64 protein-coding genes and 1 tRNA gene (2 of these 65 running past the window's edge) are annotated in these 54,476 nt (G+C 65.9%); 28 read left to right on the top strand and 37 right to left on the bottom strand.

The window, feature by feature from the left end:
* From AC5Y21_RS13420 to AC5Y21_RS13495, 16 genes are all read right to left on the bottom strand, one after another.
* Window positions 1–6 carry the 5' portion of a hypothetical protein gene (locus AC5Y21_RS13420; protein ID WP_499912943.1) on the bottom strand. The gene continues 705 nt to the left of window position 1, outside the view, so 6 of the gene's 711 nt are visible here — the first part of the coding sequence; the start codon lies at window positions 4–6; its stop codon lies beyond the left edge, outside the window.
* Between the two features lie 59 nt (window positions 7–65).
* Window positions 66–845 carry a VG15 protein gene (locus AC5Y21_RS13425; RefSeq protein ID WP_499912944.1) on the bottom strand — a complete coding sequence of 260 codons (780 nt, stop codon included), beginning with the start codon at window positions 843–845 and terminating at the stop codon, window positions 66–68.
* Entirely contained in the window at window positions 826–2,388 is a 1,563-nt protein-coding gene (locus AC5Y21_RS13430; protein ID WP_499912945.1) for a phage portal protein, read from the bottom strand. Before AC5Y21_RS13430 ends, AC5Y21_RS13425 begins: the two co-directional genes overlap by 20 nt.
* A gap of 9 nt (window positions 2,389–2,397) precedes the next feature.
* Window positions 2,398–4,206: a hypothetical protein gene (locus tag AC5Y21_RS13435; protein ID WP_499912946.1), complete on the bottom strand. Its 1,809-nt coding sequence runs from the start codon at window positions 4,204–4,206 to the stop codon at window positions 2,398–2,400.
* Window positions 4,207–4,209: 3 nt separating this feature from the next.
* Complete coding sequence (locus AC5Y21_RS13440) at window positions 4,210–4,575, bottom strand: hypothetical protein (RefSeq protein ID WP_499912947.1); 366 nt, start codon at window positions 4,573–4,575, stop codon at window positions 4,210–4,212.
* A gap of 676 nt (window positions 4,576–5,251) precedes the next feature.
* A complete protein-coding gene (locus AC5Y21_RS13445; RefSeq protein WP_499912948.1) occupies window positions 5,252–5,410 on the bottom strand; it encodes a DUF6131 family protein in 159 nt (52 codons plus the stop codon).
* On the bottom strand, window positions 5,410–5,688 hold the full coding sequence (locus AC5Y21_RS13450; protein WP_499912949.1) for a hypothetical protein: 279 nt from the start codon (window positions 5,686–5,688) through the stop codon (window positions 5,410–5,412). The genes AC5Y21_RS13445 and AC5Y21_RS13450 overlap by 1 nt, the downstream gene beginning before the upstream one ends.
* A gap of 113 nt (window positions 5,689–5,801) precedes the next feature.
* Window positions 5,802–6,770 (bottom strand): hypothetical protein, encoded by a 969-nt coding sequence (locus tag AC5Y21_RS13455; protein ID WP_499912950.1) that lies wholly within the window; start codon window positions 6,768–6,770, stop codon window positions 5,802–5,804.
* Window positions 6,767–6,994 (bottom strand): RusA family crossover junction endodeoxyribonuclease, encoded by a 228-nt coding sequence (locus AC5Y21_RS13460; protein ID WP_499912951.1) that lies wholly within the window; start codon window positions 6,992–6,994, stop codon window positions 6,767–6,769. Before AC5Y21_RS13460 ends, AC5Y21_RS13455 begins: the two co-directional genes overlap by 4 nt.
* 172 nt (window positions 6,995–7,166) lie before the next feature.
* Window positions 7,167–7,379 carry a hypothetical protein gene (locus AC5Y21_RS13465; RefSeq protein WP_499912952.1) on the bottom strand — a complete coding sequence of 71 codons (213 nt, stop codon included), beginning with the start codon at window positions 7,377–7,379 and terminating at the stop codon, window positions 7,167–7,169.
* A complete protein-coding gene (locus AC5Y21_RS13470; protein WP_499912953.1) occupies window positions 7,376–7,651 on the bottom strand; it encodes a hypothetical protein in 276 nt (91 codons plus the stop codon). The genes AC5Y21_RS13465 and AC5Y21_RS13470 overlap by 4 nt, the downstream gene beginning before the upstream one ends.
* A complete protein-coding gene (locus tag AC5Y21_RS13475; protein WP_499912954.1) occupies window positions 7,648–7,893 on the bottom strand; it encodes a hypothetical protein in 246 nt (81 codons plus the stop codon). The genes AC5Y21_RS13470 and AC5Y21_RS13475 overlap by 4 nt, the downstream gene beginning before the upstream one ends.
* Window positions 7,886–8,269 (bottom strand): hypothetical protein, encoded by a 384-nt coding sequence (locus tag AC5Y21_RS13480; RefSeq protein WP_499912955.1) that lies wholly within the window; start codon window positions 8,267–8,269, stop codon window positions 7,886–7,888. The genes AC5Y21_RS13475 and AC5Y21_RS13480 overlap by 8 nt, the downstream gene beginning before the upstream one ends.
* Entirely contained in the window at window positions 8,266–9,090 is an 825-nt protein-coding gene (locus tag AC5Y21_RS13485) for a hypothetical protein (RefSeq protein ID WP_499912956.1), read from the bottom strand. The genes AC5Y21_RS13480 and AC5Y21_RS13485 overlap by 4 nt, the downstream gene beginning before the upstream one ends.
* Before the next feature lie 171 nt (window positions 9,091–9,261).
* Window positions 9,262–9,672, bottom strand: a complete 411-nt coding sequence (locus AC5Y21_RS13490; protein WP_499912957.1) for a DUF8820 family protein — start codon at window positions 9,670–9,672, stop codon at window positions 9,262–9,264.
* A gap of 33 nt (window positions 9,673–9,705) precedes the next feature.
* Window positions 9,706–10,371: a DUF6745 domain-containing protein gene (locus tag AC5Y21_RS13495; RefSeq protein WP_499912958.1), complete on the bottom strand. Its 666-nt coding sequence runs from the start codon at window positions 10,369–10,371 to the stop codon at window positions 9,706–9,708.
* On the opposite strand from AC5Y21_RS13495, the gene AC5Y21_RS13500 reads away from it, so the two are divergent.
* Window positions 10,349–11,002, top strand: coding sequence for a hypothetical protein (locus tag AC5Y21_RS13500; RefSeq protein WP_499912959.1), 654 nt, complete (start codon window positions 10,349–10,351; stop codon window positions 11,000–11,002). The genes AC5Y21_RS13495 and AC5Y21_RS13500 overlap by 23 nt on opposite strands.
* Before the next feature lie 142 nt (window positions 11,003–11,144).
* Here AC5Y21_RS13500 and AC5Y21_RS13505 read toward each other — a convergent pair whose 3' ends face one another.
* The 10 genes from AC5Y21_RS13505 to AC5Y21_RS13550 all read right to left on the bottom strand — a co-directional run bounded on the left by AC5Y21_RS13505 (window position 11,145) and on the right by AC5Y21_RS13550 (window position 15,489).
* Window positions 11,145–11,408: a YegP family protein gene (locus tag AC5Y21_RS13505; protein WP_499912960.1), complete on the bottom strand. Its 264-nt coding sequence runs from the start codon at window positions 11,406–11,408 to the stop codon at window positions 11,145–11,147.
* 24 nt (window positions 11,409–11,432) lie between these two features.
* Window positions 11,433–12,587 carry a recombination directionality factor gene (locus AC5Y21_RS13510; RefSeq protein ID WP_499912961.1) on the bottom strand — a complete coding sequence of 385 codons (1,155 nt, stop codon included), beginning with the start codon at window positions 12,585–12,587 and terminating at the stop codon, window positions 11,433–11,435.
* Window positions 12,584–13,510 carry a PD-(D/E)XK nuclease family protein gene (locus AC5Y21_RS13515; RefSeq protein ID WP_499912962.1) on the bottom strand — a complete coding sequence of 309 codons (927 nt, stop codon included), beginning with the start codon at window positions 13,508–13,510 and terminating at the stop codon, window positions 12,584–12,586. The genes AC5Y21_RS13510 and AC5Y21_RS13515 overlap by 4 nt, the downstream gene beginning before the upstream one ends.
* Window positions 13,507–13,782, bottom strand: coding sequence for a WhiB family transcriptional regulator (locus AC5Y21_RS13520; protein WP_499912963.1), 276 nt, complete (start codon window positions 13,780–13,782; stop codon window positions 13,507–13,509). The genes AC5Y21_RS13515 and AC5Y21_RS13520 overlap by 4 nt, the downstream gene beginning before the upstream one ends.
* Window positions 13,779–13,934, bottom strand: coding sequence for a hypothetical protein (locus AC5Y21_RS13525; RefSeq protein ID WP_499912964.1), 156 nt, complete (start codon window positions 13,932–13,934; stop codon window positions 13,779–13,781). The genes AC5Y21_RS13520 and AC5Y21_RS13525 overlap by 4 nt, the downstream gene beginning before the upstream one ends.
* The gene (locus AC5Y21_RS13530) at window positions 13,931–14,248 is read right to left on the bottom strand and encodes a hypothetical protein (RefSeq protein WP_499912965.1); all 318 of its coding nucleotides are present in this window, start codon (window positions 14,246–14,248) and stop codon (window positions 13,931–13,933) included. Before AC5Y21_RS13530 ends, AC5Y21_RS13525 begins: the two co-directional genes overlap by 4 nt.
* Window positions 14,245–14,508 (bottom strand): hypothetical protein, encoded by a 264-nt coding sequence (locus AC5Y21_RS13535; protein WP_499912966.1) that lies wholly within the window; start codon window positions 14,506–14,508, stop codon window positions 14,245–14,247. Before AC5Y21_RS13535 ends, AC5Y21_RS13530 begins: the two co-directional genes overlap by 4 nt.
* Window positions 14,509–14,568: 60 nt before the next feature.
* Window positions 14,569–14,982, bottom strand: a complete 414-nt coding sequence (locus AC5Y21_RS13540) for a death domain-containing protein (protein ID WP_499912967.1) — start codon at window positions 14,980–14,982, stop codon at window positions 14,569–14,571.
* Window positions 14,979–15,173, bottom strand: a complete 195-nt coding sequence (locus AC5Y21_RS13545; RefSeq protein WP_499912968.1) for a hypothetical protein — start codon at window positions 15,171–15,173, stop codon at window positions 14,979–14,981. The genes AC5Y21_RS13540 and AC5Y21_RS13545 overlap by 4 nt, the downstream gene beginning before the upstream one ends.
* A 121-nt stretch (window positions 15,174–15,294) precedes the next feature.
* On the bottom strand, window positions 15,295–15,489 hold the full coding sequence (locus AC5Y21_RS13550; protein WP_499912969.1) for a hypothetical protein: 195 nt from the start codon (window positions 15,487–15,489) through the stop codon (window positions 15,295–15,297).
* 148 nt (window positions 15,490–15,637) lie between these two features.
* On the opposite strand from AC5Y21_RS13550, the gene AC5Y21_RS13555 reads away from it, so the two are divergent.
* On the top strand, window positions 15,638–15,940 hold the full coding sequence (locus AC5Y21_RS13555) for a hypothetical protein (RefSeq protein ID WP_499912970.1): 303 nt from the start codon (window positions 15,638–15,640) through the stop codon (window positions 15,938–15,940).
* A gap of 156 nt (window positions 15,941–16,096) precedes the next feature.
* On the opposite strand, the gene AC5Y21_RS13560 is transcribed toward AC5Y21_RS13555, so the two are convergent.
* Window positions 16,097–16,294 carry a MerR family transcriptional regulator gene (locus tag AC5Y21_RS13560; RefSeq protein ID WP_499912971.1) on the bottom strand — a complete coding sequence of 66 codons (198 nt, stop codon included), beginning with the start codon at window positions 16,292–16,294 and terminating at the stop codon, window positions 16,097–16,099.
* Window positions 16,295–16,491: 197 nt separating this feature from the next.
* On the opposite strand from AC5Y21_RS13560, the gene AC5Y21_RS13565 reads away from it, so the two are divergent.
* The 7 genes from AC5Y21_RS13565 to AC5Y21_RS13595 all read left to right on the top strand — a co-directional run bounded on the left by AC5Y21_RS13565 (window position 16,492) and on the right by AC5Y21_RS13595 (window position 22,271).
* Entirely contained in the window at window positions 16,492–16,689 is a 198-nt protein-coding gene (locus tag AC5Y21_RS13565; RefSeq protein ID WP_499913030.1) for a helix-turn-helix domain-containing protein, read from the top strand.
* 169 nt (window positions 16,690–16,858) lie between these two features.
* Window positions 16,859–17,032, top strand: coding sequence for a 50S ribosomal protein L32 (gene rpmF / locus AC5Y21_RS13570; protein WP_499912972.1), 174 nt, complete (start codon window positions 16,859–16,861; stop codon window positions 17,030–17,032).
* Window positions 17,033–17,250: 218 nt separating this feature from the next.
* Window positions 17,251–17,937, top strand: a complete 687-nt coding sequence (gene mprA / locus AC5Y21_RS13575; protein WP_499912973.1) for a two-component system response regulator MprA — start codon at window positions 17,251–17,253, stop codon at window positions 17,935–17,937.
* Window positions 17,937–19,505: a HAMP domain-containing sensor histidine kinase gene (locus tag AC5Y21_RS13580; RefSeq protein ID WP_499912974.1), complete on the top strand. Its 1,569-nt coding sequence runs from the start codon at window positions 17,937–17,939 to the stop codon at window positions 19,503–19,505. The genes mprA and AC5Y21_RS13580 overlap by 1 nt, the downstream gene beginning before the upstream one ends.
* A 65-nt stretch (window positions 19,506–19,570) precedes the next feature.
* Window positions 19,571–21,115, top strand: coding sequence for a S1C family serine protease (locus AC5Y21_RS13585; RefSeq protein ID WP_499912975.1), 1,545 nt, complete (start codon window positions 19,571–19,573; stop codon window positions 21,113–21,115).
* Complete coding sequence (locus tag AC5Y21_RS13590; protein ID WP_499912976.1) at window positions 21,115–21,660, top strand: MogA/MoaB family molybdenum cofactor biosynthesis protein; 546 nt, start codon at window positions 21,115–21,117, stop codon at window positions 21,658–21,660. The genes AC5Y21_RS13585 and AC5Y21_RS13590 overlap by 1 nt, the downstream gene beginning before the upstream one ends.
* A 158-nt stretch (window positions 21,661–21,818) precedes the next feature.
* The gene (locus AC5Y21_RS13595; protein WP_499912977.1) at window positions 21,819–22,271 is read left to right on the top strand and encodes a large conductance mechanosensitive channel protein MscL; all 453 of its coding nucleotides are present in this window, start codon (window positions 21,819–21,821) and stop codon (window positions 22,269–22,271) included.
* Here AC5Y21_RS13595 and AC5Y21_RS13600 read toward each other — a convergent pair.
* The 3 genes from AC5Y21_RS13600 to AC5Y21_RS13610 form a co-directional block, all read right to left on the bottom strand.
* Window positions 22,257–22,925, bottom strand: coding sequence for an SAF domain-containing protein (locus tag AC5Y21_RS13600; protein WP_499912978.1), 669 nt, complete (start codon window positions 22,923–22,925; stop codon window positions 22,257–22,259). The genes AC5Y21_RS13595 and AC5Y21_RS13600 overlap by 15 nt on opposite strands.
* A gap of 67 nt (window positions 22,926–22,992) precedes the next feature.
* Window positions 22,993–23,316, bottom strand: a complete 324-nt coding sequence (locus tag AC5Y21_RS13605; RefSeq protein ID WP_499912979.1) for an FmdB family zinc ribbon protein — start codon at window positions 23,314–23,316, stop codon at window positions 22,993–22,995.
* 103 nt (window positions 23,317–23,419) lie between these two features.
* Window positions 23,420–24,004, bottom strand: a complete 585-nt coding sequence (locus AC5Y21_RS13610) for a 5-formyltetrahydrofolate cyclo-ligase (RefSeq protein WP_499912980.1) — start codon at window positions 24,002–24,004, stop codon at window positions 23,420–23,422.
* 76 nt (window positions 24,005–24,080) lie between these two features.
* Between AC5Y21_RS13610 and AC5Y21_RS13615 the strand changes: the two genes are divergently transcribed.
* From AC5Y21_RS13615 to AC5Y21_RS13650, 8 genes are all read left to right on the top strand, one after another.
* The gene (locus AC5Y21_RS13615; protein ID WP_499912981.1) at window positions 24,081–24,995 is read left to right on the top strand and encodes a UTP--glucose-1-phosphate uridylyltransferase; all 915 of its coding nucleotides are present in this window, start codon (window positions 24,081–24,083) and stop codon (window positions 24,993–24,995) included.
* A 67-nt stretch (window positions 24,996–25,062) separates the two neighbouring features.
* Window positions 25,063–26,364 (top strand): molybdotransferase-like divisome protein Glp, encoded by a 1,302-nt coding sequence (gene glp, locus AC5Y21_RS13620; protein WP_499912982.1) that lies wholly within the window; start codon window positions 25,063–25,065, stop codon window positions 26,362–26,364.
* A gap of 22 nt (window positions 26,365–26,386) precedes the next feature.
* Entirely contained in the window at window positions 26,387–27,040 is a 654-nt protein-coding gene (locus AC5Y21_RS13625; protein ID WP_499912983.1) for a GNAT family N-acetyltransferase, read from the top strand.
* 224 nt (window positions 27,041–27,264) lie between these two features.
* Window positions 27,265–28,323 (top strand): divisome protein SepX/GlpR, encoded by a 1,059-nt coding sequence (gene sepX, locus AC5Y21_RS13630; RefSeq protein ID WP_499912984.1) that lies wholly within the window; start codon window positions 27,265–27,267, stop codon window positions 28,321–28,323.
* A gap of 36 nt (window positions 28,324–28,359) precedes the next feature.
* Window positions 28,360–28,432: transfer RNA gene (locus AC5Y21_RS13635), tRNA-Ala, on the top strand.
* A gap of 259 nt (window positions 28,433–28,691) precedes the next feature.
* Window positions 28,692–30,086 carry a Na+/H+ antiporter NhaA gene (gene nhaA / locus AC5Y21_RS13640; RefSeq protein ID WP_499912985.1) on the top strand — a complete coding sequence of 465 codons (1,395 nt, stop codon included), beginning with the start codon at window positions 28,692–28,694 and terminating at the stop codon, window positions 30,084–30,086.
* A gap of 506 nt (window positions 30,087–30,592) precedes the next feature.
* Window positions 30,593–31,129 carry a hypothetical protein gene (locus AC5Y21_RS13645; RefSeq protein WP_499912986.1) on the top strand — a complete coding sequence of 179 codons (537 nt, stop codon included), beginning with the start codon at window positions 30,593–30,595 and terminating at the stop codon, window positions 31,127–31,129.
* Between the two features lie 113 nt (window positions 31,130–31,242).
* The gene (locus AC5Y21_RS13650) at window positions 31,243–31,611 is read left to right on the top strand and encodes a hypothetical protein (RefSeq protein WP_499912987.1); all 369 of its coding nucleotides are present in this window, start codon (window positions 31,243–31,245) and stop codon (window positions 31,609–31,611) included.
* Window positions 31,612–31,801: 190 nt separating this feature from the next.
* Here AC5Y21_RS13650 and AC5Y21_RS13655 read toward each other — a convergent pair whose 3' ends face one another.
* Complete coding sequence (locus AC5Y21_RS13655; protein WP_499912988.1) at window positions 31,802–32,560, bottom strand: class I SAM-dependent methyltransferase; 759 nt, start codon at window positions 32,558–32,560, stop codon at window positions 31,802–31,804.
* A gap of 247 nt (window positions 32,561–32,807) precedes the next feature.
* Here AC5Y21_RS13655 and pat point away from each other — a divergent pair, with 247 nt between their 5' ends.
* Genes pat through AC5Y21_RS13670 form a run of 3 tightly spaced genes read left to right on the top strand, consistent with a single transcriptional unit; the run spans window position 32,808 to window position 35,187 of the window.
* On the top strand, window positions 32,808–33,758 hold the full coding sequence (pat, locus tag AC5Y21_RS13660; RefSeq protein ID WP_499913031.1) for an acetyltransferase Pat: 951 nt from the start codon (window positions 32,808–32,810) through the stop codon (window positions 33,756–33,758).
* A 39-nt stretch (window positions 33,759–33,797) separates the two neighbouring features.
* Window positions 33,798–34,493, top strand: coding sequence for a DUF5642 family protein (locus tag AC5Y21_RS13665; RefSeq protein ID WP_499912989.1), 696 nt, complete (start codon window positions 33,798–33,800; stop codon window positions 34,491–34,493).
* A 28-nt stretch (window positions 34,494–34,521) separates the two neighbouring features.
* Entirely contained in the window at window positions 34,522–35,187 is a 666-nt protein-coding gene (locus AC5Y21_RS13670) for a DUF5642 family protein (protein WP_499912990.1), read from the top strand.
* A 3-nt stretch (window positions 35,188–35,190) separates the two neighbouring features.
* On the opposite strand, the gene AC5Y21_RS13675 is transcribed toward AC5Y21_RS13670, so the two are convergent.
* The gene (locus AC5Y21_RS13675) at window positions 35,191–35,799 is read right to left on the bottom strand and encodes an alpha-ketoglutarate-dependent dioxygenase AlkB (protein ID WP_499912991.1); all 609 of its coding nucleotides are present in this window, start codon (window positions 35,797–35,799) and stop codon (window positions 35,191–35,193) included.
* Window positions 35,800–35,864: 65 nt separating this feature from the next.
* Here AC5Y21_RS13675 and arcA point away from each other — a divergent pair, with 65 nt between their 5' ends.
* Window positions 35,865–37,079 (top strand): arginine deiminase, encoded by a 1,215-nt coding sequence (gene arcA, locus AC5Y21_RS13680; protein WP_499912992.1) that lies wholly within the window; start codon window positions 35,865–35,867, stop codon window positions 37,077–37,079.
* 713 nt (window positions 37,080–37,792) lie between these two features.
* On the opposite strand, the gene AC5Y21_RS13685 is transcribed toward arcA, so the two are convergent.
* Complete coding sequence (locus tag AC5Y21_RS13685; protein ID WP_499913032.1) at window positions 37,793–39,337, bottom strand: dolichyl-phosphate-mannose--protein mannosyltransferase; 1,545 nt, start codon at window positions 39,335–39,337, stop codon at window positions 37,793–37,795.
* A 69-nt stretch (window positions 39,338–39,406) separates the two neighbouring features.
* On the opposite strand from AC5Y21_RS13685, the gene rsmI reads away from it, so the two are divergent.
* Window positions 39,407–40,267, top strand: a complete 861-nt coding sequence (rsmI, locus tag AC5Y21_RS13690) for a 16S rRNA (cytidine(1402)-2'-O)-methyltransferase (RefSeq protein WP_499912993.1) — start codon at window positions 39,407–39,409, stop codon at window positions 40,265–40,267.
* On the opposite strand, the gene AC5Y21_RS13695 is transcribed toward rsmI, so the two are convergent.
* From AC5Y21_RS13695 to AC5Y21_RS13705, 3 genes are read right to left on the bottom strand one after another with little or no spacing between them, the layout of a single operon-like run.
* Complete coding sequence (locus tag AC5Y21_RS13695) at window positions 40,264–41,508, bottom strand: aminodeoxychorismate synthase component I (RefSeq protein WP_499912994.1); 1,245 nt, start codon at window positions 41,506–41,508, stop codon at window positions 40,264–40,266. The two genes, rsmI and AC5Y21_RS13695, sit on opposite strands and share 4 nt — an antisense overlap.
* A gap of 52 nt (window positions 41,509–41,560) precedes the next feature.
* The gene (locus tag AC5Y21_RS13700) at window positions 41,561–42,499 is read right to left on the bottom strand and encodes an RNA polymerase sigma-70 factor (protein ID WP_499912995.1); all 939 of its coding nucleotides are present in this window, start codon (window positions 42,497–42,499) and stop codon (window positions 41,561–41,563) included.
* Window positions 42,496–43,683, bottom strand: a complete 1,188-nt coding sequence (locus AC5Y21_RS13705; protein WP_499912996.1) for an NAD(P)/FAD-dependent oxidoreductase — start codon at window positions 43,681–43,683, stop codon at window positions 42,496–42,498. Before AC5Y21_RS13705 ends, AC5Y21_RS13700 begins: the two co-directional genes overlap by 4 nt.
* Window positions 43,684–43,964: 281 nt before the next feature.
* Here AC5Y21_RS13705 and AC5Y21_RS13710 point away from each other — a divergent pair, with 281 nt between their 5' ends.
* From AC5Y21_RS13710 to AC5Y21_RS13735, 6 genes are all read left to right on the top strand, one after another.
* Complete coding sequence (locus tag AC5Y21_RS13710) at window positions 43,965–46,067, top strand: acyltransferase family protein (RefSeq protein WP_499912997.1); 2,103 nt, start codon at window positions 43,965–43,967, stop codon at window positions 46,065–46,067.
* A 348-nt stretch (window positions 46,068–46,415) separates the two neighbouring features.
* Window positions 46,416–48,281 carry a putative bifunctional diguanylate cyclase/phosphodiesterase gene (locus AC5Y21_RS13715; RefSeq protein ID WP_499913033.1) on the top strand — a complete coding sequence of 622 codons (1,866 nt, stop codon included), beginning with the start codon at window positions 46,416–46,418 and terminating at the stop codon, window positions 48,279–48,281.
* A gap of 110 nt (window positions 48,282–48,391) precedes the next feature.
* Complete coding sequence (locus tag AC5Y21_RS13720; protein WP_499913034.1) at window positions 48,392–49,978, top strand: hypothetical protein; 1,587 nt, start codon at window positions 48,392–48,394, stop codon at window positions 49,976–49,978.
* Between the two features lie 40 nt (window positions 49,979–50,018).
* Entirely contained in the window at window positions 50,019–51,524 is a 1,506-nt protein-coding gene (locus AC5Y21_RS13725; RefSeq protein WP_499912998.1) for a tyrosine-protein kinase domain-containing protein, read from the top strand.
* The gene (locus tag AC5Y21_RS13730) at window positions 51,521–52,981 is read left to right on the top strand and encodes an O-antigen ligase family protein (RefSeq protein WP_499912999.1); all 1,461 of its coding nucleotides are present in this window, start codon (window positions 51,521–51,523) and stop codon (window positions 52,979–52,981) included. The genes AC5Y21_RS13725 and AC5Y21_RS13730 overlap by 4 nt, the downstream gene beginning before the upstream one ends.
* Window positions 52,978–54,081: a glycosyltransferase family 4 protein gene (locus AC5Y21_RS13735; RefSeq protein WP_499913000.1), complete on the top strand. Its 1,104-nt coding sequence runs from the start codon at window positions 52,978–52,980 to the stop codon at window positions 54,079–54,081. The genes AC5Y21_RS13730 and AC5Y21_RS13735 overlap by 4 nt, the downstream gene beginning before the upstream one ends.
* Window positions 54,082–54,099: 18 nt before the next feature.
* On the opposite strand, the gene AC5Y21_RS13740 is transcribed toward AC5Y21_RS13735, so the two are convergent.
* Window positions 54,100–54,476, bottom strand: the 3' end of a protein-coding gene (locus AC5Y21_RS13740; RefSeq protein WP_499913001.1) for an acyltransferase family protein. Its footprint extends 868 nt past the window's final position; only the last 377 of its 1,245 coding nucleotides appear in the window; the start codon falls outside the window, past its right edge; it ends in the stop codon at window positions 54,100–54,102.

Here is a 54,476-nt window from a genome sequence, read left to right on the forward strand (position 1 = left end):
GGTCATAACTGGTTTTGCCTCCTGGGCATAACAAACCCTCGGCCCACTTTGACCGGGGGTGAAAATTAGTGCAGGCCGTGAAGTTTGCGCATCGACGCCAGAATCTTCTTGGTGTCGCGGCCGGTGCCGGCGTCAGCCGCCGCCTTGGAGTACATGTCGCGGTAGTCGCCGAAGCTGGGGCTGACCTCGGCGATGTCCTGGCCAGGGAAGATCGGCACCGCTTCGCAGTCGCAGTTCCTGTGGTACTTGGTGCCCTCGGTGCCGCCGGCGCGCTGCTTTGACGCGTAGCCGCTGAACCTGGCGCCGAGCTCGCGTGATGCCATCATCACGCAGAACGCGCACGTCTTAGCTCCTTGTGGTACCCGGACGTAGCGCGGCCGCTCGGGATCCTTCGCGGTGTTCTCGGCGATGGTTTCTCGGCCCGGTTGTAGCACCAGGCGTTGCAGCGCGTCGTCGAGCCGGGACGGCACCCTCTCGTCGGTCGGCAGGTCGCTGGTCGTTTGTTCCGATTCCGGGATGTCCTGGGCGGGTTCGCCACCCAGGAACGCTGACGTGACGATCTTGTCGAGCATCACCGGCGGCAGCGGATCAGACATCGTCGCCGTATAGCTGGTCGGCAGTCCAGCTTGTGCGCGGGTCTCGTCGTAGAACTGTGCGGCGACCGCCGCCGCCGATTGGCCGAACCGGTCGACGACAGCGCCGTACAGTGTCCGCACCGCTTCAGCAGCTGCCGGCGATTCCCAATCGATCTGCGGCCACAGTTGCGCGGTCTGCGCGGCGGCCAGCGCGACGATGCCGGCGTTGATCTGCCGCTGGGAGGCGACGTTATCCGGCGTTGGCGGCATCAGTGGTCCGCGCCGTGTTCAACGCGCCCAAAGCCTGGGGTTGCTGACCGTCCATCGGTTGCTGCGGGCTCTGCGGCTGCTGGGGCGGTTTCAGTCCGGCCAGCGCCGCGCCTATCGTGGCCAAGCCCTGCTGCTTGGTACGTTCGGCCTTGATCCGTTCACGTTCAACCGGAGACCAGTCGCAGCGAGCTAGCGCGTCGTCAGCGGTCGCCGGGATCATGCCCGCCGCAACCTGGGTGGTGACGGTCACCGCGTCAGCATTCGGCGTCGGGATGCCGGTGTAGCCCCAGTCGGTTTCCATCTGGTCAGCCTTCTGGTTGTATTCGCCGCTGATCTTCAGCGCCATCACCATCAACCGTTCCCACTCATTGCCCAGCGGCAGCGCCAGGCGGTCCGCGATCGTCTTCAGGCGGAAATCCGACATGCGGATCGCGTCAGCAGACGCCGGATTGCCGTCTGAGAAGATCCCCAGATACTGCGGCGCCAGCCCGGTGTGCCCGGCCATGATGGACCGCTCTTGATCCAGCGACCGGATGAACCCGTCCGGGGATTCCCCGGCGATCCGCACGATCTGCGGCAGTTCCCCGTTCTCGTCGGCTTCCAAGGTGGAGATCCGGCCCACATAGGTATCCCACGCTGAGGCCTTGGTGCCGTCCTTCTTCTGGAACGCTTCTTCGGACGCGCCGAGAATGAAGATCTTCGCCGCGGCGAAGAATTCGCCAGCGACTTCCATCCGGACCAGCGTGCGGCACGCCCGGTCCTGGGTATTGCGCCACGCCGGCGTCATCACCGAACGCCCCTGGAGGCGGTCATCGAACTTCGGATGCGGGGTGAACTGCACCACCGGAACGAAACCCTGCTGGTGGTCATTACGGTCCTGGACCGACCAGCCTTCTTTGCCGCTGATCAGCTGCACAATCGTGTCGCGGGTGTACAGGGTGGCCAGTTGCTTGCCGTAGGTGTCCGACGCCGGATCGTTGTCCTTGTAGGTCTGATATGCCGCCGAGATTTCACGTTTCCGCGGATCCCACGACGCCGCCATGTTCACCGCCGATTCGGTGGTGATCACCGGGAAACCCGAACTGTCATCGGACGGTCCGACGATCGCGTATGACATGCCGGTCTGCAACGCCTGCTCGTGGATCATCGGCGCTTCAGCGTCCAGGTTGTTGTGCTGCCAGATCTCCTGCAGCGAAGAATTCACTTCCGTTTCGCCGGGCATCCGAAACCCTTGGACATTCAACCGTTCCGAACGCGCATCCACCCCGGCCTGACACCAACCCAGGATCGCGCGCAGCGGCTCCAACTCCGGAGGCACCGAAATTCCCAGCGACGGGACCGAATTCAGGCCCTCGTAATACAGTTCCGACAGCCCGATCTCCACGCGGCGCTTACCATCCATCACCCGCGACGACAGGAACGACATCACACGCCGTTCAGTGTCCGACAGGTCGGTGGCGCTGACGTCCGGGGAGAACATCAGCAACGGGACCTGCTCGCCGGGGATCGCCATCCATGAGGCGGTCGACAGCGCCTGCGTCAATTCAGCCTCCTAGTAGGTGATGATCCGGCCCTTGCCCGGGGCGCGGCCCTTCTTGTCCGCGCCGACCAGCTGCGCCCGCATGAACCGGGCCCCGACCATGCACACCGCCGCGTCGATCTTCTTCCGCGACTCTCGGTGCTCTTTGCCGATCCCGATCCCGAACTTGTTCGGCCGCCGGCGCGCGTTCAGGACGTGTTGGCGCATCAGCACACCCAGGCCGCCTTTGTTGGGCTGCGGGCAACTGTGGAACATCGCCTGGTCCACGATGTCGGTCACGGTCCGCTCGCATGCCTCGGTGTGCGCCTTCAAATGCATCGGGTTACGCATGTCCCAGACGACATGGTGCTGGCCGACTCCGGTCTTCACCGCCGGCAGGCGCCTCAGCCGCCGCGCGTGGTCTTTGGCCCAGCCGTCGCAGTACGGCTCCCAGTACCGTTCACCGGTTTCTTCGTCGCGGGCATCGGAGGGATCCCACCAAAGCCCGTGAACGTCGTAGGTCTCAAGCGCGGCCCGGATCTCGTGATCAACCTTGTCGCGGTCGATCGGCAGCGTTACCTCGCGACCACCCGAGATGCGGGCTTTCTTCGGCACCCAGATCCCGATCGGGAACACCATCCCGTCCGATAACCGGCAGCCCACCGCCGCCGTGTGGTCATCCGACTTCGACCCGTCCCCGAAAATGACGATCGAGTCGCCCGGCTCGGGCCGCTCATCACGAAAACAGTGGTCGAATTCCTGCGGTGTCGTCCACGCATCCGCGGTCGCAGTGATCTGGTTGTACCACTTGCGCCGCGACTCCGACGGCATGTTCGAACCGTTCAAAATCGACTCGACCAGCGACGGAATCAACAACCACGTCGAGTCGCCCCGCACCACCTCAAGGACCTCGGGCGCCGCCTCAGCCGACAGGGGAGCCTCCGGTGGTGCCTCCAGCGAGTCGTACAGCATCCCGAACCCCAACGCTTTGGCGCCCCGATCCTCGGTAGCCTGCGTCGCCTCCCACGCCTCCCGAACCCGCTCCGCAACACTGTCCTCGCCCGGCCGGTACGCGTTCTCGATATCCAGAATGCGCCCGCTCATCTTGGTCGCATTACCGTCGATCGTCCCGGCCAGCTCATGGCCCTGATTCGAGCTGTTCCAGTTCTGCGGCTCGTTACGGATCGCCTGCGTGACCCGATTCCCCTCAAGAGCCAGGTAATTCGAGCTCGTGGCCTGAATCTGGCGGGTATCGTCCAGCCCCCAAACGTTCTCACGGCCGATCTGGATCGCGAACCGGCTGCGCGCCTCCTGGGAGATCATCACCGGGAACAGCTTCATGGTGTTCGCCGTCTGCTCTTTCGAGACCGCGGTGATCTGCACCCACGCCGCGTCCTCGTCGCGGCCGACCGGCTCGCCAGCCTCCCAGCGGTCGAACACCGTCGGACCGAACGCCCGAAACGCCGACACCGCGCACGCAAACGGGTCTTTGCCCCAGCCCTTCAGCCGCTGCAGCACCGCAGTCCGGTGCAAAAGACCGCCGGCCTCGTCGATCGCGTCATACCAGAGCGCGAACCGTGCCTGCTCAGCCGTGAACTGCCAATCCTGCCCACGAGAATCCCGCAGCCAGTATCCGCACCAGCCGAGCATTTCCCAGCCCATGCTGTACTCGGGAAGATTCCAGCCCCGCTCCGGCGTCCAATCCCACGTCGGACCAAGCCTGACCGGCTCCCACCGGCTGAACACCGGCGGCGGCACCTTCGGCAGCGTCTCCCGATACCAGCCGATGATGTGCGCGTAGTCGTGCTGCTTGACCAGCGCGACCGACCGCGCAACAGCCACCAGTTAGGCCGACTTGCCCCAGCGCGCGTTCGCGGCTTTCCGCGCACCCACCGACCGCGGCGACTCCCCGGAGCGCTCGTCGGGTAGCGCCAGCTGGCGCATCAGCGACGCGAACGTCGCCCGATGCTGGCGTATCTCGCCGAACAGCGGGTTGGCGACCTTCTGGCCCATCGACCCGGTCATGTACAGCGGGGCGTCCGACATACCGGCCTGGATCTGGTCGATGAGGTCGGCCTCGCGGCACGCGTCCTCCAGGATGCGCAGCTCGTCGGGCCGCAGGACGTACTTGCCGGCGACTTCGCGCCACAGCTTTCGGCCGGCGGCCCGCAGGTTCTTCGGGATGCTCGGTCTGGACACGGTTTCAGACATTTTCGGCGGCCTCCTGGGTCGCTCAGTGCGGCGCCACCTCGGCGCGGCAAAAACGGGCGGCCGCCGGACGCTGCCGCGCGGCTGCTATGCATTCCGGTGCGGGACTGGGGCCCTCCGGGGGGCACCCCGTACCCCCTCCCGGGACTCGTCAAGGCTCTGACCTGCGGTGATGTGAGGTCAGAGTGGTGAAAGAATCATGACCTTGCAGTGAAGGTAGGTGTCGGTGGGTGAACGTGGTGGGTGGTTGAACGCTGGGTGCGGTGAGGGCCTAGGGGCGGCGTGCGTACGGAACCACGAGGATCAGACCAAGCAAGATATCGGCAACCAGCAGCAAGATCTCGGTGGTGTTCAAGGTGTGAGCCTTCCTGGGTGTGGTTCAAGGTCACGGTTACGGCGGCTTAGGGTGCCGCGCTGTTGGATGGCAAGGGCGCGGCCGGCTCGGCGTTCAAGTGCTGTCTTGTGTAGGTGGCAAGGGATGCAGACGCCTTGAACTTCGCGTGGGTTGAGGACTGAGGTGCGTGGCTTACCTTGTGACGCGAGGTTGGTGGGATGGTCGAACTGGTCAATGTGGGTGGTGCAGATACCTGGGTATTGGAGCTGGCATACCTTGTCGCGGCGCCTGACTGTGGCTTTGACCTTGGGGCTGACGTAGCGTCCTTGACCCCATGTCATTTGGTCACCACCAGTGGCGTCTGCCTGCGATAGGGCGGCCAGTTGCGCCGAGGATCCAGAAGATGATGCCGATGACGAGAAGGATCCATCCGAGGGTGATGAGGATGGGTGGGACTGGTAGTAGGTAGCCGAGGATGATGAGCACCAGGCCGAGGACGATCATCAGTGACCTGCTTTCTCGGTTGCCTTTTTGGCTGCGCCTGCTGCTTGTTCGCCTGGTGCGTGGCCTGGGCGTGCGCCGGTAGCTTTCTGGTGCAGGTTGGAGCAGAGCCCTTTGACGATGTTGGGGCTGACGTACTTGCCGAGTTCGGTGACGCAGCGGTCGAAGTCGCCGGGTGTGCCCCAGTTGATTTTGGCTGCGCCGGCGCCGTGGGCCCAGTAGTTCATGAGCTTTTCGGTGGAGCGTGCGTCTTGGGGTGTGGCTTCGCGTCCTGCGACCATCGCCGTTGTCCCGTCGGTTGTTCGTGGTACGAGAAACGCCGCCCTGCGATGGCAGTAGCGGCGTTTCGGGGTCCGGGCATGGTTGGTCAGCACCGGTTTCGTCGGCCAAACTATCACACCGATATCTTTTCGCTGGTCAACGCGTCGACGTGTCTGATGGCTGTGGCGTAGACCTTGCGAACTTCGGCGAGGCGGTAGACGGGTTCGTCGTTGTCGCTGTGGCGGTGGATTCGTACGGCTCCGCGGGTGCCGTCGGGGTTGTCGGGGCGTTTGTAGCCGCGGACTTTGACGCGGCGGTCTTTGCGCCAGCGTGACCATGTGCGTTCGGGTATGGGGGTGCCGAGGGTGTTCATGATGGTGAGGATTTCGGTGCTGGTGAAGCGCATGACGTCGGCGCGGTTTTCGAGGTTGCGGGCGAGTTGTTCGATGTTGTGGGTGGTTTTGCAGGCGGTGCAGGTGACTTCGATGGCTTCGCGTTTGGCGTAGAGCAGCTGGCCGCAGTGGCGGTTGTGTTCGGTGTAGTGGGTGCAGGGGCCGCAGAAGCGTGGGGTTGGTGGGCGGTCGATGACTTTTTCGATTCGTCGGATGAGGGTGTCGATTTCGCGTTTCCATTGGCCGGCGGATTCGTTGTGCGCCAGGGCGTGCGAGTGTGATGCCAGCCATTGCGCGATGCTCGTGGCGTCGATGTGGGTTGGTGCTTCCGAGTGTGGCGCACGGATCTTGCGGGCGATGGTGTTGAGGGTGTTGCGGGCTGTGGTGAGTAGTTTCCCGGCCTGTGCTTGCTTGGTGATTTTCCCGGCTTCGGTGTCGGGTTCGTAGAGGGCGGGCATTTCGTCGCCGCGTTTGCGGTGGCCGCCGCCGTTGCCGATGCGGGTTTGGCGGATGACGACGTCGTTGAGGTTGGAGAGTAGGCCGGGGGTGCGGCGTTCGATGCGCCATTGGCCGCCGGAGGTGGTGTGGCCGGCGGCGGCGGTGACGTAGGGGCCGTGGGTGAGTGCGAGCAGGTTGGCGTGGAGTTCTTCGGTGCAGCGTGGGCAGAGGAACAGTTCGGTGGGTGCGGTGCAGGCTTTGCAGTCGGTCACTGGTTGGGCTCCACGCGGATGTGCACGCCTGGGGTTTCGGTGGGTTCGGCGAGGCGTTTGGTGGCGTGCAGGTTGGTGATCAGGCTGTCGTCGTGCAGGACGGTTCCGGTGAGTGCGTCAAGGCATGCGCGGGCGAGTTTGTCGATGTCGGGGCGGCGTGTGGCGGGTGGGGTGGTTCGTTTTGGGGCGGATTTTGGGCGGGGTAACACGAACGAGAGCAGCACTGTGATCGGTCCTGTGTGGAGCGGCTGGCCGTGCATGGCGTTGTGGGCTGGCGAGGGCGATGCGTTCGCGCCAGGGGCCGAGGTCTTTGGAGGATTCGACCATGATGCCGCGGCCGACATGGCGTTTGGAGCCTTGGGGTTTCGGGTTGCCGGGAACGAAGAACCTCGACGCTCATTGGAGCTGCTCGGCTCGTGAGTAGCCGCGGGCTCGGGAGTTGTGGGCGCCGAAGTTCAGCTGCCAGATATCGCCGGCGTTGGTTTCGATGGTGGCGTACCAGGCAGTGTCGTCGATGGCTTCGAAGTGGACGAGTTTGACGTCGGTGGCGCAGAAGTCGTCCAGGGTGCCGTCTTCGTCGAGACCGACGCGTGGGTTGGTGGTGGTCATGACGCCTGATCCTCGTCACGTCGCCATGTCCGGACGCGCTTCATGGCGCGCTCGGTAAAGACTCCGTTGAGTGCGGCCAGGAGCTCGTGGTCGGCTCTTTCGATGCTTGCTTCGATGACTTGGTCGATGAGTTCGGCGAGGTGCTTGAAGTGGTCGAGGCGGGCTGTTGGTGCGCCGCAGAGGCAGCCGAGGGTGTGGCCGTCTTCTGGGTCGGTGAGGCGGGTGTGGCGGGCGAGCAGTGATGCGATGCTGCGTTGGCGTGCGAGGGTCATGGCTTGCCCTTCGCGAGTAGTTCGCGGATTTGTGCTCGGGCGGCTTGGCCGGCGGTGGAGTGGTCGATGTGGTCGCAGATGCGGCCGTTGGGTCGGTAGCCCTCGTGGTCGCAGATGGTGCAGTTGTCGATGGCGGCCGGGGTGAGGTGCGGGTCGAGGTCGTGGAGCATGGCGTCGTAGGCGTGTTCGCGGGCGGCCAGGCGCTCGGCGGCGTGCGGGTCGCGGGGGTCAGCGTTAGGCATCTTCGACCGTTTTCGCTTCGGCGATCGGCGCCACGATCGCCGCGAGTTTGTCGCGGTTGCGTGCTTCCAGCGCGGCGTCCTGGCGGTCCTGCCGTGCTTCGCGTTCGGCGTCGGATTCACGTTCGGCCCGTTCGCGGCGGATCTCGCGGGAGAACTGGATGATCTCGGCGGGCTCCGGCGCCTCGGGGTGGGCGAGCGCTCGTTTCTTCACAGCGGCGACGAGGTCGGGCAGCTCTAGCTTGTAGACGGCGAATAGCTCTGCCCAGATGAGAGCTGTTGCGAGCGTGGCCTGTTCGTCGTCCATGCGTGGGGCGGTGCGGTGGTGGCAGGCGGCGACAACGGCCATGACTTCGAGGGCGTCTGCGGTGTTGCTCATTCGATTCCCTTTGGCGTGCGGGCGTTTTGGAGTTCTCGGGCGCGTTCTTGCTGGGCTAGTTCGGCGATGGTTCGTAGTTTGTGCTTCGGTTTGTCGCGGGTGTGCCCGTTGCGGCGTTTGACGACGTCGGCGGCTAGGGATGCGAGGACGTCGGGTCCGATTCCGGTTTTGGTGGCCCAGTCGGCTAGCGCTTCTTCCACGACGTCGGGCGACGTTCCGGTTTTGAGCAGCTCGCCGGCTCGGATGCGAAGTTTGGTTTGGGTGGCGGAGTTGATTTCGCGGGGGATGGTTGCGCGGACGAGTTCGGCTGCTGGTGTGGCAGCGACGCTGTCGCGCGCGGTGCTTTCCGTAGCTGACTCTGGGAGGTAACCAGAGTTCTCTTTACATGGGTTGGGTTGGGTATACCCGGGACTTCGCCGTGACTCCGTGTGTGACTCACGGCGTCCGTCACGCTGGTTGTCACGCTGTGACTCCTCCTGTGACTCCATGCGTGACTTTTGCTTGCGTTTTCGGGCTAATTCGCGGTCTGCCTCGATCTTTGCTCTGCTGTCCTGCCGTCCAGGTCCGACGAATTCGTGGAACTGATAGCCACTTTGACCGTCCTGTTCCGCGCCGTCGTGCCAGAAGCCGGCCGCGACGAGTTTCTTCGCTTTTTGCGGGCCTTTCGGCTGCTTTTTTACCCACCAGTCGGGTATGAATCCGTCGGTGAGGTAGCGCATGGACCATGAGCCCGCGCGGACCCACATGCCGAGTGCGTCGTCGCCTGCGCGCTCTGTTTTTGGGTGTCCGTCGAGGCCGTCGTCGACGCGGAAGTGAGGCATTACGTTGTCACCTCCTGGGTTTGTTCAGGCATTGATGGTCTCGGTTGGTTCGCTGTTTTCTGCGGCCCACCGCATGAGGCAGTCCAGGCAGCAGAAGTGGTTTCCGTGCTGCAAGCGGCCACCAGGCCGGTCACCATATGGCGGTATGCGCGCCCCACCGGGCTGATTTCGTCAGTCGGCGACCATGCGGATTTCTTCAGCCATTTCCCGCTGCCGACGGATCTCATAGCTGCCCGGCGCGATGCCCTGATAGCCATGCTCAGGATGACCCAGATACGCCGTGGAGCCCTCGGGCACGGACAGCAGCGCTACCCGCAAGTCCCGCGTGGGACCGGGCTGGACGTCGCAGTACACGGGGCCGTCGGCGGCGTAGATGGTGTGGGTGTTGCCGCCGGATTCACCACGGACAACTGGGGTTCCGGTGCTCGGCACCGCAGTGGTGGCGAGGATGCCGATGGCGGGGCGGATGAGGACGTCGCCCTGGCGCTGCACACCAGCCAGCACCGGGATGTCGATGTCGAGGTCCTGGGTGGTGCACACGTCGACACCGGTGGCCTCGATCATCTGAGTGGTTGTTGCCATTATTGTGTTTCCTTTCCTTGTGTTTCGGCACGGCTAGGTTGCGCGGGCCAACTTCTTGTATTCACGTTCGGTGAGGTCGAACGTCCAGGCCGCCGCCGCGGTTGCGGTGCGGCAGTCGGTTGGGATGGTGAGTCCGAATGTGTGGCGTGAGCCGTCACGTTCCCGGGTCGCGTTGTGCGCGACGAGTACCCGCACCGGCAGATCCAGCACGCTGCGCGGCACGTCATACAGACGCAGCATCTGCCCAGGGTTGCCCGGATCGGGGGCCTCGTCCGCGAGTTTCATTCCCGCGGCGGTGACGAAGCGATCCCAGCCGAGTTTCTCGATACCGCAACGCCGCACCTCTGTGTTCGACTCGTCCATGATCTTCTCGACGTCCCAGTCGGTTTCGATCAGATCGGCGGGGACTCGTGTGCCGTGCCAGGAGTAGACGCCCCAGCCGTCGGCCCATGCGACTGCTGGTCCTGTTTCGCAGTGCAGGCGGTGGCGGCCGCCCGCGGATTCGATGTGTAGCTCGCTGGGTAGGTCGCACACCATGACGAAGGCGCGGGTGGGCCACCAGTAGCCGGCTGACATGGCGTCTTCGCAGGCGCGTGCGCGGTCCCAGATGTTTTGGTCGAGTTGGAGTTCGACGACGTCGCGGAAGTAGGCGATGAAGGCGTTCCAATCAGCCCAATTGTGCCGCGAGAAGTATTGCACCCATCTGTCCCGGACGCTGTCCCAGACGCTGGCCCCGACGCTGTCCCAGACGCTGGCCCCGACGCTGTCCCAGACGCTGGCCCCGACGCTGTCCCAGACGCTGGCCCCGACGCTGTCCCCGACGCTGGCCCCGACGCTGTCCCGGACGCTGGCCCGGACGCTGGCCCGGACGCTGTCCCGGACGCTGGCCCCGACGCTGTCCCCGACGCTGGCCCCAACGCTGTCCCAGACGCTGGCCCGGACGCTGTCCCAGACGCTGGCCCCAACGCTGTCCCCGACGCTGTCCCAGACGCTGGCCCCAACGCTGTCCCAGACGCTGGCCCGGACGCTGTCCCAGACGCTGGCCCCAACGCTGTCCCCGACGCTGGCCCCAACGCTGGCCCCGACGCTGGCCCCGACGCTGGCCCCAACGCTGTCCCCGACGCTGTCCCAGACGCTGGCCCCGACGCTGGCCCCGACGCTGGCCCCAACGCTGGCCCCAACGCTGTCCCAGACGCTGGCCCCAACGCTGAGTCCGTTCTTTCGCGCCTCGTCGAGGATGTGGCCGGCGATCGGCGCCGCGAACGCTCCGACGATCGGCGAGGGCACCCGCACCACCACGCCAGGCCACGGAATACCCGCGAACTCGTAGCATTTACGCGCGCCAGCTTCCCATACCGCCCACTCCTCTTCGGTGAGGGGTGTTGTGCGCCAGCCGTATTCGATCCATTCCTGCGCGAACGAGGCCATGCGGTCGTGCTGTGCTGGTGTGAGCTGGGTGAGCTTCTTTTTGGTCATCGTGTGGCTTCTGCGCGACGAAGTGGTTGGTTGTCTTGGCCATCTTGGCGTAGGTAGACGTTGGTGTCGGGGCCGAAGAGTTGGGTGATGGCGTTGAGGCAGTCTTGGCGGTTGGTGTATGCCTCGCCGCTGTGGGCGCGGATGCGGTTGTTGCCGGCGTTGATTGCGCGCCATCGCCAGGTTTGTGGCCGGCGCTGCCAGGGGCGCGGTTTGGTCTGGTAGAGGTCTACGAAGATGACTGGGGGCAGGTCGAGGGCCATAGGGGTGTTACTTCCTGTCTGGTGTCAGCGATTGTCTTGAGTCTGAGCGCTTTCCAATACATCGATGAGTACTGACGCTTCGGCTTTCGTCAGGTCTTTGTTGGTTGCCACCAGGCGGGCGATGTTGCTTTCGACCCATCGGAACCAGTCCGTGCGGCCGTTGTCGTCGTCGGCGTAGCCTTCGCGTTGGCGCAGGATGGAGAGCTTCTGCAGTTGCGGCTTGGTGACTTTGTCGTCATCGTCGCGGTCGTCGGGCGGGGGCTCGGATGGTGTTGGAAGGTCTTCTGGTTGCGGCCGGGCGGCGGCCTGTGCTTGCGCCGCGGTGCGTGGCTTGATTCCAGTGCGCGGCACTGGTGGCGCGGCGTTCTTGCGAGGCTTGCGTTCCCGTATGGTGGTGGTGGTGGCTTGCTCGGCGACGCTTGCGGCGGGCGCCTCGCGCACCGTTTCGGGAACTGGTGTGAGCGGGGCCGATCCGTCGATCGCTGGCTGGCGGGGTGGTTCGATTGCGATCGTGCCGGGGGTACCGTCCGCGATGGGTATTTGGGTGCCGCCGAGTAGCTGCGCCGGTGAAACCTCGATGTCGAGTACTGGGACGGCGAATCGCTTTGTGGTTTGGCCGGGGCGTTTGACCATGCGTTGTTCGAGTCGTAGTCGGGCGGGTAGCATTTGGCCGCGGCCGGCCGCCAGCTGGACGACTTCGACGGCGCCCTGGAGTTCGACCGCGGCGTAGAAGCCTTGGCTGTCGATGCGCCACACGCCGAGCCCGGGAAGATCCCTGAGCATGACGGACAGCCGGGAGTGGATTTTGCATTCGCGGTTATCGGGGTCGCAGAGGCAGGGGCCTTCGCTGATCGATTCGTTGGCGCCGTCGCAGCGGCGTTGGCAGCCACCACCACTCCATAGTTCGTAGTTCTGGTTGAACGCCATATCTGAGGGCGGCACGATCACTGGGAGGGTGTCGGTTTCGGTGACGACTTCCCATTGGTTGCCGGCGGGCGCTTGCCACTCTGCGGGTTGGCCGCCGTATAGGAGGGCGGCTTGGTGGATGCGGTTGCGGTCCGGCGACGTGAGTCTGAAGGTGTCGAGTTTGGTGGGGCGCTTGCCTTTTCCGGCTGGGACTTGTTGGCCGATGCGGATGCGGCCGACCTCGGAGATGCGGCGTTGCAAATCGATTATCATTTCACGCCTGCCTCTACTAGCGGCTTACCCATGACTTTCTTGCTGGTCTCGTTGACCCACCGAAACGCCTCGATCATGTACAAGAACGCTTCGTGCACTTCGGTGTCGCACTGGATGGGGTAGGCGTCGCAGGCTTCCGGGGTGATTTGGATGACGAGGCCGGTGTCGACTTCTGGTACGGGAACGGCGAGTTCGCGTTCGTCTGCGCCGAGTAGGTAGTAGCGGCGACGGAACTTCTCGAACCGGCGGGGGCGCCAGACGGCGGCGTAGTCGGCGTTGCGGTAGGCGGCCAGCTGCGGCCCGACCTGTTCTGGGTAGGGGGTTTTGGGGCGGCCTTGGCCGTCGCGCGGGTTGCGGGTCGACTTGTAGTCGACGATGAAGCGGACACCGTCGATCGTCAGGAAGGCGTCGGCCTGGCCGGCGTAGCCGTAGGTGGGGTTGTAGACGCAGACTTCGGTGGCTTGGTAGGAGGGTTGGAATCGGTGCAGCCACTCGTCGAACCGCGCCAGGCATTTTCCGACCAATGCGAGTTCGCCGTCGACATCGACCTGGGGTCCGCCCTCGTGGATGATCAGCTCGCTGACGAATTCCTTGCTGGGCTTTTCGCCTGTGAGAGCGTAGGTTTCACACACTTTGTGGACCACGCTGCCGAACGCGGTGTCGGAGAGCCTGGTTTTGGGGCGGCGGAACCTGGCGTCGCGCAACCATTTGACGGCGGCGTCGCGGCCTTCGTCCTCCAGCATGGCTTGCCAGGTGGCGGCGCTGTCGATGGCGGCGTTGGCGGTTTGTTCGGCGGCCCAGTAGAGCAGGGCTGGTTTGTCGAGGACGCCGATGATGGTGGTGACGGACCACAGGACGAGGTCGTCTGCGGCTTGGGATTCGACGTCGAGGGCTTCTTGGCCGAGCTGTGGTGTGGTGGTCATGCGGCGCCTTTCTTGAGCTTTTGGCGCTCGTCTTCGCCCAGGCCGCCCCAGATGCCGTACTGCTCGTTGTTGTCCAGCGCGTATTGCAGGCATTGGCCTTTGACGTCGCAGTGTTTGCAGATGGCTTTGGCGTGGTCGTGGCGTTGTCCTTTGTGCGGGAAAAAGATTCGCGTTGTCTTGCCCGCGCAGGCGGCTTGCTTCAGCCAGCCGAGGTCTTCGGCGTGGCGAGCGGGGCGGTGGCTGGCCTGGGCGCGGCCAGGAAACGCCGTCACGCCGGACCATCCTTATCAAGCTGGTTGGCTTCGTCGCGTAGTTCATGCGCGGACCAACTCGGCTGCTCTGGGTGGGGGTATCCGAACAGTGCGGAGACTTCTTCGATGGTGTTGGCGGCGTCACGCATCCGTTGCGCCAGGATGGCGCTCATGCGATCACCTGTCCTTGGGCCGGCGCGTAGGTTGCGACGAATCTGTTCAGCAGCGGCAGATGCCGTGGGCAGTAGTTACTGACCGCATACACGACTACCTGCGCGGTTTCGGCGGTGCTGAAGCCCGAGTCCTTTTGGACACCGGTCAGCACACCCGATAGGCCGGGCAGCGTGGGATAGTCGTCCAGCGTGGAGCAGACTGCTGAGGCGTTGTATCGCGCGTAATTCAGCGCCGGCCCGGTGGGGTCGGCGTGCGCGGCTGGCGTTGCGGTATAGGCGGTGATGACTGCCGAGGCCAGGAACACGCGGATCATGCTGCTTTTCCGTCGAAATCGGCGTGTACCAACTCCAGCGCGGCATCCAACTCAGCCGACCATGGCGGCGGCGTCAGCGCGAAGCAGGTGAGGTCGCAGCACTCGACAAGACTGTCCAGCAACGAGCGCAGATAAAGGATGTCGCTCCAGAAATCGACATCGTCATCGGTCATGACCGGCTCAGCGACGACCAGCGGCAGGGCTTGGGTGCGGCGTCTGCGCAATATCCGCATCGGTCCGGTTATCCTTGGGATGCTCATCGGGATTTGGGTTCCTTTCTTGGTGGGTTAGCCCTCGGGTGCTGCCGCGCCCGGGGGCTTCTACTTGAAGCCGAAGAACTTGTCTTGCGCCTCGGCGCTGTGCTGCATCAGGTTTCGGATGTCCTCGACGATCACGTTGAGGGTGTCGAGCCGGTCGGCGATGTCCTCTAAGCCCAGCGGTCGCTGCTGCATCAGTGGGGTAAAAAGACCGTCGAGGACGGTGCCAGTAACCCCGGTTATCCCGTTAGGGCGCCCCTGCGGGTTGTGAGCCCGAAGCTCTGACCCGCAGGGGCTATCCGCCGCTGAGGCTGTGGTGGTGTCGCTATTTGGCGACGCGGCGGAATTCTGGATCGGCTCGCCGTCGGGCGATACGCCGAGCCGAAACGGATCCTCATCGGTCAGCAGAAAACACAGCGCGTCTCGCGCCTGGCCGGCGAGGGTGAATAAGGAGCGAGCGGCGCCAAGCACAGTCATCGCCGTACCTCTGCCAGGCTGCTCAGCTTTGCGGCGTAATACTCGGCGTTTGCCTTCCAGATCCGCGCGTCGGCCTGGGCGGCTGCGGTGGCAGCCAGCGCGTCGGTGAGGCGATGCCGCAGTTCTCCGATCTCGGCGCGGAGCGGGTCAACAGCGGGGAGGGTGAGGCTGTCGGTTGGGTCGTTAATCACATTGACCTCCAACTATTTTGGAGTCTTGCAAAGCTGGAAGGCCCGCGCCGGAGAAGGTAAATGACCAGCGCGGGCCGGCGCGCATCGCGGGCTACTTCACGACACGGGCCAGACATGGGGGTCACGACAGTTCCTCGCCGTCGCGGCGGCGCCGCTCATGCTCGGCGTACTCCAGCGCGATCGTCGCGAACAGGCAGAGGGCGGCGGTCAGAGCGGACCATTTGAAGTCGGAGTCCAGGCCGCCGACGAACGCGACAGTGGCGTAGAGCGTGGAGATCAGCGCGACGACGAGCAGCGGAGGCCGCAGGCGAGTCATGCTGTGCCGCCTTGGGGGTGGTCTGGCCCGACTTCCCCAGCCGGGCCAGACCCGTCTCCTACGCTCGGAGTGTCACCTACCAGCGAAGGAGAAAACCATGATGCGATTCGTTGCCTTACAGGCAGCCACTCACAAAGCCGGTGAGTCCATGTCCTATCGACTAGACGAATCGGTCGACATGACCGCGTTGGCCACACAGCTTTCAGTTGCGGCAACCACGGGCGAAGCCGTCGGAGTGAAAGCCCTACTGCCCGAACTCGTCGACCCAGTGTCGCTGTACATTCGGCCAGCAGCCTGGGCGGCGTGGTGGCTGATCGAAATCTCTGAATCAGAGTTGAACGAGGCTCAGATGAAGAAGAATCAGGGGCAGATCGCTGGACTGGCTGTGCTCGCCGCGATAGCTCAAGCACTGACGCAACGAGGGACTCCCCCTGCTGACGGGCCGAAGTGACGATGTCGGCGGCCATTATCGGCGCAGTCAGGAATGAGAAGGTGGCCTCGGCGCCGAAGGGTGATGGCTGGAAAGCGTCGAGCAGGTGCTCGACGACATCGGCTAGCTCGTCGCGGACGATCTCACGGACGCGGGCGTCCGACAGGCCTGACCCGCTCATGCGCTGGCGTCCGTGTGCATCAGGGCTTCGACATCGGCTCGCAGGTAGCGCCGGGGGCTGCCGGGGTGCAGGCGGATGGGAGTCAGGTGTCCGATTCGGTCCCAGCGGCGCAGGGTGCTGAAGCTGACTTGGAGGATTTCGGCTGCTTCGCTGATGGAGAGTATTTCCGAGGTATCGCTAGGGCTTTTGGCCATAGGCACGAACACTAGCTATAGCTAGCCAAGCGTGTCAACGACCGTCCGCGCGCGTCGTGAATTTTTACGTAGGTGTAGACAACTACGGGTATCTATAGCTACATTGACGGACTATGAGTACCGCAACAGTGGGTATGGCTCACCCCCAATTCAATTTCGGCGACCGCGTCCGCAAGGTGCGCAGGGATGTCGCTCGCATGAGCCAGGAACAGATGGCCGCCGCCATCGGTGTCAGCCGGAAGGTCTATTCGTCATGGGAGGCCGGGCACTCTCGACCAGGTGACATCGTCGCTATCGCGAAGAGGGTCGAGTCGTTAACGGGGGTGTCTGCCGGTTGGCTCCTAGATGTCACCGGCGACTTTCCAACCAGGCCTTCCGGCCAACCGGTAGGTTAGCGGGTGTCGACGGCGTCCCGTCAACCGGTGCGCTCGCTCAGCCGCCGTTTTGGTGGCCAGCAGCTCACCGACTATCCTTGACTGCCTGTACGGGGAGCACCGCATGTCATCGCATGACCATGCCGCGCGAGACCGTCCCGAAACCCCAACCGAGGAGTGAGGCCCGACCATGGCGACACCCAAGCGCAGGATGTCGCGCGCGAACACCCGAAGCCGGCGCGCGCAGTGGAAGGCCACCCGGACCGAGCTCGTCGGTGTGACGGTGGCCGGACACAAGCACAAGGTGCCCCGCAGGCTGCTCAAGGCGGCCCGCCTGGGATTGGTCGATCTCGACAAGCGCTAGCCATCCGGAGCCGTGCGCCGCAGGAATCACAGCCGCCGTAGATCTTGGTGCTCCGCTGTCCGGTTAATAGCGACAACTCGCTGTCGCTGGTAGCTGAAAACAGAGAGACATCCTTCCCGGCGGAGACCAAAGTGACGGATGTGACGGGAGCGTCCACGAAGCCGAGCCACGGCGCGCCTCTCAGCCCGCTCTCAGGCACTCGTAAGACACTGGTTCGCGTGCGAATCCTTGTCGTTGACGACGACCGCGCGGTGCGAGAGTCGCTGCGCAGGTCACTTTCGTTCAATGGATATTCGGTAGAGCTCGCCCACGACGGGGTTGAAGCCCTCGACATGATTGCCAGCGATCGGCCCGACGCGCTGGTCCTGGATGTCATGATGCCGCGGCTGGACGGCCTTGAGGTGTGCCGTCACCTCCGTAGCACCGGCGACGACCTGCCGATTCTGGTGCTTACCGCGCGCGACTCGGTTTCCGAGCGCGTTGCCGGCCTCGACGCCGGCGCCGACGACTACCTGCCGAAGCCGTTCGCCCTCGAAGAGTTGCTGGCGCGCATGCGGGCGCTGCTGCGCCGCACCAAGCCCGAGGACGCCGCCGAGTCGGTGGCGATGCAGTTCTCCGACCTGACACTGGACCCGGTGACCCGCGAAGTCACCCGCGGGCAGCGTCGGATCAGCCTCACCCGTACCGAGTTCTCCCTGCTGGAGATGCTGATCGCCAACCCGCGCCGGGTACTGACTCGCAGCCGCATTCTTGAGGAGGTGTGGGGTTTTGACTTTCCCACCTCGGGCAATGCGCTGGAGGTCTACGTTGGCTATTTGCGGCGCAAGACAGAGGCCGACGGCGAACCGCGGCTCATTCACACTGTCCGGGGGGTGGGTTACGTCCTGAGGGAGACACCACCCTGATGGTTCGGGTCCAGCGGCAACGGCACGCACCGTTGCGAGCGTCCAGCTCGTTGTCTTTGCGGTGGCGGGTCATGCTGCTGGCGATGTCCATGGTGGCGATGGTCGTCATCCTGATGGCGTCCGCCGTCTATGCCGTGATTTCGGCTGCCCTTTACAGCGACATCGATAACCAGCTGCAGAGCCGGGCCCAGCTGCTGATCAACAGCGGTTCGCTGGCAGCCGATCCCAGAAAGGCCATCGAGGGCACCGCCTATTCCGACGTCAGCGCAATGCTGGTGAGCCCGGGTGAGTTCATTTACACCGCCAATCTGCCAGGCCAGACACTGCCGGTGGGGCCGGCTGAGAAAGCGGTCATCCGCGGCGAGCTGTTCGAGTCCTGGCGCACCGCCGCCGATCAGCGGATACTCGCCATCCACCTGTCCAACGGCAGCTCACTGCTGATCTCCAAGAGTTTGCGCCCGACCGAGGCCGTGATGACCAAACTGCGCTTTGTGCTGCTGCTGGTCGGTGGAATCGGTGTCGCGGTCGCCGCGGTGGCCGGGGGCATGGTCACCCGGGCCGGGCTGCGGCCGGTGGCTCGCCTCACCGAAGCGGCCGAGCGGGTGGCGCGCACCGATGACCTGCGGCCCATCCCGGTGTTCGGTAGCGACGAACTGGCCAGGCTGACCGAGGCCTTCAACTTGATGCTGCGGGCGCTGGCCGAGTCCCGGGAGCGCCAGGCACGGCTGGTCACCGACGCCGGGCACGAATTGCGCACCCCGCTGACCTCGCTTCGCACCAATGTCGAACTGCTGATGGCGTCCATGCAGCCCGGAGCGCCGCGGCTGCCGGAGCAGGAGATGGTCGACCTGCGCGCCGACGTGCTCGCCCAGATCGAGGAACTGTCCACCCTAGTGGGCGACCTGGTGGACCTCACCCGCGGCGACGCCGGCCAGGTCGCGCACGAGCCTGTCGATATGTCTGAGGTCATCGACCGCAGCCTGGAACGCGTCAGGCGGCGCCGCAACGACATCCACTTTGATGCCCAGGTGACCCCGTGGCAGGTCTACGGCGACGTCACCGGCTTGTCGCGTGCGGCACTGAACCTCATGGATAACGCCGCCAAGTGGAGCCCGCCGGGCGGCCGCGTCGGCATCATGCTGCGCCAGCTCGACGCATCGCACGCTGAGCTGGTGGTTTCCGACCACGGCCCCGGGATTCCGCCCCATGAGCGGCGCCTGGTGTTCGAACGGTTCTACCGGTCGACGACGGCGCGGGCGTTGCCTGGTTCAGGTTTGGGGCTTGCGATTGTCAAACAGGTGGTACTCAACCATGGTGGATTGCTGCGCGTGGAGGACACCGTGCCGGGGGGCCAACCTCCGGGAACCTCGATTTACGTGCTGCTACCCGGACGGCCGATGCCCATTCCAGAGTCGGAGTCTGGGGAACCTGCAGAGGCTGTAGTGGGGCCGACGGCTCAGGCGGAGGCGTCCACCGATCCCGCAGGAAATGCGACTGGAATTGGCGCGAACTCTCCGGCTACGACGAACGTTGTCTCAGTGGACTCTCAGTCCGCGCGCGCAAAGTAGTAGTGCAGTTACTGTTGGCAATCAGGCCGACATGATCTAAAGACGAGGAAGAGCGACTTAGCGACATGACGAATCACCCGAGGTATTCGCCACCGCCGCAGCAGCCGGGATACCGTTCGGCGCCTAACGGCCCGGTGCCCCCCGCCTATGCCCAGGGGCCGCAAGACAACTACAACCAGCAGTTCGACTGGCGCTATCAACAGCCGTCGCCGCAGTACCGTCAGTCGTTCGGCAACACCGGGACGGGCACGATATCGGGGATGGGTGGCACCGGTTCCGCGCCGGTACCGGGGATCGGCGGCACGGGCGCCGGCGCAATACCAGGGATCGGTGGCACCGGGGCGGGACCGATACCGGGGATGCACAGCACCGGCGCTGGTCCGATACCCGGAATGGGTGGCACCGGGCAGGGGCCCATCCCCGGAATGCGCCCGCCAATGCCTGCTCCTCCTATGGGCGTACCCCAAAAGCGTTCGCGCGCCGGCTTGTTCGCCAGCGCATTGGCGATCGCGGTTATCTCCGCCGGCATCGGCGGCGCGGCGGCCACCGTGGTTGAGCTGGGCCACCAGTCCCCGGGCGGTCACGCCGGCGGGCTGATACCGGGGGCGGCGCCCAGCGTCCCGGCGGCGAACTTGGCGCCCGGCAGCGTCGAACAGGTCGCCGCCAAGGTGGTGCCCAGCGTCGTCATGCTGGAGACCGATCTGGGTCGTCAATCCGAGGAGGGCTCCGGCATCATCTTGTCGGCCGACGGCCTGATCATGACCAACAACCACGTCGTCGCGGCCGCCAACTCCAAAACGCCCCCCAGCTCCGGCCCCAGCCCCCTGCCGAGCGGTGGCGGCGGCACGCCGAAGACGACGGTGACCTTCTCTGACGGCCGCACCGCCCCCTTTACCGTGGTCGGCGCCGATCCCACCAGCGACATCGCCGTGGTGCGGGTTTCCGGCATCAGCGGGCTCACCCCCATCGCGATGGGCTCGTCGGCGGATCTGCGGGTCGGCCAGCCGGTGGTGGCGATCGGGTCACCGCTGGGTCTGGCGGGCACAGTGACCACCGGAATCGTCAGCGCGCTGAACCGGCCGGTATCGACGACCGGTGAGACCGGCAACCAAAACACGGTGCTGGACGCGATTCAGACCGATGCCGCGATCAACCCCGGCAATTCCGGCGGTGCATTGGTGAACATGAGCGGCCAGCTGGTGGGCGTCAACTCGGCGATCGCCACCATGGGTGGCGATTCGCCCGATGCCCAGAGCGGCTCGATCGGCCTCGGCTTCGCGATACCGGTCGATCAGGCCAAGCGCATCGCCGACGAGTTGATCAGCACCGGTAAGGCGTCGCATGCGTCGCTGGGCGTGCAGGTGATCACCGACAAAAGCACGCCCGGCGCCAAGGTGATGGAGGTGGTCTCGGGGGGTGCGGCCGCAGGTGCCGGAGTGCCGAAGGGTGTGGTCGTCACCCGCGTCGACGAGCGTCCGATCAACAGTGCCGACGCCTTGGTTGCGGCCGTGCGTTCCAAGGCGCCCGGTGACAAGGTCTCGCTGACCTATCAGGATCCATCGGGCGGCACCCGCACAGTGCAGGTCACCCTCGGCAAGGCGGAACAGTGATGAGAGCCGACGCGCAGTTGTCCGACCTCGGTTATACGGTTGCACCCATGGAAAAAGGCGCGGAATTGGTAGTCGGCCGGGCACTCGTCGTCGTCGTCGACGACCGCACCGCGCACGGGGACGAGGACCACAGTGGCCCGCTGGTCACCGAGCTGCTCACCGAGGCGGGGTTCGTCGTCGACGGTGTGGTGGCCGTCGCCGCTGACGAAGTCGAGATCCGCAACGCGCTTAACACCGCGGTAATCGGCGGCGTGGACCTGGTGGTGTCGGTCGGCGGGACGGGCGTCACCCCTCGCGACGTCGCCCCGGAGGCCACCCGCGACATTCTGGATCGGGAGATCCTCGGCATCGCCGAAGCCATCCGAGCTTCGGGTCTGTCCGCGGGAATCGTCGACGCCGGATTGTCGCGCGGTCTGGCGGGTATCTCGGGAAGCACGCTGGTGGTAAATCTCGCCGGTTCGCGCTACGCGGTACGCGACGGCATGGCGACGCTGAATCCGCTGGCAGCGCAGATCATCGGCCAGTTGTCGAGCCTGGAGATCTGACTCAGTCGCGCCGCGCCGCGGCGTCCGCTCGCGGTCACGGCGCGGTCAACCTTCGATGACTAATTGCCTGAAGAATGCGCGCTAGGCCACGAGTGGCCTACGGTTTTTTCGGGCGGCATCGCGTTGCCTGGTAACTCGCGTAAACGGAGGTGGTGCGCATGTTAAAGGGATTCAGGGATTTCCTGATGCGCGGTGACGTGATCACTGTCGCCATCGGTCTATCTGTGGCCCTGGCTTTCTCAACCCTGGTCAAGGCTTTCACGGACAGCGTGGTCAATCCGCTGGTTGCGGCTGCGCAGCCCGGTAAAGGCTTCGGATTGGGCTGGCAACTGGGCGACAAGGACAAGGCGACTTTCCTCGACCTCGGATCACTCATCTCGGCAATCATCTATTTCCTCGTCTTCATGACGGTCGTGTACTTCCTGATCGTGCTGCCCTACAAGAGCATCCAGGCCCGGCGTGGGGTAACGGTGTTCGGAGGGGAACCGGCGACCAAGGCGTGCGCAGAATGCTGTTCCGACATCCCGGAGGCCGCGAACAAGTGCAAGTACTGTGGCAGCGATCAGGCCGCACCTTCGGGACCCGGCGGCGCGCACTCAATGCAAGGTTAGAGTTAGCGCCTGACCCAGCGCCGAGCCCGCCACGGCGTTCGCCACCCGGGCCGGTAGCGCCACCAGGACCACGCGGTCATCCGCGGCGCCCTCGCTTTTCTCCTTGGCGGACACCAGGACGACTACGGCGTCGGTGGCCAAGACCAGGGGAGCCGGAGCGGCGGCCGGTTGTGTATCCGTGGCCGGTGCGGCCAGGACGTCGACGACATCGCCGACGCGAACAAGGTCGATCAGCGCGCTGTCCGCCAGATGCAGCGGCACGATGCGGGCACCGGGCCCGGCCGTCGACTCAGCCAGCCGGCTACCCAACAGCCGGACGTCGGTGAGCACCTCGCCGCGTCGCGTGGGGCCGGCCAGCGTCGAACCCACCACGCCCGCCAGGTCGGCTTGTGAGCCATCGGGAACCGTTGTCGCCGAACGCTTTTCGATACGGACGTCGTAAGCGGTCAGCGTCGTTCCAGGGCGCAGGTCGCGGTTGGCAACCACCACGTCGACCCGATCGCCGTCTGGGTTCGAGCGCAGCGTCGCAATGCCGGCCAGCACGACGAGCCCGCCTGCGGCGACGCGGCGAGCCAATACGGTCCGGGTCCAATCTGGGCGCAATGCTGTCGAGATCCGGCTGAGGAGGGTTGGATTCAGCGATGCTTCCGCCACACCGCAGAACGGTAGGCGCAGCCCACGCGCCGGATATGCCACCCGGTAGTAGCTTGTGGATAACGCTCTAGCTTGAGGCGCCTGCAGTAGCCGGCGCGGAAGTGCTGGTCGACTTCTCGCTGGAGGTCGCCGTCTTGTTCTCGCTCGAGCCTGAACTCGACGTGGCGTCGCTGGCCGAGGAACCGTTGCTCGAGCTGCTCGACTTCTTGCCCGATTCGCGGCTGTCGGTGCGGTAGAAACCGCTGCCTTTGAACACGACGCCTACGGCGTTGAACAGCTTGCGCAGGCGACCCGAGCACTTCTCGCACGTGGTCAGGGCGTCGTCGGTGAAGGCCTGCACAACGTCGAAGCGGTCAGCGCACTCGGTGCACTGGTAGCTGTAAGTCGGCACGAAAACCTCCGGAAAGTCAGGACTGTGTTAGCACTCTACCGTCTAAAGTGCTAGAACCGCCACGTGATTCGTCTCATTCCCGGACGAAGCGGGTCGTGCACCGTCAACCCAGCGCCACGACCCCGCGCCGCGGCGTGAGTGCGTGTGTCATCGGGACGTCATGCGGTTCGGCGGGCAGTTCGTCGACCAATTCCTCGTCGCGTACGACCGCCACCAGCCGCGCCGGTGGCTCCTGAGCGGCCAGCGAGCGGTCGTAGAAGCCGCGGCCCCGGCCCAGCCGCACGCCGTGGCGGTCAACCGCCAGCGCCGGCACCAGCACCAGGTCGGCCTCGGCCAGGGCCGACTCGGGCAGCCACGGCTCGAGTGGCTCGAGCAGTCCCCACCGGCCGTGGGCAAGCCCGTCGGCCCGGTATTCGCCCCACCGCAGCGGCAGCGGCGTGTCGTCTTCGGTGGTGCGCGCGACCGGCAGCAGCACCCGTCCGGCCCGCAGCAGCAACGCATCGAGCATCTCGATAGAACCTGGTTCGGCGCCCACCGGCACATAGGCGCAGACGGTGCTGCCGCTGCTCACCACCAGCTTGAGGTGATCGCTGAGTATCCGGGCCTCGGCGGCGCGAATGTCGTCGGCAACCTGACGCCGGGCTGCCTGCAACTGTTCCCGCAACACCGCCTTGCTGCCGGTCGCCATGTCATCAACGATGACAGCCCGAACAGTCCTGCCGCCACGCGGTTAGGCCAGTGCATAACGGTTATGGTGTGAGTCGATGTCATTCCCGCCAAACGCGCAAGTCCCCTACACCGCGATCGTCCCCGCGGCAGGCCTGGGCACGCGTTTCCTGCCCGCGACCAAGACGGTGCCCAAGGAACTGTTGCCCGTCGTCGACACGCCCGGTATCGAGTTGGTCGCCGCCGAGGCCGCCGAGGCGGGTGCCGAACGCCTGGTGATCATCACCTCCGAGGGCAAGGACGGCGTCGTCGCGCACTTCGTCGAAGACCTGGTCCTGGAGGGCACCCTCGAGGCCCGCGGCAAGAAAGCCATGCTGGCCAAGGTGCGTCGCGCCCCGGAGCTGATCAAGGTCGAGTCCGTGGTCCAGGCCGAGCCGCTCGGACTCGGGCACGCGATCAGCTGCGTGGAACCCACACTGGCGGCCGACGAGGACGCGGTGATGGTGCTGCTGCCCGACGACCTGGTGCTGCCGACCGGCGTACTGGAGACGATGTCGCAGGTGCGCGCCGAGCAGGGCGGCACGGTGTTGTGTGCCATCGAGGTAGCGCCAGAGGAGATCAGCGCCTACGGCGTCTTCGACGTCGAGCCGGTTGTACATGGGGACAATCCCGACGTGCTGAAGGTCAACGGCATGGTCGAGAAGCCGAAGGCCGAGGATGCCCCCTCGATGTACGCGGCGGCCGGCCGCTATGTGCTGGACCGTGCCATCTTCGATGCGTTGCGCCGCATCGAGCGTGGAGCCGGCGGCGAAGTGCAGCTCACCGATGCGATCGCACTGCTGATCAAGGAGGGCCATCCGGTACACGTCGTCGTGCACCCCGGATCTCGACACGACTTGGGAAATCCCGGCGGCTACCTCAAGGCTGCGGTTGACTTTGCATTGGATCGTGACGACTATGGCCCGGATCTGCGGCGGTGGTTGGTGGCGCGATTGGGCCTGACCGAGCAGTAGCCAGGCAATCGAGCTCCGTTCGCCCGACGTGGCGCCCGCCGGGGCTCGAGGGCAGGAAGGCGCGCTTGTGCGATCTGTTGAGGAGCAGCAGGCCCGCATATCGGCCGCCGCGGTGGCGCCGCGGCCGATCCGTGTTGCGATAGCCGAAGCGCAGGGACTGATGTGCGCCGAGGAAGTGGTAACCGAACGACCGCTGCCCGGTTTCGACCAGGCCGCGATCGACGGCTATGCGGTGCGCAGCGTCGACGTGCTCGGTGTCGGTGAATCGGGCATCTCCGGCATCTCTGCTGTTGAGGGGCTCGCCGACCCGGATACCGCCGACCCGGACGGGCCCAATGTGGTGACGCTGCCGGTGATGGGGACGATCGACGCCGGGTCGCGTACACCGAGCAGGCTGCAGCCCCGGCAGGCCGCTCGTGTGCAGACCGGAGCGCCGTTACCGACGCTGGCCGATGCGGTGCTGCCGCTGCGGTGGACCGACGGCGGTATGTCCCGGGTGCGAATTCTTCGCGGCGCGCCGTCGGGCGCCTATGTCCGGCGCGCCGGGGACGACGTCCAGCCCGGCGACGTTGCGGTGCGCGCCGGAACGATCATCGGCGCAGCCCAGGTGGGGCTGTTGGCCGCGGTTGGTCGCGAACGGGTCCTGGTGCACCCGCGCCCGCGGTTGTCGGTGATGGCCGTCGGAGGCGAGCTGGTCGACATCGCGCGCACCCCGGGCAACGGGCAGGTTTACGACGTCAACTCCTATGCCTTGGCGGCGGCCGGCCGGGATGCCGGCGCGGAGGTGAACCGTGTCGGCATCGTCAGCAAAGACCCCAAGGAACTGGGCGAAATCGTCGAGGGTCAGCTGAATCGCGCCGAGGTGCTGGTGATCGCCGGCGCGGTCGGGGGAGCGGCCGCCGAGGCGGTGCGGGCGGTGCTTTCCGAGCTCGGCGAGATGGAGGTGGCCCGCGTCGCCATGCATCCCGGGTCGGTGCAGGGCTTCGGGCAGCTGGGACGCGAGGGTGTGCCGACATTTCTGCTGCCGGCCAATCCGGTGAGTGCCCTGGTGGTGTTCGAGGTGATGGTGCGGCCGCTGATCCGGCTGTCGTTGGGCAAGCGCCAGCCGATGCGCCGGATCGTGCAGGCCCGCACGCTGTCGCCGATCACATCCGTGGCCGGCCGAAAGGGCTACCTACGCGGTCAGCTGATGCGGGATCAGGACACCGGCGAGTACCTGGTGCAGGCGCTCGGCGGGGGCCCGGGCGCGTCATCGCACTTGCTGGCCACCCTGGCCGAAGCCAACTGTCTGGTGGTGATCCCCACCGGGGCCGAGCAGATTCGCACTGGCGAGATCGTCGACGTCGCATTCCTGGCTCAGCGTGGCTGAGCCGGACCGACGGCGTACTTTCGTGAACCTATTTCGCACCAACTCCCGGCATCCCGGCTGGCCGTCGTCCGTCGGGCCGCTGCGCGTTCCGGCAGGAGTGATCCGGTTGCGCGCGGTGCGGATGCGCGACGGCGCGAAATGGAGCCGGACTCGGTTGGCCGACCGCGCCCACCTGGAGCCGTGGGAGCCCAGTACCGACGGCGACTGGAACGTCCGCCACGCCGTGGCCGCATGGCCGGCAGTGTGTTCCAGCCTGCGGTCAGAGGCCAGCAAGGGGCGCATGTTGCCGTATGTGATCGAGCTCGACGGACAGTTCTGCGGACAATTGACTATCGGAAATGTCGTCCATGGGGCATTGCGATCGGCGTGGATCGGCTACTGGGTAGCGAAATCGGCGACCGGCGGGGGCGTCGCCACCGGGGCGGTAGCGCTGGGTCTCGACCACTGCTTCGGTCCGGTCATGCTGCATCGCGTCGAGGCCACCGTGCGTCCGGAAAACGTGGCCAGTCGCGCCGTGTTGGCGAAAGTCGGCTTGCGCGAAGAGGGCCTGCTGCGGCGATACCTCGAGGTCGACAACGGATGGCGGGACCATCTGCTGATGGCCATCACGGTCGAAGAGGTGTACGGGTCGGTGACGTCGAGCCTGGTCCGCGCCGGTCACGCCAGTTGGGTATGACGCGAGACCGGAAGCCGTCATTTCACGGCGGAAGCCGTCAGTGCACAGTCAAAGCCGGCCGCAGCTACGACACGTCAGGGTTGTGTTGCGGGCGTGACACGAGTGACGCTTGGTGCTTGTAATGGGCAAATTACAGGTGTGTAATTGTCCTGGGCGTTTGCCCTGGGCCGCACAAGCTACCCATGGATATGGCCGGGGGATCGCCGTGAAAGGAGCACTTCATCATGCCGAGCATCCCGCAATCGTTGTTGTGGATTTCACTCGTGGTGCTCTGGCTGTTCGTGCTGGTTCCGATGCTGATCAGCAAACGTGACGCAGTGCGGCGCACCAGCGACGTAGCTCTGGCGACGAGAGTCCTCAACGGTGGTGCGGGCGCCCGCCTGCTCAAGCGCAGCGGTCCGGCCGCCGGACATCGCAGCGACCCCGACTGGAAGCCGGACGACAACTGGGAAGACGAGCCGGTTGACGGGGTGTTCGCCGATGCGGACCACGAGGAATCCGAGGACGAAGGGCAGGACGCTGACGTAGCGCGGCCCGCGAGCCCGGCGGTCGTGGAGCACGCAGTCGTCGAGTCCACTGAGCCCGATTACCTCGACGTCGACGTCGTCGAAGATTCAGGCGCGCTGCCGGCGGGGGCCGAGGTGGCCGAGCCCGTGGTCTCGGCGGAGGCCGACGGCGAGGTCGACGAGGCTGGCGGGGCTGAGCCGCAAGCCGAGGCTTCCGAGGACGGCAGCGACGAAGAGGCCGACGAGTACGAATACGTCGAGGACTCTTCCGGTTTGGAGCCTGAGGAGGAAGACGAGGACGACGAGGCCTCGTCGAGGCCTATCGCGTCTCCCGTCTCCCGGCGGCGCCGGTTCGACACGAAGACCGCCGCGGCGGTCAGCGCGCGGAAATACGCATTCCGCAAGCACATGCTGGTCGCAATGGCCGTCGTGCTGGTCGGCTCTGCGGTTGCGGCGTTCGAAGTGTCGCCCGACGCGTGGTGGGCCTGCGGTAGCGCCACCGCCATCACGATCCTTTATCTGGGTTATCTGCGCCGGCAGACGCGGATCGAGGAGAAGGTGCGCCGTCGTCGGGCGCTGCGGATGGCCCGTGCTCGGCTTGGCGTGGAGAACGCCTACGACCGCGAATACGAAGTCGTCCCGTCGCGGCTTCGGCGCCCGGGTGCGGTGGTCCTCGAGATCGACGACGAGGACCCGATCTTCGAGCACCTCGACGATGCGGTGGCGATGCGCAACTTCGGCTGGCCTCGGGACCTGCCGAGGGCCGTCGGCCAGTAGCGCGGAACCACGGAACTGGTAGCCTGCTAGCGATCAGGGGCTATGGCGCAGTTGGTAGCGCGACTCGTTCGCATCGAGTAGGTCAGGGGTTCGAATCCCCTTAGCTCCACCGAGTTTGGGCAGTTCAGGGCAGTTTCTAACCGAGAGCACCAGTCTCAAAAGTCGGTCGTGTCCGCAGTAAATCGGCCCGACGTGCCCCAGTGACAGCTCAGTGTCACCGACGCCTTTGCGTGGCCGAGCATTCGTTGCACGTCGGCCGTTCGGGTCGACGATCTTCGGTGACCTGGCCCCGGCAGCGAGAACTCTCGGCCGGTAGCATGGGCGGAAACGGTGGGCCGGGAAGTCTGGTCGGCGACGCGGGTATCCGCGTGCCGCCGCCGTCCGGATTCGAGGTGTTCCGTTTGTCTGAGAGTGCGCCGCGGCACGTCACCAAACTTTTAACCCGCGGATCGTGGCCGGAAACTGCGCGAATTTCTGACATCTTTCGCAAGGAAACTGTGGGCGGTGCCCTACTGCTGATTGCGGCGGCCGTCGCGCTAACTTGGGCCAACTCTCCTTGGTCATCGGCTTATGAGCGACTGCGGGATACGAGAATGGGTGCCGATTTCCTCGGTCTGCATCTGAGTCTGACTCTCGAAATGTGGGCATCCGAGGGGTTGCTGGCTATTTTCTTTTTCGTCGTCGGGTTGGAGCTCAAACGTGAGTTCGTAGCGGGAGACCTGCGCAACCCCGCACACGCCGCGTTACCCATCGCCGCGGCGGTCGGCGGAATGGTCGTGCCGGCAGCGATTTTCATTGCGTTCACCGCTCGCACGGGCAATGGCGCGACAAATGGGTGGGCCATTCCTATCGCGACCGATATCGCGTTCGCTGTCGCGGTCCTGGCCGTGATCTCCACGCACTTGCCGGCGGCGTTGCGCACATTCTTGCTGACGTTGGCAGTGGTCGACGATCTCCTGGCTATCACGGTGATTGCCGTGTTCTATACCCAGAGGATTCAACTCTGGGCGCTGGTCGCGGCGGCTGTGTCGCTGGCGTTGTTTGCACTCGCCGTACAGCGTGGCGTGCGGTTCTGGTGGGTCCTGATCCCGCTCGCGGTAGTGACGTGGGCGCTTGTTCATCAATCGGGCGTTCATGCCACCGTTGCGGGCGTCCTGCTCGCCTTTACTGTCCCAGTGCTGCGGCGCGATGCAGCAGGAGACGTAATCGGCATGGCTGAACATTTCGAGCACGGCACGCGGCCGCTATCGGCGGGGTTCGCGGTCCCAGGGTTCGCTTTCCTTGCAGCCGGCGTCACCGTAGGCGGCTACCAGGGATTGCTCGACGCGCTCGACAACCCAATCACCTTCGGTATCGTGCTCGGCCTCGTGGCCGGTAAGGCGGTCGGTGTCTTTGGCGCCGCGGGCATACTCGCCACCGTTACCCGCGCACGCCTCGACGAAGGTCTGCGCTGGATCGATGTGTTCGGGATCGCCCTGCTGGCCGGCATCGGGTTCACCGTGTCGTTATTGATGGGCGACCTCGCCTATGACGCTGGCTCGGAACGAGACGCGCTAGTGAAGATCGGCGTGCTGACTGGGTCCTTAGTCGCCGCAACCCTTGCGGCGATTGTGCTTCGACTGCGCAATCGCCACTACCGGGCCCTGTGTGCCCAGGAGGCTCTCGACGAAGACCGCGACGAAACACCCGATGTCTATGCCAGTCAACACGGGGTGGTCAAATGTCCAGCGCGGGCCGCTGAATCTGATGTTGATCCGTCCTGATCACTGCTATGCGAGGCGCTCGAGTTCCGCGGCAGCGGCTTCGAGGATCGCGGCGGCCAGTGCGCGGCGGGCCCGCGGCTCGTGCGGTGCCGTCCTAGCAGCGCGCCCGTAGGAGTAATTGTGGCGCCGTCGGGGTAAGTGTTGTGTTTAGAGTCATGTCACTGTTCGGGTCGGGATGCTTCCGTTGGGAGGGACTTCGATGAGCAAGTTCGTTCGTCGCATGGCGGGTGCTGTCGGGATAGCAATAGCGCCCATGGCCTACGTCATAGTGGTGTCGCCTGGCGTGGGCTCGGCGGACCCCCCTGACTGCGGTCCGGGCAACTGGTGGAACCCAGGAACCAATGCGTGCCAGCCCTTAGCGCCCCAGGATTGCGGTGCGGGCAACTGGTTTGACCCAGGAGCCAATATGTGCCGGCCCGTCGTGCCACCCGCTAACCAATAGCATCACCACCGCGCCGCGATACCGCCTGGGCCTACGCTCATGGAGGTACGAGGAAAGGTGCACGATGCTCGCAGCGTTCGGATTCGAAACCCTGGGTGTAGTCGTCGGAGACATGTATTTCGTCGACCCGGCCCCGCTCGCCGATCAGGAAACCCCGGAACGGGGGGTCCGACTGGAACTCCGTCTAATCGACCGGGCAGAGCCCCACGGTTCGATCTACGCCGGCATTCCGATCACCTTCACCCGCCCGGTGTGGCGGGTGGACCTTTTCGGATCCACGGAGAGCCCGCCCGGGACGTTGGACCGCGCCCATCACCACCCCCGTTTTGACGGTTGGGAACCTGGACGCCGGCACTTCGTCGACGAGCTATCAGCCGATCCGCTGTCCTGGCTGGCCGATCAGCTGGCCGACCCGGCCGCCGTGCTGGCTCGGGCAGGCGTCGATGCCGATGAGGTCACCGACGCCGATAAGTCCGGCCTCGCGGCCGCGGCCCCGGAGATTGTCGCCGCGGTGAAACGGATGCTCGACGGCGTGCGCGACGGGGAATTGGCCCCGGCCCCCGCCGAGCCGGTCGCTGCCGCCCGCACCGGCTGGCTCTGATTTGACCCCGTCGCTCGTCGATGGGGGCCCAAAGAGATACAAAGCCAGAGCACGGAGACGACCGCTCGGCGAATGACTTTTACTATCGGCGATCAACGGTACGCTCGGCTCTCATGGAGCCCGGCGATCTCGAATCACGCGTGACCGCTCTGGAACGCGAGGTGCGCAATCTGGCCGGCCGAGTGCAGGCGAGTGAACAGGACGCCGCAGCCGCTCGTGTGCTCGCGGGTGCCGCCGATCGTGACGTCAGTGAGTTCCGCGGTGACCTCCGCCAGTTCCGCCAAGCCACGGCGGCGAGTTTCAACGCTCTTCGGGAGGATTTCGTCGACCTCCGAAAGGATTTCGTCGACCTTCGCGAGCACGTCGATCGAGGGTTCACCGAGATGCGTGGCAAGTTCGACGTCGTGGCGGTCGGACAACAGCATATTGTCGACCTGCTACAGACAATCGTGACTGATCGAGGACACGAACCGACCGAATAAGCAGGTCCAAGCAGCAGCTACGGGCCGTTCGCGTCCGTCGACGACTAGCACATTCGCTATGCCCAGCGTTCGGACATGTCGTCCAGCTCGTCGTTCGCGTCGACCCGAATGAACCGCCCACTGATACATCTCGACACAGGCGGGCAGCGTGCCCCGGGTGGTGAGGAGACGCAGAATCGCCCCAAAATGGTCAATTTTGGGGGCTTTTGCGTCTGCTCGCCGCAACGAACTGCAGCGCGCGCTGCGTCTCCTGTTCGATGTCAACCAGGCCGGCCGACGAGAACAGGTCGACGAAGGCGTCCCGATCGAACATCGTCAGGCCGACCACCCCGGCGCCGGCCTTGAGGAAGCGCTGGATCGGCGGCGGCTGGCCCGCATAACTGGTGAGGATCGCGATCCGCCCGCCGGGTTGCAGCACGCGAACCATCTCGTGAGCGACCCGGAACGGCTGGGGCATGAGATAGAGCGCACCGAAACAGCAGACAGCGTCGAACGTTTCATCGTCGAACGGCAACATGCGGGCATCGCCGCGGACGTAACACGTCCGCGGCCCGCTGTTGTCGATCACGGCGCGGGTCAGCATCGGCTCGGAAATGTCGAATCCCACCGCTAAGCTGCCGTGCGGCAGTTGTTCGGCCAGCGGCCCGGTGAAATTACCTGGCCCGCAAGCGACGTCGAGCAACCTGCGAGCGCTCGACAGCTGTAGGGCCGATGCCGCGCGGCGCTGCTCGGCTCCGGTGGTGACGCCGCTGGCGACGTAGAACGAGGCCGGACGCCATAGCCGCTCGTACACGGTCGCCACGAACGCGCTGTTCATGGCGCGCTGCGCAAACGTCGGAGCCGGAGATCCGGTCGCTTCGCCGAGCACGTCGAGGAAGCCGTGCCGCAATTCCGCGGTTCTGTCGAGCAGTGCGCGCGTCGACTCAAGCGGGTTGTTGTCTTGGTCCAATTTCGGTCCATTCCGGTTTGCCCTTCCGGGGCAGTTCGAGCTGACGGCCTGCTGTGAGGCTAATGCGTCTGCTTGCCGCCGTCGCGGCCGACGCCATAGCCTGGGTCGCATCGGACCGCGAGCAGGCCTGGTGCCTGGCGCGGATGGGACGCGAACGGGGCGGGCTCATGGCAGTGCAGGCACCGCGAGTCCCTGGAATAGCGCAGTGGCCGAATTGACCGGCGCGCGAGTGGAAGAACTCGCGGCGATGGACATCTTCAACGGATGCCCCGCCGAGGACTTGCTGCCGCTCGCGGCCACCGTCGAGCCCCTGCGGGCCGCCGCCGGGCAGGTGCTGATGCGGCAGGGGGAGCGCGCCATTTCGTTCCTGCTCATCGCATCGGGTGCGGTCGAGGTCAAACATGTCGGAGACGACGGCGTGGTAATCGTCGAACACGCCCACCCGGGCATGATCGTCGGCGAGATCGCCTTGCTGCGCAACATCCCGCGCACCGCGACGGTAACCACGACCGAACCGCTGACCGGATGGATCGGGGACAACGACGCCTTCGCGCGGATGGTGCACATCCCCGACGTCGCACAACGACTGCTGCGCACGGTGCGCCAGCGTCTGGCCGCATTCATTACCCCGATCCCGATGACGGCTCGCGACGGAACCGAGCTGATGCTGCGCCCGGTCCTCCCCGGTGACGACGAGCGGACCATACATGGACATGTCCAATTCTCCAGCGAGACGCTGTACCGGCGGTTCATGACGGCTCGCGTCCCCACTCCGGCGCTGATGCACTACCTCTCCGAGGTCGACTACGTCGACCATTTCGTCTGGGTGGTCACCGACGGGGGTAACCCGGTGGCTGACGCGCGCTTCGTCCGCGACGAGAGCGATCCGACGGTCGCAGAGATCGCGTTCCTCGTCGCCGACGCCTATCAGGGCCGTGGCATCGGCAGCTTCCTGATCGGCGCGCTGTCCGTCGCGGCCCGGGTCGGCGGAGTCGAAAGGTTCTCCGCGCGGATGCTTTCCGACAATTTGCCGATGCGCACGATCATGGACCGCTACGGCGCAGTCTGGCAGCGGGAGGACGTCGGGGTGATCACCACCGTCATCGATGTGCCCCGCACGCGCGACCTCCATCTGGGACGCGACATGGTTGACCAGATCAAGCGCGTCGCGCGCCAAGTAATCGAAGCGGTCGGCTGACTCGCCTCCTGAGGACCACTGGCCGTGATAGGAACGGGCATGCGGCCGTTCTGGATTGGCCCGTTCACGATCCTGGTGGTAGCCGCATGTGCACAGTCGCCGGCGCCGGTGCCCGCACCCTCTGCGTCCCCATCGGCGCATCCCGGCAACGTCAACCCCGCCAACATCAAGCGGATGAGCCGCGAGATGCCGCCGGGCTACGAGGTGACCAGCGGCATTCCCAGCGCGGCTTCACCCCGGCTGATCTGGGGTTTCAAGGCGGATGCCGCGCTTATAACGGCCAAGCCGGCGCAGTGCGGGGCACTGGCCGATCCCGCCAGCGGACGCGGCCAGGCGCAGGGCGTCTCGGGATCGGGTTCGGGCGGCATCGTCGACGCGGTGGTGGTTGCTGTGCCGTCCTTGCCGGGTCCCGTCGCTCCCGACCACGCCCTCGTCGCCGCGTGTGGGCAGTGGACCATGGTCGACGCGCACACGGCGCATGTCGAGGCCGGCGTTCGCCTGATCGACCCTCCGCACATCGACGCCGTCGAGACCATCGGCATGGTGGCCGACATCCGGACATCTGTCGAGTCGGGCACCGAAATCGACTCGCGGACATATACATTCATCGCATACCTGGGCGACTATTACGCATTCACCACGGTGACCACCGACCCCGGCTCAGCACTTCCAGCTCTGACACCGCAATTCGCCGCCGATCTGCTCGTCAAAACGGTGTCCGCGTTACGCGGCTGAGCGTCCGTGGTCGGCTAGATTGACCACGATGTTCAAGGTGGTGTTCGCGGTCGCATCGGCGTGCATGCTCGCCGGATGCTCCTCGGGTGCGACCCCTTCCGGGAGTCTGTCCTCGAACGCCGACATCGCCAAGGTCACCGGCATCAAGTCGAGCTTCGGACCCGAGTTCAAGGTCCTCGACATCTCGGAGCGGGCGATAGACCCCAAGCTGCTCTCTGCCCGGAAGCTGCCCGAGGGGCTGAAGTTCGATCCCGCGAACTGTGCGAAATTGGCGGCAGGGCCGGACATGCCCCCGGACTTGCAGGGCAACATGGCCGCGGTATCGGCCGAGGGCAATGGCAACCGGTTCGTCGTCATCGCCGTGGAGACTTCCAAGGAACTGCCCTTCAACGACCCCGGCAAGGACTGCAACAAAGTGGCATTCGCCGGGGGCCCGGTGCGCGGCGGCATCGAGGTGATCGACGCGCCGCGGATCGACGGTGCACGCACGCTGGGGGTGCATCGGGTCCTGCAGGCGGTGGTCACCGGCGGCCCGCGCACCGGCGAGCTGTACGACTACTCCGCTCAGTTCGGCGACTATCAGGTGATCGTCATCGCCAATCCGCTAGTGGTGCCGGATCAGCCGGTTGCCAGGGTCGACACGCAACGTGCCCGCGACCTGCTGGTCAAGGCGGTTGGCGCGGTTCGCAGCTGACGGTTACCGCACGCCGCGCGGCCGGAACTGGATGCTGACTCGCGGCCCGGTCGGCGCCGAGGTCTTGGGAACCGCGTGCTCCCAGGTGCGCTGGCAGGACCCGCCCATGACCAGCAGGTCGCCGTGGGCCTGCGCCAGTCGCAACGACGGGCCGCCCCCGCGCCGGCGTAATGCAAAGGTGCGCGTGGCGCCGAGGCTGACAATCGCCACCATGGTGTCTTCGCGGCTGCTGCGACCGATGGTGTCGCCGTGCCAGGCCACGCTGTCGGAGCCGTCGCGGTAGCAGCACAACCCGACCGTGGTGAAGGGCTCTCCCATCTCGGCGCCGTAGATGTCGTTGAGCCGCCGCCGCAGCCGAGCCAGCATCGGATGTGGGGGCTCCTCGATGGCCAGGTCGAGAAAGCTGACCAGCCGCGGCACGTCGACCACCCGGTCGTACATCTGGCGCCGCTCGGCTCGCCACGGCATGGTGGCCAGCAACGCCTCGAGCAGACCGTCGCCTTCCTCGAGCCAGCCGGAGCGGATTTCGATGAAGGCGCCGTCGCCGAGTTGGCGTCGCTCGGTGTGCTCGAACAGCGAGCCCTGTACTGAGCCCGGTACCGGGGTCCTCACGTCAACCAGGATATCGCACATCCGTTCGATCAACGGGGGCGAAAGCCAGCGGCTACGGTTCTACTGTGAGTCCTGTCGAGCTGGGCACCAATTCCGAGGTGGGAGCGCTGCGGGTCGCGATTCTGCACCGACCGGGGGCCGAGCTGCGGCGACTCAACCCGCGCAACAACGACCAGTTGCTGTTCGACGGGCTGCCCTGGGTCTCGCGCGCGCAGGACGAACACGACCAGTTCGCCGAGCTGCTGCGGTCCCGCGGGGTGGAAGTGCTGCTGATGTCCGAGCTTTTGACCGAGGCGCTGCAGCACAGCGGGGCCGCGCGGATGCAGGGAGTCGCCGCCGCCGTCGATATGCGCCGACTCGGAGCGCCGCTGGCGCAAGAGCTTTCGGGCTACCTGCGTGGCCTGGATCCGGCCGCGCTGGCGCACGTGTTGATGGCCGGCATGACTTTCGACGAGCTTCCGTCGGACACCCGGACCGACGTGTCATTGGTACTGCGCATGCACCACGGGGGTGATTTCGTCATCGAGCCCTTGCCGAATCTGGTGTTCACCCGCGACTCGTCGATTTGGATCGGGCCGCGGGTGGTAATTCCGTCGCTGGCGCTGCGGGCGCGGGTCCGGGAGGCCTCGTTGACCGATCTCATCTATGCCCACCATCCGCGGTTCACCGGCGTGCGGCGGGCGTATGAGTCGCGCACTGCACCGGTCGAGGGTGGGGACGTGCTGTTGCTCGGCCCGGGTGTCGTCGCGGTGGGGGTAGGGGAGCGGACCACACCAGCTGGTGCGGAAGCGTTGGCGCGCAGCCTTTTTGACGACGACTTGGCGCACACCGTGCTGGCGGTGCCGATCGCGCAGCGGCGTGCGCAGATGCACCTGGATACTGTGTGCACGATGGTCGACACCGACACGGTCGTGATGTACGCGAACGTCGTCGAGACGCTTTCGTCGTTCACCATCCAGCGCACGCCCGACGGTGTGACCATCAGCGACGCGACCCCGTTTCTGGAGGCCGCGGCCAACGCGATGGGGATCGACAAGTTGCGCGTCATCGACACCGGGCTGGACCCCGTCGTCGCCGAACGCGAACAGTGGGACGACGGTAACAACACGTTGGCATTGGCGCCCGGTGTCGTCGTCGCCTATGAGCGCAACCTGCAGACCAACACCCGGATGGAGGATGCGGGCATCGAGGTGTTGACGATCGCGGGCTCCGAATTGGGCACCGGTCGCGGGGGCCCACGCTGTATGTCGTGTCCGGCCGCCCGGGATCCGCTCGATTAGCGCCCAGCGTGTGCTCGGGCCGTGGCGTTGCGGCGTTGGGTGTGAGCCCAGGGCGTTGCGGGTGAAGTTGCGGCTTTGCGGGTGAACACTGGGCGGGATCTCGTCGGCTTCGTCGCCGTGGCTTCACTGCCGTCGCCCAGGCTTCACTGCCGACGCCCAGGCTTCAACCCCAACGCCCAGGCCGTGGCGTTGCGGCGTTGGGTGTGAGCCCAGGGCGTTGCGGGTGAAGTTGCGGCTTTGCGGGTGAACACTGGGCGGGATCTCGTCGGCTTCGTCGCCGTGGCTTCACTGCCGTCGCCCAGGCTTCACTGCCGACGCCCAGGCTTCAACCCCAACGCCCAGGCCGTGGCGTTGCGGCGTTGATTGTGAGCCCAGGGCGTTGCGGGTGAAGTTGCGGCTTTGCGCGTGAAGACTGGGCGGGATCTCGTCGGCTTCGTCGCCCTGGCTTCACTGCCGACGCCCAGAGTTCACACCCAACGCCTTGGCTTCACTGCCGTCGCCCAGGCTTCACCCCCAACGCCCAGGCTTTAGCGTTGCGACGTTGAGTGTGAGCCCAGGGCGTTGCGCGTGAAGTTACGGCTTTGCGGGTGAACACTGGGCGGGATCTCGTCGGCTTCGCCGCCCAAGCTTCACTCCCAACGCCCTGGCTTCACCCCCGACGCCCAGGCTTCACCCCCAACGTTGGCTTCACTCCCAACACCCAAGCAGACCGATCAACGCCAGCTGGGCAGCCAGATCTCCATGTCCCACGTCTCTTGCGAGATGGGCAGACCGGTCAGCACCGGGAACAGCCAGGCGAAGTTCGTCGCGACCAAAGCCACGTAGCAGGCCACGACGATCAGACCCAGTGTTCGTCGTTCGGGGCTCCGACGAGTTCTGACCGATTCGACGGATCCGACGGGATAGACGGGATAGAGGATGTCGCCGAGGATCAGCGCGATTGCCATCACCAGGAACGGCCCCATCGTCGCCGCGTAGAAGAAGTACATCTGGCGATCAATGTCGGCGAACCACGGCAGCCAGCCGGCGCAATAGCCGACCCACACCACGGCGTAGCGCCAGTCCCGCCGAACCAGCATCCGCCACGTCGCGTAGAGCAAGACTGGCACCGCCAACCACCACATCGCCGGCGTACCGACCAGCATCTCCGCCTTGACGCATGATTGTGCGCCGCAGCCGGGAACATTCTGCTGGTCGATGGCGTAGAGCACCGGCCGCAACGACATCGGCCAGCTCCACGGCTTGGACTCCCAGGGATGGTAGTTGCCCGCGGAATTCGTCAGGCCCGAATGGAATTGGAAAGCCTTGGCGGTGTAGTACCAAAGCGAGCGGATGGCATCCGGCAGCGGGACAACACTTTTGGGACCGATCGTCAGACCAACCTGGTGGCGGTCGATCGCGGTCTCGGATGCGAACCATCCCGCATAGCTGGCCAGGTAGACCGCAAACGGTATGAGCCCCAGCGCATATCCGGTGGGAACCACGTCACGCCGCAACACCCCCAGCCATGGCCGGGGTACCTGGTACTGGCGCCGCGCGGCCACGTCGAACGCCAACGACATGATCCCGAAGAACAGCACGAAGTACAGCCCGGACCACTTTGTCGCACAGGCCAATCCGAGCAGCACCCCGGCGCCGAACCGCCACCAGCGGACGCCTAACCGCGGGCCCCACATGGTTTCGGCGCTGCGGCCTTCCAGGAAGGCGACGTGCATCCGTTTCCGAATCTGATCGCGGTCGACGATCAGCGCGCCGAACGCCGCGACCACGAAGAAGGTGAGAAAGCCGTCGAGCAGTGCGGTCCGCGCCGCGACGAAGCTGACGCCGTCGCAGACGAGCAGCACCCCGGCGATGCCACCGACCAATGTCGAGCGGCTGATCCGCCGGACGATGCGCGTCACCAGCACCACCAGCACGACGCCAAGCAACGCGCCGGTGAACCGCCACCCCACGCCGTTGTAGCCGAAGATCGCCTCGCCGAGTGCGATCAACTGCTTGCCGACCGGCGGATGGACGACAAGGCCGTAGCCGGGGTTGTCTTCCACCCAATGGTTGTTCAGCACCTGCCAGGCCTGGGGCGCGTAATGCTTCTCGTCGAAGATGGGCGTGCCGGCGTCGGTCGGCGAGCCCAGGTTCAGAAACCGGGTCAGCACCGCGAGCAGCGAAATCGCGGCCGTCACGATCCAGCCGCGCATCCAATCCACCGGCCCGAAATCAGCAACCGGAACCAGCGGCCCGGGGCTGACGACAGGCACCACACGCTCCTCGCCGACGTCAGGCTTTTCTTGGGGCGGGGCGGTCATCACGTCGATCGTAGGCTGTCCGTCATGACTCATGGCCGCCTGTTGCTCGCCGCGACCCCATTGGGCCAGCCGTCAGATGCCTCACCGCGGCTGATCGACGCGCTGGCGCATGCCGATGTGGTGGCCGCCGAGGACACCCGGCGGGTGCGAAACCTGGCCAAAGTGCTCGACGTCACCATCTCCGGCCGAGTGGTCAGCCTGTTCGACCGGGTGGAGGCCGCGCGGGCTGCCACATTGCTGCCTGCGATCGAATCCGGTGCGACGGTACTAGTGGTCAGCGACGCCGGAATGCCGGTGATCAGCGACCCCGGCTATCGACTGGTCGTGGCGTGCGCGGATGCCGGGCTGCCGGTGCAGTGCCTGCCCGGACCGTCCGCTGTGATCACCGCGCTGGCCGTTTCCGGTCTGCCGGCCGAGAAGTTCTGCTTCGAGGGCTTCGCCCCGCGTAAGAAGTCGGCGCGCCGGACCTGGCTGGCATCCCTCGCCGACGAACCCCGGACCTGTGTCTTCTTCGAGTCGCCGCGACGGTTGGCCGCCTGCCTGCGCGATGCCGTCGAGCAGCTCGGGGGTGCGCGTCCGGCGGTTGTTTGTCGCGAGCTGACGAAAGTGCACGAGGAGGTGGTCCGCGGCTCGCTTGACGAGCTGGCCGAGTGGGCGGCCGACGGCGTGCTGGGCGAGATCACCGTCGTGTTGGGCGCTGCGCTGCCGCACGCCGACCTGCCCTCCCTGGTGGACTCGCTAGTGGAACAGGTCGAGGAGCTGGTCGCCGGTGGTGTGCGCATCAAGGATGCATGCAGCCTGGTCGCCGGGCAGCATTCGGAGGTGCGCACCCGCCAGCTGTACGACGCGGTGCTGCGGTCACGCGAGGTTGAGCAACCGGATTAGCCGACGGCCGCAGCGGCCGGCAGTCCGACGATCGGGGCCGCCTTGTGCAGGCATTCGTCCCATTCGGCGTCGGGATCGGAGTCGGCGGTGATCCCGCCGCCGACGCCCAGCACGGCGTTCCCCGCGGTGTCGAATTCGACGCTGCGGATCGCCACGTTGAGTTCGCATCCGGCCATCGGTGAAGCCAAACCGACTGTGCCGCAATATATCCCGCGTCGACGCGGCTCCCATTGCGAAAGCAGCTGACGCGCACGCAGTTTGGGCGTCCCGGTGACCGAGGCCGGCGGAAAGGCGGCGTCCAGCAACTCCGACGTCGGCAGCTCGGGGGGCACCCGCGCCGACACCGTCGACACCAGGTGCCATACACCCGGCGCACGGCGCACCACCAGCAGCTCCGGCACGGTGACCGTGCCGGTAATCGCCACTCGGCCAAGGTCATTGCGGACCAGGTCGACGATCATGATGTTCTCTGCCACCTCTTTGGCCGAAGCCCGCAGCGCCGACGGCCAGGCATCCAGCGGCAGCGTGCCCTTGATCGGGCTGGACGTCACCGCGGTACCACGCCGCCGCAGGAAAAGCTCGGGGGACAGCGACGCCACCGCTCCCCACGGGCCGGCGACATAGGCCGCCCGAGACGGGGAAGTGCGTGCGACAGCGTCGACGAAGAAGTCGAGCGGGGTCCCGGTCACCGTCCCGGTGAACTGCGTGCACACGCAGGCTTGGTAGACCTCGCCGGCGGCGATCGCTTCCAGGCAGGCGAGTACGCCGTCGCGGTGTGTGTCGCGGTCGGCGGCATCCCAGTCGATCCGGCACTCCCGCGGCGGCGTCGGCGTTGCTGCCACGGCGGCGGCCAGCCAGTGCGGCATCGGCGCACCCGACAGGCTCTCGTACCACCACTGGGCGTCGCGGTCGCGGCGAAGCACGCAGTCGGTCCAGCCGCCGGCGGCTTCGGGGATCCGGTTTTCCTGCCCGTCGGCGCCGGCGTCGGGATAGGACAGGTACCCGACCCAGCCGCCGCCCACCGCAGGGCCGGCTGGTCCTTCTGGACGCGGCCGAACGGCAAACGCGCAGTCTGGGGCGACCGGTTGCATCGAGACGCTGGGGACGATCACCGCCAGTGCGTCGAACCAGTCCCCGGTCAGCGCGGCCGGCGGCGGCAGATCGAGCCGGGTGGTGGCGTCGCCGACGGCGCGCAACACGCGGGGTGCGCCGCCAAGATCGCCGAGCCGCTCGATTCGCACCGCCCTAGCTTGACAGAACACCGAGTTTTCGTGCTCTGAGCCTGCCGAACCCTCAGCTCCGGCTGATCTCACGCGCGCTGGCCAGTGCCGCCAGCTTGTCGGGGTTGCGCATCACGTAGAAGTTGGTGATTTTTGGCCCATCAAAATCGTCGGCGATCTCCAGCGTGACGACCATCGCGAGCTGCTCGTCGAGGTAGAACAGCACCGCCGGGGCGCTATTGCAGGTAGCCAGCTCGACGCGGACCCCGGTTCCCGCCTTGCGCATCAGCCCGGTGATGGCTCGCGCGACCCGCTCGGCGCCGACCACCGGCTTGCGGGCCGCGGTCGCCTTGCCGCCGCCGTCGGCCATCCAGGTGGCGTCCGGAGCGAGCATCGCCATCAGCGCGTCCACATCGCCGCTGGCCGCGGTTTGCAGGAACTGCGCGGTGATCTCGGCGTTGCGTTGCGGGTCTATCGGCGCTCGGGACGCGCCGCCCCACTTCCGCCGGGCCCGGACGTGTTCCCGCGCCCGGTGTGCGACTTGCCGTACCGTCGGCGCCGGCTTGTCCACCGCTTCGGCGATCTCGCCGTAGTCGAAACCGAACACCTCCCGTAGCACGAACACCGCGCGCTCGTCCGGGCTCAGCGTTTCCAGCAGCACCAGCATCGCCATCGAAACCGATTCCGCCAGAACGACATCTGACGACGGGTCTTGCTCGTCGAGAAGTAACGGCTCCGGCAGCCACGGCCCCACATATTCCTCACGGCGTCGCGCGCCGGCCCGCAACGTGTTGAGGGCCTGGCGGGTGACCAGTTGGGCGAGGTAGGACTTCGTGTCGTGCACGCGTGCCAAGTCCACCGCCGCCCACCGCAGATAGCTGTCCTGCAGCACATCGTCGGATTCGGTTGCCGAGCCGAGGATTTCGTAGGCGATGGTGAACAGCAGCGGTCGCAGCAGGGTGAAGCGTTCGGCGTGCTCACCGTTCGCCGGTGCCGCGGGTGGCGAGGTCATCGCAGCGCCACCTCCTGGCTGGCGGCCAGTCGCTCCTGCCGCTTGCCGCCCTTGAGCCAGGGGTACCAGCCCGGGTTGGCGGCCTCGCGCCGGATGGCCCACACCGTGCCTTTGCAGATCATCTCCTTGATGGAGGCGGCGGTTCGTCCACCGATCGCGAGGTTCACCGGAGTGTCGTCGGTGCGGGAGAGCTGGAAAGTGCCATGTGTGCGGCCGAGGCTGATGCACTGGCCGACGAACGCCTGGTTCAGCACCTCGGGGGCGCTGCCGGCGATTCGGCTGAGCACGGTGTTGGCGGCCTGGATCCCCAGCGGCCCCGCGGCCTGGCAGCTCATCCGCAGCGGCTGACCCGACGGCGCGGCGGCGTCACCCGCGGCCACGATGCGATCGTCGTCCACGCTGGTCAGTGTTTCATCGGTGAGCAGCCGGCCCGTCGCGTCGGTGGCAAGCCCGCTGCGAGTGGCCAGATCGGGCACCGTGAAGCCGGCCGTCCACACGGTCGCGGCGCTGGGCACCACGGCGCCGTTGGCGAGCACCACCGCGTCCCACTGCACCTCGCTGGCCGGCAGGGACTCGAGCACGTTGACGCCGAGCGCGCGCAGTCGCTTCGCCACCGAGCGCCGGCCCCGCTGGCTCAGCGACGGCCCGAGTAGCCCGCCGCAGATCAGCGTCACCGGGCGTCCCTGCTCGGCCAGTTCAGCAGCGGTTTCGATGCCGGTCAGTCCACCGCCGACCACCGCGACGGGAGCGCTGAACGGCAGATCGGTCAGCGCGTAGTGCAGTCGTTGCGCGCTGTCCAGATCGGCGACGGAATGCGCGTATTCGGCTGCGCCGGGCACCGCCAGCGGCGTCGCGCCGGTGCTGCCGACGGCGTAGACCAGGTAGTCGTAATCCAGCGAGACACCTGAAGCAAGGAATATCCGGCGGGCAGCGGCGTCGATGTGGTCGGCGCTGTCGACGATCAACTGAATTCCCTCACCGAGCAGCGAACCGTAGTCGACTGTCGCGCTGCCGGTGTCGGCGACCAACTGGTGCAGGCGGATTCGCTCGACGAACACCGGGCGCGAGTTCACCAGCGTGATGTCGACATCCGGGTGCTGGCGCAGATGGTTGGCGGCCAGGGTGCCGGCGTATCCGCCGCCGACGACGACGACATGAATTCTTTGGTTGTCGCTCTCGGTCATTTCTGTCTCCTGTTCGTTCGGGACTTGTGACCTGGAGACACCGCAGGCCGGCCAGGCGTGACAATTCGGGCCGCGATTGTGACCCGTCTCACGCAGCCGTCAGCACCAGACGTCTTCCGTTCATCGCAGATACTGCAGGACAGGTATATCTGTTCAGATCATGCTTAAAGTATGTATAGTTGCGAAATCATGAATGGTCGGTCTGTATGTCTGCCGCCGTCCGGTCGCGTGCCCGTACAGCGCGCAGGCGGCGGCCAGCTGAGGCCCTCGGAGCCGCGGTAATGGACCTCGCGACGGTACCGACCGCCATCGACTCGCATTCCAACCCGCCCGAAACCTGCGAGCGGAGTCGACGGCCCGACATTCAGGGACTGCGAGCTGTCGCCGTCCTCATGGTCGTCGCCTTTCACGCCGGGCTCCCCGTGCCGGGCGGCTTCGTTGGCGTCGACGTGTTCTTCGTGATCTCGGGCTTCGTGATCACGGGGATGCTCCTCCGCGAACGGGAGGCCTTGGGGCGCATCCGCTTCGGACAGTTCTACCTGCGCCGATTCAAGCGACTCATCCCGGCACTCGCGCTGATGGTCACCGTGACCATGATCATTTCGGTCGCCGTCTTGTCGCCGCTGGGCACACAGCAGACCGCCGCCAAGACGGGGATCGGCGCGATGCTGCTCGTCGCCAACGCCGTCATCGCCCGAACGACGGGTGGCTACTTCGACGCCGATGCGGCGACCAACCCTCTGCTCCATACCTGGACGTTGTCGGTCGAAGAGCAGTTCTACCTCGTCTTCCCCGCCCTTATCGCCCTCGGTTGGTACATCGCCAGCCGGCGCCGCACCCTCCGATTCACACCCCACGTCTTCGTGGCGTTCATCGCTGTCGTCTCTTTCGGTCTCGCGTCGTTCGGTCTGTCGGCGCTCGCCAGCTTGACCCAGCTCCCCGGTTCGTACGGCCACGCGACCGAAATGATGCTGGGCTTCTACAGCCCGGCGACCCGGTCGTGGGAGTTCGCCCTGGGAGTGCTGCTGGCCTTGCTAGCCAAACGACTGAAGATCCAGTCCAGACGCGTTACCCTCGCCCTCGGTTTCCTGGGCATAAGCATGCTGATCGCGTCGCTGTGGCTCATCTCGGGCAAGACGCCCTTCCCGAGCGCGTGGACGTTCATCCCCGTCATCGGGGCGCTGCTCGTTCTTGCGGCTGGTATCGGTGCCACTAACCCCGTGACTCGCGCCCTGGCCGTCGATCCCATGGTCAAGATCGGCGACTGGTCGTACTCCATCTACCTGTGGCACTGGCCCTTCATCGTGTTCGCCGGAGCGCTCTGGCCGGACAGTCGAACAGCGCTACTCGTTGCTGCCGCAGTGTCGTTCATTCCCGCTGTCGCTTCTTACCGCTGGGTTGAAAAGCCGATTCGAAATCTCCAAGGGCTTCGGGGCCGGCGGCTGGTGCGGGTCGTGTCGATCACGCTGTGCGTGCCGCTGTTCGCCTGCTCGTCGGCCCACCTCGCGGCCGATAGCGGCTACTGGTCGCCAAAGGTGCGGGCGATGCAGGACGCGGTTCTCCAACCGCTTGCGATGGGTAGTAGCGAGTGTTCGGCCACCACCAACATCTCCTGGGAGCTGATCCATTCGTGCGTCTGGAACGCCAATGCGGCGGGCAAGCCGATCTACGTCGTCGGTGACTCGACCGCCTGGCATTTGAGCGACGCAGCATTCGGTGCCAGCCGTCTTCTCGGCAGGCCGCTGACCATGATCAGCCTGCTGGGCTGCCCGTTTAAGGATGTGTTCATCCAGTCCCCGAACCTGCCGTCGTACCGCAACCAGAAGGCATGTCGACAGAGCTACGAGGGCGCGATGCGCTGGCTCGGTGAGCAGCCGCCGGGCACGGTCGTCATCTCGGAACTGAACGATTGGTACCGCAAGACTGACGTTGACACTGCGGTCGGCCGGCAGTCCGACGCGCTCACCAGAAGCCTTGCGGGACGCAAGCAGGTGCTGGATGACGGTCTCACGTTCACGATCGTGACACTCCAGCATGCGGGTCACTCGGTGCTCCTGGTGCAGGCCGCGCCTGACTTCGAATACCCGGTCAAATTCGATCCGCTGCGCTGCAAGTGGAACAAGCTGCTGACCGACACCTGCGTCGCTCGAATGCCCAAAAGTGTCGCGGATTCCATCCAGCAGATCGAACGTTCGTCCCTAGAAAAGATCGCCACTCAGACGGGAGCAGGCCTGTACGACCCGCGTGACTTCTTCTGCTCAAGTGACGAATGCAGCACTCAAAGGCATGGGATTGACCTGTACAGAGATGCCTTCCACTTTTCCGCAAATGCCAGCCGCATGCTTGCGCCATCGCTCGCAGATGCGCTGAATCGGCTCCCCTAGATCCAATGGAGTTGACCATTGTCCGCACCGCCAACGAGAACTCGCCATGATCGCCCTCGTCATGCGTCGGCGGGCGTCCGGGGACGGGCGACAGGACCCCCGGGTGACTCAGTTTCAGCGCAGGTCGCGGCCCAAATTGAGCAGAGCCGCGGCGGGGTGCACATGCTACGCTTTCCGCGACAATTGGTGGCCTGCCCTGGGCCGACGAACGACAAAACCACGCAACAATTGTGGATCCCTATTGCGCATCGGAGTGCATGGGGAAAAGCAGTCTTGAAGAAGACCATTCCTTGGTTGGGTCCTGACATCCGGGCACCCGAAAAGGGACATGTGCCATCGGAGGACCTCGTGCCGCGAAGTCTGGACCTGGTCGTCACCTCGGTGGCCAAGCAGCTGATGGAGGCCACCGCCTCCACCGCCACCCAAGTCACCGAAAACGTCCTCGCGCAGCTCGTCGACCAGATGGGTTTGAGCGGTAGCTTCCTGCGCCACCACGACCACGACATCCGAGCCTCCGTACTGGTTGCCGAGTGGCCGCCGCGAGTCGACGTTCCCGACCCGGATCCGCTGGCCGTCGTGCACTTCACCAGCGCCGACCCGGTGCTCGCGGAGTGCGAGCACGGCCGCAAACCCGTCGTGATCCGGCCGGACAACGGCAACCGCCCCTTCCAGCGCCGCAACGCGGTAGTCAACGACGACCCATCGCCGTCGGTGGCCGCCGCGCCGCTGGTCTCGCATGACGTCACCACCGGAGTGTTGGGCTTCGTCAAGGCCGGCGCCCGGAAGTGGAAGCAAGAAGAGATCAACACGCTCGAGGCGGTGGCCGCTCTGTTCGCGCAGTTGCAGGCGCGTATCGCGGCCGAGGAAAAGCTGCGCTACCTCGCCGAGCACGACGACTTGACCGGCCTGTACAACCGGCGCGCGCTGGTCGCGCACCTTTCCGACCGGCTCGCGGCCGGAAGCACCGGACCCGTCGCCGTCCTGTATCTGGACCTCGACCGGCTGAAGCCGATCAACGACTACCTGGGGCACACCGCCGGCGACTGGTTCATCCGCGTCTTCGCACAGCGGATCCGCGTGTGCGCCGGAAGCCATTGCATGATCGCCCGCATCGGCGGGGACGAGTTCGTCGTGATTCCGGATCAGCCGATGTCGAGTGGGAGCGCGGAGTCGTTCGCCCGCCGTCTGGGCTCGATGCTGCGCGAGCGCCTGGCGATCGGTGGCCACATGATCACCCGAACCGTCAGCATCGGACTGGCGGTGGGCATGCCGGGGCGGGACAACAGCACCGACCTGCTCCGCCGCGCGGACGAGGCCGTTCTGACGGCCAAGCGCGGTGGCGGCAATCAGGTCGCGCTGTCCACCGACGACATGTCGCTGAAAAGCGCGTTCCGCAACGACATCGAGCTGCACCTGCAGGGCGACATCGACAGCGAAGCGCTGCTGCTGCACTACCTGCCCGAGGTCGATCTGTGGACCGGGGCCATTGTGGCCGCCGAGGCGCTGGTGCGCTGGCGGCACCCGATTTGGGGGCTGCTGCTGCCGGATTCGTTCATCGGGGTAGCCGAATCGACCAATCTGGCAGGCGAATTGGGCCGTTGGGTGATGCGCGCCGCCTGTGCCGAATTCAGCCGCTGGCGATCCAACGGCGTCGGACTGAGCGCGACCCTGCGCATCAATGTCTCACCCGTGCAACTGATCACCCGCGGTTTCGTCCGCACTGTTGCCGACACCATCGAAGAGTTCGGTATCGACGGCGGATCGGTATGCCTCGAGATCACCGAGCGCGCGGTGGTGCACGACATCGAAACCACCCGCAAGACGCTCGCCGAGCTCAAGGAGGTCGGCGTCCAGATCGCCATCGACGACTTCGGCACTGGCTACGCGGTTTTGTCGCACCTGAAATCCCTGCCCGTCGACATGCTCAAGATCGACACCGGATTCGTGCGCGACCTGGGCACCAACGCCGGCGACCTGGCCATCGTTCGCGCCATCATCGGCCTCGCCGAAGCCTTCGGTCTGCAACTGGTCGCCGAGGGAGTCGAAACACCAGCTGCCGCACTGACTTTGATGCAACACGGATGTCACCGCGCGCAGGGGTTCTTGTTGTCGCGCCCCGTCCCGGGCAATGCGATGGAGGCGTTGCTGTCCGCGCGCTGGATGCCGATGCCGTTCCTCGCCGACCGCGAAGCGTTGTCCCTTGGAGCGATCTAGTCTTGGCGAGTCTCGTGTTGCGGAAGAAGGCGCTCGTCGTTGTCGCGTGCGCGACGTTGCTGCTCAACGGATGCGGTGCCAGTCACCCAAACCCGGGGCCGCTCAACGCGATGGTCAGTCCGGCCATACCGCCGGCCGCGCAAGAGATACCCAACCCGCTGCGCGGCCAGTACGAAGACCTCTTGGAACCACTTTTCCCGCAAGCTAATCCAGCCCAGCGGCGGTACCCCGCCTGGCCCAAGTCGTATGACGCCAGCCTGCGGGTGTCGTGGCGTGAACTGCAGCCCGCCGACCCGCGCACGCTGCCTCCCGATGCTCCTGACGATCGCAAGTACGACTTCAGGGTGATCGACGACGCGCTGGCCAAACTTGCCGAGCGCGGCATGCGGCTCACGCTTCGCGTGCACTCCTATAACTCGTGTTGCGATGCGGTCTACCCCAACGACACCAACATCGAGATTCCGGACTGGGTCCGCGCCCTGCCCGGCGCGAGCACCAGCTACCAAGGGCCGCCGGAAGGCTCATCCACGCGTGGCCTGACGCAGGTGGTGCCGAACTGGAATGACCCAGGCTACCTGGCCGGTTTCGAGCAGCTGCTGGCAGCGCTGGGCCGTCGCTACGACGACGACGAACGGCTCAGCGTTTTCGAGTTCTCCGGCTACGGGGACTTCAGCGAAGACCACAACGCCTATCTGCGCGACGTGCTGAAGGCGCCCGGCCCGGGGCCAGACGAGAGCATGGCAGCGCTGGGCTATTACAGCCAGTTCCGCGACCAGAACATCACCAAGGATTCCATCCGGCGGCTGGTCGCGGCCAACGTCAACGCCTTTCCGCACACCCAGATGGTGGTGACCGTCGCCAACGCCGAAATCGTGCGGCAGATGCTCGCCGGCGACGTCACCAAGAAGCTCGTTGCACCGGCAGGGATCCGCTCCGACGCACTCGGCGTCTACGCACCGTTTCCGGTCTGGGCCGAGGACGACGCGTCCTACTACGTGCGGATCAAGGACCCGCTCGTCGCCGAGCTGAAAAAGCGGCTGGCGGAAGCGCCGGTGATCACCGAATGGGGCGGTCAGCCGCCGACTAAAACCGACCCGAAGGACTATTACGAGAAGGGTCTGCGCGACGTCGTCAAATACCACGTGTCGATGACGTCGAGCGTGAACTTTCTGGACGCGAATTCCACCACCGCGATGGATCCCAAGCTGTATTTGCTGTGGGCTCAAGCCAACGTCGCCGCGGGCTACCGATATTCGGTGGAAGCCCGCGCCGGATCGCAGACGGTGCGCGACGGGACGGCCAAGATAGCTGTCACCTGGACCAACTACGGCGCCGCCGCCGCTACGGAGAAATGGGTTCCCGGCTACCGGTTGGTCGACTTCTCGGGCACCGTAATCCGTACACTGCCCGCCTCAGTGGCCTTGAAGAGCCTGGTCCATACCGGCGGCACCTCCGGTGACCAGCCGGTCCCGGCATCGTCCACCGAATCCGTGACTGTCGACCTGGCCGGCCTGGCGGCGGGTCGCTACCGGCTGCAAGCCTCGGTCGCCTGGCAACAGCACAAACCCCAGGCGACCCACGTGGTGAACTATCCGCCGATGTGGTTGGCCCGCGACGGACGCGACGAGTCCGGGTGGTATTCGATCGCGACGCTTGACGTACCTCGCGACGCGCTGACGTCGGAGGATCGGCGATGATGCGGCGTAGCTGCTCCGCGTCCTGTCCAGAGAGGTCCTAGTGGATTTCCGCACTTTTGCCCGCACCTTGGCTTCACATTGGAAGCTGTTCGTCGCCGCCCTGCTGGCATGCCTAGTCGGTGCCGCGGCCGTCACCGCATTCCAGACCAAGAGCTACCAATCGTCGGCCACCGTCCTCATCTCGTTTTCCGGCGAAACTGACCTCACCCAGGTGTTCCAGGGCACCCAGGCCGCCCAGGAACGGTTGTCGTCGTACGCGGCCGTCGCCGGCGGGCACGCGGTCGCCGAGCGCGCGGTCAAGCAGCTGCACCTGCCGATCAGCCCGGACGAAGTGGCGAGCCGGACCCAGGTGAACTTCACCCCGAAATCGACGCTGTTCACGATCACCGTCACCGACACCGATCCCAAACGCGCGGCCGCGCTGGCCCAAGCGATGGCCGAGCAGTTCACCGTCATTGTCGGAACGCTCGGCGTCAGCAAGACGGGTCCGGCCGCACCGGTCACCACCGTCGCGCCGACCACCTCTGCTGCACCCCAGAACCCCGACGGTCAACCGACGACGTCACCGGAGCCGGGTGAGACCACCATTTCCGCCCCGACCCCGGCTGCTGACCCGCAGCCCGCGACGACTCCGACGCAGAAACCGCCCATCGCCCGGGCAACGATCGTGGAGCAGGCCGGGATACCCGATCAACCGGTCAAGCCGGTGCCGATGCGCAACATGGCGATGGGGTTGGTCGCCGGTGTGCTGCTGGGTATCGGGGTGGCGCTGACCCGCGAGGCCACCGACCGAACCGTCCGTACCCGCGAAAAGCTGGAAGAACTTTCGGGCCTGCGGACCCTGGCTCAGCTGGCCGGGCGTCGCGGCAGCGCACCGCGGTACGGCACCGACATCTCGTTCGACGACGCCGTGCGCGGGTTGCGGGCCCGGCTGCTGCGGGCGATGGGGCCCGAGGCCACGCGGGTGTTGCTGGCCGCGCCGTTCGGCGGTGAGGGAACGACGACGACCGCGCTGAACTTGTCCCGCGCGTTCACCGAACTCGGCGAAGACGTGCTCCTCGTCGAGGGCGACGCCCGCCGGCCGGTGATCGCCGGCTTGCTCAAAGTCGAATCCGGAGAAGGGCTGGGCAACGCTCTGGCCAACCCCGACATCGCCACGGAAGCCGTTAAGCCAACCCCGATTTCGAAGCTTTTCGTCCTTGCGGCACGAGCGGTCCGGCGGGAGACGCTGCCCTGCAGCGCCTACCTGCCGCAGGTGCTGGACAAGGTGCTGCAGGACGTCTCGGCAACCTTCGACCGAACGGTGGTCGACGGTCCACCGGTGCTGGCCACCGCCGACGCGGGGCTATTGGCCGGCGCCGTGCACGCGACGGTGTTGGTCGTCCGGGCGGGGCGCACCACGGAGGACGAACTGACCGACGCATTGACCGCGCTGCGCGCCGCCGGTGCCAACCTGGTGGGCACCGTGCTGACCGACGCCCGGGTACCGCGGCATACCAGCGCGGCGGCCCGAACCTACCGGGCGAAGGTCAGCAGACCGACGTGATCCTGTACTTCCGCAGCCGCCAGCGCTTGGCACTGAATGGGGCCTTGCTGGGGCTGTTCCTGTTCGGCTGCTTTCTGTTCGGCGTGTTCTCGGTGCGCACCACGGTTTACGGCATGATGCTGGTCGGCGCGATGTTCTGCCTGGTCGTGTACTGGTCGCGGCCGGAGGCGATGGTGTGGGTCGCGGTGTTCTTGGCGATGGCGTCGCTGCCGCAGGGCTTGCATGTCGGCAAAGTCTTCGGGCCGGTCTCGATCTACGCCTACCACCTGGCGTTGTTGTTGGGCATCTGCTACCTCATTCCTTTTGTGCGGCCGCGGTTTACGGATTTTTTGTTGCCGGCGATGTTTGCCTTCATCGTGCTGTATTTCACCGCGGTCGGGTTCGAGACCGGACATGCTCCGGTAGCGGTGGTGCGCGAAGCGACGTTCCTGCTGGAGATGGTCATCGGGTTCGTGTTGGCGCTGTTGATCGTGACCGGCGACTACATCAAAGGCGTCGTGGGGGCGATCGCGGCGATGCTGTGGTTTTCGGCGGGCATGGCCGTGGTGGGTTCGCTGCACGGAATTCGGCTGATCGGCCGCGAAGAGGCGGTGGAGACGGGTGACGCGGCGACCCGGGTGATCACCACCGCCCTGACCCCTTCCGTCGCCGTGCTCACCGTACTGGTCGCCGCAACGGTCGTCGGCCGGGTCCAACCGTCGACGTACCTCGTCTTGGGCACCCCTGCGCTGGTCGTTGCGGTGCTGGCGTTCTCGCGAAACACGCTGATCGCAGCGACGATCGCCGCCGTCGTCGCGTTCCTGGCCAACCTGGGCTGGTCAGCCCTGCGCCGCACATTCGGTTTCGTCGCCGTCGGCGCGGCGATACTGGCCGTGGCGTTGCCGGGCGCATTGTTCCTGCTACAGCATTCGGCGGCCGGGACGTGGCTCGGCGATCAACTCACCGCCTACAGCCACAGGGTGCTGGGCGGCGTGTCGGCCAGTGCGCTGGCCGTGGACCAGTCGACGCTGGACAGGCTGGCCGAAAATGCCCACCTCTTCCCTGCCATCGCCAAAGCCCCGGTGTTCGGCCACGGTTTGGGATACGCCTATCAGCTGCCGTTCGGGAACGACCCGACGGGTTTCACTGAGACGCTGGGCACTACCTACGCCCACAACTTCTACCTCTGGTGGATGGTCAAAGCCGGGGCGGTGGGCATGGCGGCGTTCGCGGTATTCGCCCTCGTGCCGATAGTCCGGGCACTGCGGCGCGGATCGGCACCGGCGAAGATCAGCGCGGCGGTCTCGATCGGTCTGTTGGTGATGTGCAACGTAGATCCGCTGCCCGAGGAGTCGCCCAGCGGCCTGACGCTGGGTCTGGCGCTGGGAGCGGCGATGGCGTTCGCCAGCCTGGGGCGCACTCGCCCGGAAGCCGTCGAGGTGGAAGCCGATCGCGTGCCGGCCGAGACACTCCGGTGAATTCTCTTTCGAGCCGGCTGCGGGTGCTTGTGGTCGGTCCGGCACCGGCCGGGACGGCCAGCCGCGGCGGCATGGCGACGGTGGCGGCCCTGATGGCGGCACATCCCGACGAGCGAATGTCGATCACGGTGGTGCCGACGTACGTCGACGGCTCGCTGTTGCATCGGCTCTTCGTCGGCATCGGCGGAATGCTGCGCGCCAGTTGGCTTTTGCTGCGTGGCCGCGTCGACGTGCTGCACGCGCACCTGGCACACGGCGGCAGCGTGATTCGCAAGGCGTTGCCGTTGTGGACGGCACGGCTGGCGGGTGTGCCCGCTGTGGTGCACGCGCACAGCTACGACTTCGGCGGCTGGTTCGACCGGCAACCGGTGCCGGTTCGCGCAGTGGTCAGACGCATGCTGGTCGCCGATCAGTGGGTGGTGCTGGGCCGGGGCCATGTCGACGAGTACGCGAGCCGATTGGGTGTCGATCAGGCGCGGATCAGCGTGTTGCACAACGCTGTCCGGGTCCCGGATACCCCGGTGGCGCAATCGGGTATCGAGCTGGTGCACGCCGTGTCATTCGGTCGGCTGGGAGTGCGCAAGGGCAGCTACGACCTGATCGCCGCGATCGGCGCTCTCGACGAGCCGGTGCGCAGCCGATTGCGGGTGACTTTCGCCGGCGACGGCGAGGTCGCGGAAGTACGTGCGGCCGTCACCGCGGCCGGGTTGGACGAGACGATTCAGGTGGCGGGCTGGCTCGACTCGTCGGCTCGTGACGAACTGCTGTCTAGGGCAAGCATTTTCGTACTCCCCAGCTACGACGAGGGCCTGCCGATGGCGCTGTTGGAGGCGATGGCGTACGGGTTGGTGCCGGTGACGACGATGGTCGGCAGCATCGGGGAGGCGATCAGCGATGGCGTCAACGGCCTGCTGGTCCGTCCCGGTCATCCCGACGAGATCGCCTGGGCGCTAACCGCGTTGGTCGATGACGAGCAGTTGCGGGTTCGCCTGGCCGGCGCCGCTCGCAGCCGCGCGGACGACTTCGCGCTCGAACGCTGGTATCAACGGTTGACGGGGCTATGGACTGACATAGCCAGCGATCGGCGAGCACTTCGCTGAGCTATGGGGTTCCGGAAGTTATCGGGTTTCGGTGCTGGGATCGGTCCGCGACAGCGCCGCTATGCGAGACAATTCGTCGCCCTCGTGCTCGCCGCTAGTCTCGTATCTGCGTTTGAGTTTCAGCACCGGTGTCTCGAAGAACCGGAAGCTCAGGTACGCGACGGGGACCACCGCGAGGAGCGTGACCACGAACAACGGGATTCCTTCATGCTCGCCGGTGGCGATGCGGGCCATGTTCGCGCACAGGTTGTGCAGCAGATACACGCCGTAGCTGATCACTCCGACGAATGCCAGCGGGCGCCAGCGCAGCAGCGGGTGCAACGGCGTCCACTCGACAATGCAGGTGGCGACCACCAGCAAGACCATCAATGCCTCGACGACCTGCAGCGGGGTGT

This window comes from Mycobacterium sp. NGS41, assembly GCF_059812725.1.

Coding starts and splice junctions, on each gene's coding strand:
- AC5Y21_RS13615 (WP_499912981.1), top strand. CDS start 24,081: ATGTCATTCCCGCCAAACGCGCAAGTCCCCTACACCGCGATCGTCCCC.
- AC5Y21_RS13585 (WP_499912975.1), top strand. CDS start 19,571: ATGACGAATCACCCGAGGTATTCGCCACCGCCGCAGCAGCCGGGATAC.
- AC5Y21_RS13425 (WP_499912944.1), bottom strand. CDS start 845: ATGCCGCCAACGCCGGATAACGTCGCCTCCCAGCGGCAGATCAACGCC.
- AC5Y21_RS13490 (WP_499912957.1), bottom strand. CDS start 9,672: ATGGCAACAACCACTCAGATGATCGAGGCCACCGGTGTCGACGTGTGC.
- AC5Y21_RS13590 (WP_499912976.1), top strand. CDS start 21,115: ATGAGAGCCGACGCGCAGTTGTCCGACCTCGGTTATACGGTTGCACCC.
- AC5Y21_RS13540 (WP_499912967.1), bottom strand. CDS start 14,982: ATGACTGTGCTTGGCGCCGCTCGCTCCTTATTCACCCTCGCCGGCCAG.
- AC5Y21_RS13555 (WP_499912970.1), top strand. CDS start 15,638: ATGTCCTATCGACTAGACGAATCGGTCGACATGACCGCGTTGGCCACA.
- AC5Y21_RS13535 (WP_499912966.1), bottom strand. CDS start 14,508: ATGAGCATCCCAAGGATAACCGGACCGATGCGGATATTGCGCAGACGC.
- AC5Y21_RS13510 (WP_499912961.1), bottom strand. CDS start 12,587: ATGATAATCGATTTGCAACGCCGCATCTCCGAGGTCGGCCGCATCCGC.
- rsmI (WP_499912993.1), top strand. CDS start 39,407: ATGACTCATGGCCGCCTGTTGCTCGCCGCGACCCCATTGGGCCAGCCG.
- AC5Y21_RS13525 (WP_499912964.1), bottom strand. CDS start 13,934: ATGAGCGCCATCCTGGCGCAACGGATGCGTGACGCCGCCAACACCATC.
- AC5Y21_RS13595 (WP_499912977.1), top strand. CDS start 21,819: ATGTTAAAGGGATTCAGGGATTTCCTGATGCGCGGTGACGTGATCACT.
- AC5Y21_RS13650 (WP_499912987.1), top strand. CDS start 31,243: ATGGAGCCCGGCGATCTCGAATCACGCGTGACCGCTCTGGAACGCGAG.
- pat (WP_499913031.1), top strand. CDS start 32,808: ATGGACATCTTCAACGGATGCCCCGCCGAGGACTTGCTGCCGCTCGCG.
- AC5Y21_RS13670 (WP_499912990.1), top strand. CDS start 34,522: ATGTTCAAGGTGGTGTTCGCGGTCGCATCGGCGTGCATGCTCGCCGGA.
- AC5Y21_RS13705 (WP_499912996.1), bottom strand. CDS start 43,683: ATGACCGAGAGCGACAACCAAAGAATTCATGTCGTCGTCGTCGGCGGC.
- AC5Y21_RS13470 (WP_499912953.1), bottom strand. CDS start 7,651: ATGACCCTCGCACGCCAACGCAGCATCGCATCACTGCTCGCCCGCCAC.
- AC5Y21_RS13505 (WP_499912960.1), bottom strand. CDS start 11,408: ATGGCCCTCGACCTGCCCCCAGTCATCTTCGTAGACCTCTACCAGACC.
- AC5Y21_RS13515 (WP_499912962.1), bottom strand. CDS start 13,510: ATGACCACCACACCACAGCTCGGCCAAGAAGCCCTCGACGTCGAATCC.
- sepX (WP_499912984.1), top strand. CDS start 27,265: ATGCCGAGCATCCCGCAATCGTTGTTGTGGATTTCACTCGTGGTGCTC.
- AC5Y21_RS13530 (WP_499912965.1), bottom strand. CDS start 14,248: ATGATCCGCGTGTTCCTGGCCTCGGCAGTCATCACCGCCTATACCGCA.
- AC5Y21_RS13580 (WP_499912974.1), top strand. CDS start 17,937: ATGGTTCGGGTCCAGCGGCAACGGCACGCACCGTTGCGAGCGTCCAGC.
- AC5Y21_RS13445 (WP_499912948.1), bottom strand. CDS start 5,410: ATGATCGTCCTCGGCCTGGTGCTCATCATCCTCGGCTACCTACTACCA.
- AC5Y21_RS13700 (WP_499912995.1), bottom strand. CDS start 42,499: ATGACCTCGCCACCCGCGGCACCGGCGAACGGTGAGCACGCCGAACGC.
- AC5Y21_RS13550 (WP_499912969.1), bottom strand. CDS start 15,489: ATGACTCGCCTGCGGCCTCCGCTGCTCGTCGTCGCGCTGATCTCCACG.
- AC5Y21_RS13560 (WP_499912971.1), bottom strand. CDS start 16,294: ATGGCCAAAAGCCCTAGCGATACCTCGGAAATACTCTCCATCAGCGAA.
- AC5Y21_RS13710 (WP_499912997.1), top strand. CDS start 43,965: ATGGACCTCGCGACGGTACCGACCGCCATCGACTCGCATTCCAACCCG.
- AC5Y21_RS13720 (WP_499913034.1), top strand. CDS start 48,392: ATGGTCAGTCCGGCCATACCGCCGGCCGCGCAAGAGATACCCAACCCG.
- AC5Y21_RS13610 (WP_499912980.1), bottom strand. CDS start 24,004: ATGGCGACCGGCAGCAAGGCGGTGTTGCGGGAACAGTTGCAGGCAGCC.
- AC5Y21_RS13485 (WP_499912956.1), bottom strand. CDS start 9,090: ATGCCTCACTTCCGCGTCGACGACGGCCTCGACGGACACCCAAAAACA.
- AC5Y21_RS13475 (WP_499912954.1), bottom strand. CDS start 7,893: ATGCCTAACGCTGACCCCCGCGACCCGCACGCCGCCGAGCGCCTGGCC.
- rpmF (WP_499912972.1), top strand. CDS start 16,859: ATGGCGACACCCAAGCGCAGGATGTCGCGCGCGAACACCCGAAGCCGG.
- AC5Y21_RS13665 (WP_499912989.1), top strand. CDS start 33,798: ATGCGGCCGTTCTGGATTGGCCCGTTCACGATCCTGGTGGTAGCCGCA.
- AC5Y21_RS13450 (WP_499912949.1), bottom strand. CDS start 5,688: ATGGTCGCAGGACGCGAAGCCACACCCCAAGACGCACGCTCCACCGAA.
- AC5Y21_RS13480 (WP_499912955.1), bottom strand. CDS start 8,269: ATGAGCAACACCGCAGACGCCCTCGAAGTCATGGCCGTTGTCGCCGCC.
- AC5Y21_RS13465 (WP_499912952.1), bottom strand. CDS start 7,379: ATGACCACCACCAACCCACGCGTCGGTCTCGACGAAGACGGCACCCTG.
- AC5Y21_RS13645 (WP_499912986.1), top strand. CDS start 30,593: ATGCTCGCAGCGTTCGGATTCGAAACCCTGGGTGTAGTCGTCGGAGAC.
- AC5Y21_RS13565 (WP_499913030.1), top strand. CDS start 16,492: ATGAGCCAGGAACAGATGGCCGCCGCCATCGGTGTCAGCCGGAAGGTC.
- AC5Y21_RS13440 (WP_499912947.1), bottom strand. CDS start 4,575: ATGTCTGAAACCGTGTCCAGACCGAGCATCCCGAAGAACCTGCGGGCC.